This is a genomic window from Actinoplanes sp. ATCC 53533 (assembly GCF_003947245.1).
Genome location: NZ_QHHV01000099.1, coordinates 55,356 through 111,485 on the forward strand (window position 1 = coordinate 55,356; position 56,130 = coordinate 111,485).

At 71.2% G+C, this 56,130-nt stretch carries 54 protein-coding genes, 1 pseudogene and 1 riboswitch (2 of these 56 running past the window's edge); of the genes and pseudogenes, 27 read left to right on the top strand and 28 right to left on the bottom strand.

From position 1 onward, the window contains the following. The 3 genes from DMB66_RS29435 to DMB66_RS29445 all read right to left on the bottom strand — a co-directional run. Window positions 1-503: the 5' portion of a hypothetical protein gene (locus DMB66_RS29435; protein WP_125807368.1), read on the bottom strand. Its footprint begins 124 nt before the window's first position; 503 of the gene's 627 nt are visible here — the first part of the coding sequence; its start codon is at window positions 501-503; its stop codon lies off the left edge, out of view. 177 nt (window positions 504-680) lie between these two features. Beyond that, window positions 681-1,154 (bottom strand): SRPBCC domain-containing protein, encoded by a 474-nt coding sequence (locus DMB66_RS29440; RefSeq protein WP_125807369.1) that lies wholly within the window; start codon window positions 1,152-1,154, stop codon window positions 681-683. Further along, complete coding sequence (locus DMB66_RS29445) at window positions 1,151-1,504, bottom strand: helix-turn-helix domain-containing protein (protein ID WP_125807370.1); 354 nt, start codon at window positions 1,502-1,504, stop codon at window positions 1,151-1,153. The genes DMB66_RS29440 and DMB66_RS29445 overlap by 4 nt, the downstream gene beginning before the upstream one ends. Window positions 1,505-1,547: 43 nt before the next feature. Between DMB66_RS29445 and DMB66_RS29450 the strand changes: the two genes are divergently transcribed. Next, a complete protein-coding gene (locus tag DMB66_RS29450; RefSeq protein ID WP_125807371.1) occupies window positions 1,548-2,171 on the top strand; it encodes a dihydrofolate reductase family protein in 624 nt (207 codons plus the stop codon). Window positions 2,172-2,812: 641 nt separating this feature from the next. Here DMB66_RS29450 and DMB66_RS29455 read toward each other — a convergent pair. The 3 genes from DMB66_RS29455 to DMB66_RS29465 all read right to left on the bottom strand — a co-directional run bounded on the left by DMB66_RS29455 (window position 2,813) and on the right by DMB66_RS29465 (window position 4,888). After that, the gene (locus DMB66_RS29455) at window positions 2,813-3,724 is read right to left on the bottom strand and encodes a phytanoyl-CoA dioxygenase family protein (protein WP_233624919.1); all 912 of its coding nucleotides are present in this window, start codon (window positions 3,722-3,724) and stop codon (window positions 2,813-2,815) included. 90 nt (window positions 3,725-3,814) lie between these two features. Continuing rightward, complete coding sequence (locus DMB66_RS66060) at window positions 3,815-4,639, bottom strand: hypothetical protein (RefSeq protein WP_158647403.1); 825 nt, start codon at window positions 4,637-4,639, stop codon at window positions 3,815-3,817. A 36-nt stretch (window positions 4,640-4,675) separates the two neighbouring features. Continuing rightward, the gene (locus DMB66_RS29465) at window positions 4,676-4,888 is read right to left on the bottom strand and encodes a hypothetical protein (protein WP_125807373.1); all 213 of its coding nucleotides are present in this window, start codon (window positions 4,886-4,888) and stop codon (window positions 4,676-4,678) included. Between the two features lie 72 nt (window positions 4,889-4,960). Between DMB66_RS29465 and DMB66_RS29470 the strand changes: the two genes are divergently transcribed. Both DMB66_RS29470 and DMB66_RS29475 read left to right on the top strand, forming a co-directional pair. Further along, window positions 4,961-5,794, top strand: a complete 834-nt coding sequence (locus tag DMB66_RS29470) for an esterase family protein (protein WP_233624921.1) — start codon at window positions 4,961-4,963, stop codon at window positions 5,792-5,794. 236 nt (window positions 5,795-6,030) lie between these two features. Next, window positions 6,031-6,987, top strand: a complete 957-nt coding sequence (locus DMB66_RS29475) for an ABC transporter substrate-binding protein (protein WP_125807374.1) — start codon at window positions 6,031-6,033, stop codon at window positions 6,985-6,987. On the opposite strand, the gene DMB66_RS64145 is transcribed toward DMB66_RS29475, so the two are convergent. After that, entirely contained in the window at window positions 6,988-7,239 is a 252-nt protein-coding gene (locus DMB66_RS64145; protein ID WP_233624926.1) for a hypothetical protein, read from the bottom strand. It abuts the gene before it with no gap. A gap of 67 nt (window positions 7,240-7,306) precedes the next feature. Then, window positions 7,307-7,558: pseudogene (locus DMB66_RS64150) on the bottom strand (sigma factor); the annotation flags it as partial. 51 nt (window positions 7,559-7,609) lie between these two features. Between DMB66_RS64150 and DMB66_RS29485 the strand changes: the two are divergent. From DMB66_RS29485 to DMB66_RS29530, 10 genes are all read left to right on the top strand, one after another. Further along, window positions 7,610-8,245, top strand: a complete 636-nt coding sequence (locus DMB66_RS29485; protein ID WP_125807375.1) for a GntR family transcriptional regulator — start codon at window positions 7,610-7,612, stop codon at window positions 8,243-8,245. Between the two features lie 31 nt (window positions 8,246-8,276). After that, a complete protein-coding gene (atzF, locus tag DMB66_RS29490) occupies window positions 8,277-9,932 on the top strand; it encodes an allophanate hydrolase (RefSeq protein WP_255440990.1) in 1,656 nt (551 codons plus the stop codon). After that, a complete protein-coding gene (locus DMB66_RS29495) occupies window positions 9,929-10,621 on the top strand; it encodes a cysteine hydrolase family protein (protein ID WP_199752679.1) in 693 nt (230 codons plus the stop codon). The genes atzF and DMB66_RS29495 overlap by 4 nt, the downstream gene beginning before the upstream one ends. A gap of 3 nt (window positions 10,622-10,624) precedes the next feature. Continuing rightward, the gene (locus tag DMB66_RS29500) at window positions 10,625-11,278 is read left to right on the top strand and encodes a cysteine hydrolase family protein (RefSeq protein WP_125807377.1); all 654 of its coding nucleotides are present in this window, start codon (window positions 10,625-10,627) and stop codon (window positions 11,276-11,278) included. Then, window positions 11,275-12,864 (top strand): regulator, encoded by a 1,590-nt coding sequence (locus tag DMB66_RS29505; protein WP_125807378.1) that lies wholly within the window; start codon window positions 11,275-11,277, stop codon window positions 12,862-12,864. The genes DMB66_RS29500 and DMB66_RS29505 overlap by 4 nt, the downstream gene beginning before the upstream one ends. Window positions 12,865-12,932: 68 nt before the next feature. Further along, complete coding sequence (locus DMB66_RS29510) at window positions 12,933-13,301, top strand: AtzH-like domain-containing protein (protein ID WP_125807379.1); 369 nt, start codon at window positions 12,933-12,935, stop codon at window positions 13,299-13,301. Window positions 13,302-13,337: 36 nt separating this feature from the next. Continuing rightward, window positions 13,338-13,712: a DUF427 domain-containing protein gene (locus DMB66_RS29515; RefSeq protein WP_125807380.1), complete on the top strand. Its 375-nt coding sequence runs from the start codon at window positions 13,338-13,340 to the stop codon at window positions 13,710-13,712. 125 nt (window positions 13,713-13,837) lie between these two features. Next, window positions 13,838-15,490: a tetratricopeptide repeat-containing diguanylate cyclase gene (locus DMB66_RS29520; protein ID WP_125807381.1), complete on the top strand. Its 1,653-nt coding sequence runs from the start codon at window positions 13,838-13,840 to the stop codon at window positions 15,488-15,490. A 69-nt stretch (window positions 15,491-15,559) separates the two neighbouring features. Next, entirely contained in the window at window positions 15,560-16,432 is an 873-nt protein-coding gene (locus DMB66_RS29525; RefSeq protein ID WP_125807382.1) for a MerR family transcriptional regulator, read from the top strand. 232 nt (window positions 16,433-16,664) lie between these two features. Continuing rightward, window positions 16,665-17,372 (top strand): hypothetical protein, encoded by a 708-nt coding sequence (locus tag DMB66_RS29530; protein WP_125807383.1) that lies wholly within the window; start codon window positions 16,665-16,667, stop codon window positions 17,370-17,372. A gap of 3 nt (window positions 17,373-17,375) precedes the next feature. Here the strand turns inward: DMB66_RS29530 and DMB66_RS29535 are convergent, their stop codons facing one another. Beyond that, window positions 17,376-17,825 carry a YdeI/OmpD-associated family protein gene (locus DMB66_RS29535; RefSeq protein ID WP_125807384.1) on the bottom strand — a complete coding sequence of 150 codons (450 nt, stop codon included), beginning with the start codon at window positions 17,823-17,825 and terminating at the stop codon, window positions 17,376-17,378. Between the two features lie 19 nt (window positions 17,826-17,844). Then, window positions 17,845-19,932, bottom strand: coding sequence for an MMPL family transporter (locus tag DMB66_RS29540; RefSeq protein ID WP_125807385.1), 2,088 nt, complete (start codon window positions 19,930-19,932; stop codon window positions 17,845-17,847). A gap of 317 nt (window positions 19,933-20,249) precedes the next feature. Between DMB66_RS29540 and fusA the strand changes: the two genes are divergently transcribed. Further along, window positions 20,250-22,208, top strand: a complete 1,959-nt coding sequence (fusA, locus tag DMB66_RS29545) for an elongation factor G (protein WP_305026157.1) — start codon at window positions 20,250-20,252, stop codon at window positions 22,206-22,208. A gap of 175 nt (window positions 22,209-22,383) precedes the next feature. Here fusA and DMB66_RS29550 read toward each other — a convergent pair whose 3' ends face one another. Further along, on the bottom strand, window positions 22,384-23,172 hold the full coding sequence (locus DMB66_RS29550) for a GNAT family N-acetyltransferase (RefSeq protein WP_125807387.1): 789 nt from the start codon (window positions 23,170-23,172) through the stop codon (window positions 22,384-22,386). A 112-nt stretch (window positions 23,173-23,284) separates the two neighbouring features. On the opposite strand from DMB66_RS29550, the gene DMB66_RS29555 reads away from it, so the two are divergent. After that, window positions 23,285-24,172 (top strand): LysR family transcriptional regulator, encoded by an 888-nt coding sequence (locus DMB66_RS29555; RefSeq protein ID WP_125807388.1) that lies wholly within the window; start codon window positions 23,285-23,287, stop codon window positions 24,170-24,172. Window positions 24,173-24,179: 7 nt separating this feature from the next. Here DMB66_RS29555 and DMB66_RS29560 read toward each other — a convergent pair whose 3' ends face one another. Further along, window positions 24,180-24,959 carry a hypothetical protein gene (locus DMB66_RS29560; RefSeq protein WP_125807389.1) on the bottom strand — a complete coding sequence of 260 codons (780 nt, stop codon included), beginning with the start codon at window positions 24,957-24,959 and terminating at the stop codon, window positions 24,180-24,182. Window positions 24,960-25,053: 94 nt separating this feature from the next. Here DMB66_RS29560 and DMB66_RS29565 point away from each other — a divergent pair, with 94 nt between their 5' ends. After that, window positions 25,054-26,061, top strand: coding sequence for a helix-turn-helix domain-containing protein (locus tag DMB66_RS29565; RefSeq protein WP_125807390.1), 1,008 nt, complete (start codon window positions 25,054-25,056; stop codon window positions 26,059-26,061). Here DMB66_RS29565 and DMB66_RS29570 read toward each other — a convergent pair. From DMB66_RS29570 to DMB66_RS29610, 9 genes are all read right to left on the bottom strand, one after another. Then, a complete protein-coding gene (locus tag DMB66_RS29570) occupies window positions 26,046-29,540 on the bottom strand; it encodes a S8 family serine peptidase (protein ID WP_125807391.1) in 3,495 nt (1,164 codons plus the stop codon). The genes DMB66_RS29565 and DMB66_RS29570 overlap by 16 nt on opposite strands. Window positions 29,541-29,649: 109 nt before the next feature. Continuing rightward, window positions 29,650-30,606 (bottom strand): non-homologous end-joining DNA ligase, encoded by a 957-nt coding sequence (gene ligD, locus DMB66_RS29575; protein WP_125807392.1) that lies wholly within the window; start codon window positions 30,604-30,606, stop codon window positions 29,650-29,652. Between the two features lie 36 nt (window positions 30,607-30,642). Next, a complete protein-coding gene (locus DMB66_RS29580; RefSeq protein ID WP_125807393.1) occupies window positions 30,643-32,481 on the bottom strand; it encodes a sensor domain-containing diguanylate cyclase in 1,839 nt (612 codons plus the stop codon). A gap of 74 nt (window positions 32,482-32,555) precedes the next feature. Further along, complete coding sequence (locus DMB66_RS29585; RefSeq protein WP_125807394.1) at window positions 32,556-33,149, bottom strand: TIGR03086 family metal-binding protein; 594 nt, start codon at window positions 33,147-33,149, stop codon at window positions 32,556-32,558. A 104-nt stretch (window positions 33,150-33,253) separates the two neighbouring features. Then, window positions 33,254-33,856, bottom strand: a complete 603-nt coding sequence (locus tag DMB66_RS29590; protein WP_125807395.1) for an antibiotic biosynthesis monooxygenase — start codon at window positions 33,854-33,856, stop codon at window positions 33,254-33,256. Between the two features lie 24 nt (window positions 33,857-33,880). After that, on the bottom strand, window positions 33,881-34,660 hold the full coding sequence (locus tag DMB66_RS29595; RefSeq protein ID WP_125807396.1) for an ABC transporter ATP-binding protein: 780 nt from the start codon (window positions 34,658-34,660) through the stop codon (window positions 33,881-33,883). After that, complete coding sequence (locus DMB66_RS29600; protein WP_125807397.1) at window positions 34,660-35,505, bottom strand: ABC transporter permease; 846 nt, start codon at window positions 35,503-35,505, stop codon at window positions 34,660-34,662. The genes DMB66_RS29595 and DMB66_RS29600 overlap by 1 nt, the downstream gene beginning before the upstream one ends. Then, window positions 35,502-36,500, bottom strand: coding sequence for an ABC transporter substrate-binding protein (locus tag DMB66_RS29605; RefSeq protein ID WP_125807398.1), 999 nt, complete (start codon window positions 36,498-36,500; stop codon window positions 35,502-35,504). The genes DMB66_RS29600 and DMB66_RS29605 overlap by 4 nt, the downstream gene beginning before the upstream one ends. After that, the gene (locus DMB66_RS29610; protein WP_199752680.1) at window positions 36,497-37,666 is read right to left on the bottom strand and encodes an agmatinase family protein; all 1,170 of its coding nucleotides are present in this window, start codon (window positions 37,664-37,666) and stop codon (window positions 36,497-36,499) included. Before DMB66_RS29610 ends, DMB66_RS29605 begins: the two co-directional genes overlap by 4 nt. Window positions 37,667-37,718: 52 nt before the next feature. Further along, a riboswitch (guanidine-I (ykkC/yxkD leader) is annotated at window positions 37,719-37,820 on the bottom strand. A gap of 112 nt (window positions 37,821-37,932) precedes the next feature. Here DMB66_RS29610 and DMB66_RS29615 point away from each other — a divergent pair. Both DMB66_RS29615 and DMB66_RS29620 read left to right on the top strand, forming a co-directional pair. Beyond that, window positions 37,933-38,988, top strand: a complete 1,056-nt coding sequence (locus tag DMB66_RS29615) for an oxidoreductase (RefSeq protein ID WP_233624922.1) — start codon at window positions 37,933-37,935, stop codon at window positions 38,986-38,988. A 38-nt stretch (window positions 38,989-39,026) separates the two neighbouring features. Further along, window positions 39,027-39,812, top strand: coding sequence for a hypothetical protein (locus DMB66_RS29620; protein WP_125807399.1), 786 nt, complete (start codon window positions 39,027-39,029; stop codon window positions 39,810-39,812). Here DMB66_RS29620 and DMB66_RS29625 read toward each other — a convergent pair. Both DMB66_RS29625 and DMB66_RS29630 read right to left on the bottom strand, forming a co-directional pair. Then, window positions 39,783-40,418, bottom strand: a complete 636-nt coding sequence (locus tag DMB66_RS29625; protein ID WP_125807400.1) for a response regulator transcription factor — start codon at window positions 40,416-40,418, stop codon at window positions 39,783-39,785. The genes DMB66_RS29620 and DMB66_RS29625 overlap by 30 nt on opposite strands. Beyond that, a complete protein-coding gene (locus DMB66_RS29630) occupies window positions 40,370-41,656 on the bottom strand; it encodes a sensor domain-containing protein (RefSeq protein WP_125807401.1) in 1,287 nt (428 codons plus the stop codon). Before DMB66_RS29630 ends, DMB66_RS29625 begins: the two co-directional genes overlap by 49 nt. A 146-nt stretch (window positions 41,657-41,802) precedes the next feature. Between DMB66_RS29630 and DMB66_RS29635 the strand changes: the two genes are divergently transcribed. The 4 genes from DMB66_RS29635 (at window position 41,803) to DMB66_RS29650 (ending at window position 45,226) form a co-directional block, all read left to right on the top strand. Further along, complete coding sequence (locus DMB66_RS29635) at window positions 41,803-42,834, top strand: acyl-CoA desaturase (RefSeq protein WP_125807402.1); 1,032 nt, start codon at window positions 41,803-41,805, stop codon at window positions 42,832-42,834. 74 nt (window positions 42,835-42,908) lie between these two features. Further along, on the top strand, window positions 42,909-43,703 hold the full coding sequence (locus tag DMB66_RS29640; protein ID WP_125807403.1) for an SDR family NAD(P)-dependent oxidoreductase: 795 nt from the start codon (window positions 42,909-42,911) through the stop codon (window positions 43,701-43,703). Window positions 43,704-43,723: 20 nt separating this feature from the next. After that, window positions 43,724-44,515: an SAM-dependent methyltransferase gene (locus DMB66_RS29645; protein WP_199752681.1), complete on the top strand. Its 792-nt coding sequence runs from the start codon at window positions 43,724-43,726 to the stop codon at window positions 44,513-44,515. Between the two features lie 189 nt (window positions 44,516-44,704). After that, the gene (locus DMB66_RS29650) at window positions 44,705-45,226 is read left to right on the top strand and encodes a PAS domain-containing protein (RefSeq protein WP_158647404.1); all 522 of its coding nucleotides are present in this window, start codon (window positions 44,705-44,707) and stop codon (window positions 45,224-45,226) included. Window positions 45,227-45,567: 341 nt separating this feature from the next. On the opposite strand, the gene DMB66_RS29655 is transcribed toward DMB66_RS29650, so the two are convergent. Beyond that, window positions 45,568-46,539 (bottom strand): TAXI family TRAP transporter solute-binding subunit, encoded by a 972-nt coding sequence (locus tag DMB66_RS29655; RefSeq protein WP_233624923.1) that lies wholly within the window; start codon window positions 46,537-46,539, stop codon window positions 45,568-45,570. 29 nt (window positions 46,540-46,568) lie between these two features. Next, complete coding sequence (locus tag DMB66_RS29660; RefSeq protein WP_125807406.1) at window positions 46,569-48,647, bottom strand: TRAP transporter fused permease subunit; 2,079 nt, start codon at window positions 48,645-48,647, stop codon at window positions 46,569-46,571. Window positions 48,648-48,777: 130 nt separating this feature from the next. Here DMB66_RS29660 and DMB66_RS29665 point away from each other — a divergent pair, with 130 nt between their 5' ends. Next, window positions 48,778-49,653: a CDP-alcohol phosphatidyltransferase family protein gene (locus DMB66_RS29665; RefSeq protein WP_125807407.1), complete on the top strand. Its 876-nt coding sequence runs from the start codon at window positions 48,778-48,780 to the stop codon at window positions 49,651-49,653. 111 nt (window positions 49,654-49,764) lie between these two features. Here DMB66_RS29665 and DMB66_RS29670 read toward each other — a convergent pair whose 3' ends face one another. Genes DMB66_RS29670 through DMB66_RS29680 form a run of 3 tightly spaced genes read right to left on the bottom strand, consistent with a single transcriptional unit; the run spans window position 49,765 to window position 52,586 of the window. Then, window positions 49,765-50,754, bottom strand: a complete 990-nt coding sequence (locus tag DMB66_RS29670) for a hypothetical protein (RefSeq protein ID WP_125807408.1) — start codon at window positions 50,752-50,754, stop codon at window positions 49,765-49,767. Window positions 50,755-50,763: 9 nt separating this feature from the next. Next, window positions 50,764-51,408, bottom strand: coding sequence for a response regulator transcription factor (locus DMB66_RS29675; RefSeq protein WP_125807409.1), 645 nt, complete (start codon window positions 51,406-51,408; stop codon window positions 50,764-50,766). Next, window positions 51,399-52,586 carry a sensor histidine kinase gene (locus DMB66_RS29680; protein WP_233624924.1) on the bottom strand — a complete coding sequence of 396 codons (1,188 nt, stop codon included), beginning with the start codon at window positions 52,584-52,586 and terminating at the stop codon, window positions 51,399-51,401. Before DMB66_RS29680 ends, DMB66_RS29675 begins: the two co-directional genes overlap by 10 nt. Window positions 52,587-52,647: 61 nt before the next feature. Here DMB66_RS29680 and DMB66_RS29685 point away from each other — a divergent pair, with 61 nt between their 5' ends. From DMB66_RS29685 to DMB66_RS29700, 4 genes are all read left to right on the top strand, one after another. Beyond that, a complete protein-coding gene (locus tag DMB66_RS29685; protein WP_125807410.1) occupies window positions 52,648-53,466 on the top strand; it encodes an ABC transporter ATP-binding protein in 819 nt (272 codons plus the stop codon). Beyond that, window positions 53,463-54,215, top strand: a complete 753-nt coding sequence (locus DMB66_RS29690) for an ABC transporter permease (RefSeq protein ID WP_125807411.1) — start codon at window positions 53,463-53,465, stop codon at window positions 54,213-54,215. The genes DMB66_RS29685 and DMB66_RS29690 overlap by 4 nt, the downstream gene beginning before the upstream one ends. 36 nt (window positions 54,216-54,251) lie before the next feature. Then, complete coding sequence (locus tag DMB66_RS29695) at window positions 54,252-55,763, top strand: alpha/beta fold hydrolase (RefSeq protein ID WP_125807412.1); 1,512 nt, start codon at window positions 54,252-54,254, stop codon at window positions 55,761-55,763. 82 nt (window positions 55,764-55,845) lie between these two features. Continuing rightward, a protein-coding gene (locus DMB66_RS29700; protein ID WP_125807413.1) for an AMP-binding protein crosses the window boundary here: on the top strand, window positions 55,846-56,130 show its 5' end (the start). Its footprint extends 1,404 nt past the window's final position; 285 of the gene's 1,689 nt are visible here — the first part of the coding sequence; its start codon is at window positions 55,846-55,848; its stop codon lies beyond the right edge, outside the window.

A 56,130-nucleotide genomic window follows, 5' to 3' on the forward strand; every position in this document is an offset into this window, starting at 1 on the left:
CCTACCCGGGCCCAGGTGTATTCCCACCAGGCCGCGACCCGCACCGGCCACAACCCCACCCGTACGGCGCCGGCGAGGAAGCAGCGGTGCACCAGCAGCGTGGCGGCGAGGATCTCCGGCTCCAGCTCCAGGTGAGGATCGTCGATCGCCCGGCCGAGCGCCCGCACGTCGCGGTGCATCTCCGAGTACGCGATCAGGTTCGGCATCGAGGGGACCGTCATCTCGGCCCCCTTCTCCAGCATGTCGGCCGCGTAGGCGGGCATGAAGACGACGTCGTCGACGGTGATGATCAGCGGCAGCTCCTCGTGCCCGCGGCGAACCCCGAGCTCGACGCCCGGCCGGCCGTCGGGCGCGAGGATCAGGTCGTGGTTCAGCACGTCGCCCGCCGCCAGGCGGACGGCGTCACCGATCGCCGGCACCCGCGCGACCAGCACACCGGTCTCGATCGAGACCTCGGTGCCGGGCACCTCATCCACCAGCCGCGCGAGTTCCTCAACGTCCATGACCCGGTTATACCCAACGGTCGCGAACCCACCACCGCCGGTAGGGCGGAATCCGGCTGTCGCGGTGGGCGCTACCGGGCCATCGGCCCGGCGCCCAGGACGTCCGTGATCTGTTCGACCACGACGGTCAGGCCCGCTCGTAGCCCAGGACCTGGGTAATCTGTTCGACCACGGCCGTCAGGCCTGCTCGTAGCCCAGGACCTGGGTGATCTGTTCGACCGCGGCGGTGAGGCCCTGCTCGTAGCCCATCCCGATCAGCTGGTCCATCGCGCCGGCGGTCGGGAAGGTCGTCACGATCACCATCCGGGTGGCGCCGCCGGGGCGCTCCTCGATCCCGACCCGGACGAGCAAGGCCGGGATGCCGGGATCACCGAGCTCGAGCTCCAATCCGTACGGCGCGGTCACGGCCAGCACCCGCCACCAGCCGGGCGACCGCTCGCCGTCCGGTCCGGTCACGAAGTACGAGACCTTTCCGCCCGGCCGCAGGTCGTGCTCGACCACGGTGGCCGGGTGGGTCGGCGGGCCCCACCACCGTTCGAGCCGGCGCGGATCCGCCCAGAGCTGCCAGACCCCGGCGGCGGTGGCGGCGAACTCCGCCGTGAGGGTCATCGTGCGAGCCTCGGGATCCTTGTGGACGCTGGTGACGGTCATGCGGGGTCTCCCGGGTTCGGATCCTCGGCGAGGATCGCGCCGAATCGGTCCAGCCGGTCACGCCAGACCACCTCAAGCTGGTCGAGCAACCGCGCGGCCCGCCGAACGGTGTCGACGTTGCCGGTGACGAGCTGCTCGCGGCCGCTCCGGCGCTTGGTGACGAGCGCGGCCCGCTCCAGCACGGCGACATGCTTCTGGACCGCCGCGAACGTCATCGGATAGAGCCGGGACAGCGCCGAGACCGAGTATTCATCGCGCAGGGTCCGCACCACGATGTCGCGCCGGGTGCCGTCGGCAAGCGCGTGGAACACGTCATCCAGCGCGCGCCGCTCGACCTCATCTACAACCATGTGGTAGTACGTTACCAGGCGAAGCCGAAGAGAAAGAGGCGCCATGAGACTGATCCTGATGGAATTCCTGTCCCTGGACGGCGTGACACAGGGCCCCGGGTCGCCGGACGAGGACACCAGCGACGGGTTCACCGGGGGCGGCTGGTTCGTCCCGCACCTGGACGACGCGTTCCTGCGGACGATCACCGGCTGGGTACGGGAGGCGGACGGCTTCCTGTTCGGCCGGCGAACGTACGAGAACTTCGCCCGGGACTGGCCAAAAGCGACCAACCCGGACGACGAGGTCGCCCGGCAGCTCAACGGCCGCCCCAAGTACGTGGCCTCGCGAACCCTGCGCACCGGCGACTGGGCACCGACAACCGTGCTGTCCGGCGACGTCGCGGCCCAGGTCAGCGACCTCAAGCGGCAGCCCGGCCGGGAGCTGCAGATCCACGGCAGCGCCCGGCTGGCGCAATCGCTGCTGGCCGCGGGGCTGATCGACGAGCTACGGCTGATCATCGCCCCGGTGGTGGTAGGCACGGGTCGCCGACTGTTCCCCGACGGCGGCACGCCGGCCGGCCTGCGACTGATGCGCAACGAGTCGACACCTGGCGGACTCGCGATCCACATCTACGAACCAGCCGGGCCACCGGCGACGGGCACTTACGACATTGACGACCGGCGCTGATCGACCGACATCGGGGCATGCCGGCCGCCGTCCCACAAGGCCACGTGGACGAACCCGCGGCGCGGCACGGCACGGCGGCACGGCACGGCGGGACGGCGACCCGGCTGGCTCCACTCCGCCACGGCATATCGTCGGCCATCGCTGGGCAGCACGGGGCTCAACCGGAGCATCCCCGCCGGAAATACCGGTATAACTCCTGCGACTCGGGCACTTGGCGGTGGGCATCGAGGGGATTCGCGAAATCTCCAAAGAGGCCAGAAATCGCCAAGATCTCCGCGCAGCGCCCTCGTTGAGCGCTTTGTCGGTGATGCCCCGAGGGGCCGGGGACGCCGTCTGGTTTCGGGGATCGAATGCGTCGCTCGCGAAAGCGCGCAGTCAGTCCGATTGCCTCGCCACGTCCTCCGATGAAAGCGTCTTTGACCGGATCGCGGGCGCCGATCCCGGCCGGTGCGTCAACCTTCCGACAGGCTCGCTGCGGTTCCTTGCGGCTCGCAGTCAAAGCCCACATGCTGCGGCAGAGACAACCGTCTCACGGAGCTATGCCGCATGCATGGTGAGCCGAGAGCGAACCCCGTCCGAACGTACGCGAATGGGCGGGATGAGGTTGAACGTAATACGGCTCGGTTGAATAGGTGAACCCGTCACCGCAGCCACGGGATGGAACGGTCGAGCAGGCCCCGCTCGCGGAGCTCTCGGCGCAGCGGGATGTCTTGGTCGACATAGCCGTCCCCCTTCACACCCCAGTAGTTGAGGTTGTCGGGTGCTTCGCCGAGCAGTTGCCGCTGCACCGGGGTGCGGTTGTTCCACCACTGGCTGGTTCGGTCGATCGGCATGTCGTCCAAGGGACGGATCCACCGGTAGGTGTAACCGACGAAGAGGATTTTCCGCGTCACCACGCTCGTGTTGGGCGAGCGAGAATGCCAGAGGCGACGATCGAAGATGAAGGCGTCACCGGGGTTGGCGGTGACCTCCATCGCGCCGCGCGGAGGCTCGTGTGGCTGCGAAGTGTCCGCCGGGCGGTCGAGACTGTTGCTCAGGTGGCTTCCCGGAATCACCATCGTGGCGCCCCGGCCGACGCGCGACAGATCGGACAGAACATAGCCGACCTTGAGCGAGAACATGGGCCGCGGCTGGGCGGGGTCCATGGTCTCCGGATCGGAATTCTGCCGGTAGCCGTCCTGATGCCAGCCCCAGGTCGGCGGTTCGTCGTCCGGCGTGGGCGGGGTGACATCCAGGTGGTTGTGGTGGGTGTAGATGTTCCAGCCGGCGATCCCCCACATGTACGGGAAGACGGTCGGAACGGTGAGCAGGTCACCGAATGCCTCGTCGCGCGGCAGAAAACCGAGCATGTGGAGTGCGCCGTTGTCTCGCACCCGGCCGGCGGACCGCTCCTCGGCATAGACCCGGTCGACCGCCGCTTCAAGGCGCTCGCGCTGCCCCTCGCTCAGCGCGCCACGGACGAGCGTGAGGCCGCGCTCAAGAAACTCGGCTCGCTGCTCGGACGTAATGGGTTCATACCCGCTCAGTGTTGCGACGTGACCATTGGATCGCACGGCTGGACTCGATTCACTGTAGACATCGTCGGGTTGCTACTAAGAAGACGCGCTTGACGCCTTCCGTGTTGCATGGCGACGGTCAGAATTTCAGCGATCGGCCAAAATTATCGTTGAGTAAGTCATCGCGTACGGAATGTAGAACACGACCTGCGGTCGCTCCGGATTGCCTCCTTGACAATGTTCGATACGATATTCCAGCGGGAACATTTTCACTGTTTTCATGACGGTCTTGATACCTGCGTGTGGCGAATACCCTTCGACGCATGACGCAGGGGGAATGCGCACCAAAGAAGCGTCATAGGATTTGGTGTCCGGAAAATTGGCGGACGCGACCTCCGCCGATGGCTGGGTGAATTCAACCTCGGGCAACGGGGCGTCGTCGCGCTCCGGCGACGGAGCACTCCGCCACGCCAACCCGGCGGCAGCCGGGCAGCCGGGCAGCCGGGCAGCCGGGCAGCCGGGCAGCCGGGCAGCCGGGCAGCCGGGCAGCCGGGCAGCCGGGCAGCCGGGCAGCCGGGCAGCCGGGCAGCCGGGCAGCCGGGCAGCCGGGCAGCCGGGCAGCCGGGCAGCCGGGCAGCCGGGCAGCCGGGCAGCCGGGCAGCCGAATGACATCGCGCTGCGGCGACCAACGTCCATCCGATGCCGAGAGCCGGACGGACGACGGTCGCGGCGCTGCCGCCGGCAGGCGATCCTGGCATTTGCGCAGGGCTGCTCGACGGCACCCGAGTCATCGTCCAGCTGGCGGTCGACAATCAGATCGGCCGCTCGACCGGCTACGCCTACCCGCACGAGGGCCTCGCGAGCCGGCCGCCCACGCGCCAGGATCGGAATCGGGGTATTGCGGATCGACTGCGGGCCAAACGACCGAGGCCTATCAAATAGACCGATCGGTTTCGGATGAAAGCGATCCAACAGGATCGGACGCCCCAGACAGAGGCGCGCGGCGCCTCAGAGGCGCGCGGCGTCCTGGCGGAGCAGGATCGTCCGGATCTCGCGGGTCTGGTCGCTGTCATATCGATCGAGCAGGTGGTCGAGCTCGGCACGGTCGGCCGCGGTGACGAAGGTCGCCAGCTCGGCACTGAGCCGGCGGTGGGCCAGCCGCCGGGTGCGGAGGTGGGACAGGCTGGTGCGGGCGTCACGGATCTTGGCCGCGAGCTGCATGGCACTTTCCTTACTTGATGGAGAGACTTGAACGGAGAGACTTGACTTGAGAGCCACTTAAAGCGCTTTAAGGTGAGTCTACCCGCCACCCCGGCGGATGCCTACGTGATGGCGGACACCGGGGCGGGTGTGATCGGGCCGCAACCAGGGAACATCGGCGGGGTGCGCCATTACTCCGTGCGACTCGACTCGCCGACGAGCACCGCCTCCGGCACCGTGGCTGTCTACGGTCACTTCGGCCGGCCTGTTGTCGTCTTCCCCACCGAGCAGGGGCAGGCCTGGGAGTTCGCGGACCATGGCATGGTCGCCGCGGTCGAGGATCTGCTCGACGCCGGCCGGGTGAAGCTGTACTGCGTCGACTCCTTCGACGCTGCCACCTGGTCGGCCGACTACCTTCCGCTGGAGGAGCGCGCCCGCCGGCACGCCTCGTATGAGTCCTGGATCGTGGACGTGGTGGTGCCGCACGTGCGGGCCGACTCCGGTGCGGGTGTCGAGCTCGCCACGGCCGGATGCTCGATGGGCGCCTTCCACGCCTTGAACTTCGCCTTCAAGCGGGCCGACCTGTTCCCGCTGGCCCTGTGCTTCTCCGGCAACTACGAGCCGGCCGCTTGGCGCAGTTGGGGCGAGCGCGGCGACGCCGTCTACTTCAACAGCCCGGTCGACTACATCGCCAACCTGCACGGCGACCACCTGGAGTGGCTGCGTTCGCGGGTCTCGGCGCTGCTGGTCTGCGGCCAGGGGCAGTGGGAGGACACCACCGGCTCGCTGGACGCGACCCGGCGGATGGCGCACCTGCTCGCCACCCAGGGCCTGCGGCACGAGCTCGACCTGTGGGGACCCGACGTCCCGCACGACTGGCCGTCCTGGCGCGCGCAGTTCGCGCACCACCTCCCGCGCTTCTGCTGACGCCACGCCACGTCCGCTGAACGCCACGCCACGCCACGCCGGCTCAACGCCGACGCCACGCCAACGCCGCGCCGCGCCGCGCCGGCTCAACGCTGACGTCGCGTCCGCTGAGATCGAAGCCGAAACGTCGACGGACGGATGTCGACCTCTGGCCGTTTCGCCCCCACCGCGGGACCGCCAGACGGGGTACGGTCGCCGAGCCCCACCCGTGTCCTCACACCTCAGGAGACCTCAAGATGCGCCGGATCCTCGCCGCTGTCGCCCTCGCGGCGACCCTGCTCGCCACCGCGGCCTGCAGTTCGGACGACGATCAGCCGGGGCCGGCCGGCGGCGGCACCAAGGTCAGCGTCGGCGTCATCCCGATCGTCGACGTCGCCCCGCTCTACCTGGGCCGGGAGCGGGGCTTCTTCAGCAGCCGGGGCATCGATCTCTCCCTGGCGCTGGAGCAGAGCGGTGCCACGATCATCAAGGCCGTGCTGGCGGGCAAATACCAGTTCGGCTTCAGCAACGTGACCTCGCTGATGGCGGCGAAGTCCGACGGCGCCCCGCTCAAGGCCGTGGCCAACGGGTGCGCCTCGACCGGGCGCCCGGGCCGCGACTTCTCGGCGATCGTCGTGGCCGACGGCAGTCCGATCCGGTCGGCGAAGGATCTCGCGGGCAAGCGGGTCGCGATCAACGCCCTGAAGAACCTGGGCGACACCACCGTGCGGCAGTCGGTGCGCCGGGACAAGGGCGACCCGACCAACATTCAGTTCCAGGCGATGCCCTTCTCCAGCATGCCCGCCGCGCTGCAGAGCCATCAGATCGACGCGGCCTGGGTGGTCGAACCGCAGCTCTCCGAGGTGCTCACCCAGGGCGGTCAGGTGGTCGCGTCGAACTTTGTGGACACGGCCCCGGACCTGACCCTGGCGCTGTACTTCACCGGTATGCCGCTGATCGACAAGGATCCCGACCTGGTGAAGCGCTTCGCCGACGCGGTCAACGAGTCGCTGGAGTACGCCGCCGGCCACCCGGAGGAGGTCCGGGCGACCGTCGGCACGTACACGAAGATCAACGACGTGGTCCGGAGCGCGATGATCCTGCCGAGCTGGCCGCACGACGTCAACCGGGCCTCCGTGGAGCGGTTGGCCGCGCTCGGCCGGCAGGACGGCATCCTCACGAAGCCGCCTGCCCTGGACGAGCTGCTGCCCTGATCAGCCTGCGGGGGGCGCGCCCGCGGCCGGGCTGATCCCGTACCTGACCGAGGTCGACGCGATCAGCGTGCCCGGCCGCATCCCGTCCATCGGCGCGGAGAGCCGTTTCCGCTCGCCGATGGACAGCTCGCGAGGGTCGCGCGGCAGGTCCGCGAGGAAGTCGTCGTTCGGCGACTGCCAGTCGGCGTCTCGGTCGCACGGGTCCTCGTACCAGTCCCCGCACCGCGCCCGCAGCTCCGTCGGCGGCCGCACGGACTGCTCGATCCCGGCCTTGCGGCTGCTCTCCGCGGTGCCGACCGGGATACCAAGTGATGCCGTAGCGCCAGGAGCGGACGCTGCCGAGTTCGGCGACGTAGTCGTCGCGTGCCTCCCAGGCCACCAGGAACGTCTCCGCCACGAGGTCCTCGGCGACCGCGGCTCCGGCCTGCCGGGCCAGGTAGCGCCACAATCCGCCGGCGTGCTCGTCGAACACGGCGGCGAACCGGTCCGCTGCCCCCGTACCGGTGAGCCCCGTACCGGTGAGCACTGGCCGCACCTCCGTGCCGGTGATTCTCATACCGGGTATTGCCATCAGCGCCCGCCCGCGTTCACGGTAACCGCCGCACGCTGGCACACTCGACGGGTGGGCAACGGGGAGCTGGAGAGTCGCAGCCTCGTCGACCTCGCCCTCGATCGGCTCAGCCGGCAGATCCTCAGCGGCGATATCGATCCCGGCGAGCGGCTCGTCGAGGAGCAGCTCACCCGCAGGCTGGGCATCAGCCGGGCACCGCTGCGCGAGGCGCTGCGGCTCCTGGCCCAGCAGGGGCTCGTCGAGCACATCCCGCGCCGCGGCGTCCGGGTCGCCACCCTCTCCGACGACGACGTCCGCGAGCTGTATGAGGTGCGCGACGTCCTGGAGCGGCACGCCGTCGGCTCGATCCGGCCGGGCGCGGATCTGTCCGGGCTGCACGCCGCGCTCGAGGTCATGAGCAAGGCGACCGAGGCGGGCGACCGGCTGGCCATCGCCGACGCGCACCGCCGCTTCCACGTCGAGGTGGTCGCGCTGGGCGGCAACCGCCAGCTCTGCACGCTGTACGAGTCAGTGCTGGTCCGCCTGCAGCTCTACATGGCGGTCAACCTGCGCCGGGAGGCGGAGGTGGCGGAGCCGTCGGACGGCGTGCACCGGCACGAGCACCTGCTCGCCGCCGTCGCCCAGGGTGACCCCAAAAGCATCATCGCCGCCCTGAACGGGCACGGCGCCCGCACCTATCTGACCTAGATCACCTTAGGAAATCAGCCCGTTACACGACGTGGAGTCGGCCGAAACGAAACGGTCGACAATCGACAGAATGAACGATGTCTTCCGGCGCATCCGGGAACGCGGCGACGACGGGGTCTGGATCAGCACCGTCGACGAGGCGGACCTGCGGGCCCGCGCCGCCACCGTTCCCGCCGACCTGCCGCTGTCCGGGCTGACCTTCGCGGTCAAGGACAACATCGACGTCGCCGGGATGGCGACCACCGCGGCCTGCCCCGACTTCGCCTACCTGCCGCGCGACACGGCCCCCGTGGTGCGGCGGCTGCTCGACGCCGGCGCGCTGCTGGTCGGCAAGACCAATCTGGACCAGTTCGCCACCGGCCTGACCGGCGCCCGGTCGCCGTACGGCACGCCGGAGAGCGTCTTCGGCGGCGGCCTGATCTCCGGCGGGTCCAGTTCCGGCTCGGCCGTCGCCGTGGCCGCCGGGCTCGTCGACTTCGCGCTCGGCACCGACACCGCCGGCTCCGGCCGGGTGCCCGCCGCGCTCAACGGCATCGTCGGCGTCAAGCCGACCCGGGGCCTGCTCAGCACGCTGGGGGTGGTGCCGGCCTGCCGCTCGCTGGACTGCGTCTCGATCTTCGCCCCGACCGTCGGGCGGGCCGCGGCGGTGCTGCGGGTCGCGCGTGGACTGGCCGATGGGGACCCCTGGGGGCGTACCGGATCAAGGCCGGCGCCGGACACGCTGCGCCTTGCCACCGCCCGCTCGCTCGATTTCTTCGGCGACGCCGGGCAGGAGAAGGCGTTCGCGGCCGGGCTCGACCGCTTGCCGGGCGAGCGGAGCGAGATCGACATCGCGCCCCTGCTGGAGGCCGGCGACCTGCTCTACCGCGGGCCGTGGGTGGCCGAGCGGCTGGCCGATCTCGGCGTCTTCCTGGCCGAGCATCCCGATTCGGTGCTGCCGGTGACCCGGCAGGTGCTGGAGAGCGGACGGCGGTTCACCGCGGTGGACGCCTGGCGGGGTGTGCACCGGCTCCGGGAGTTACAGGCCTGGACGGACCGGCTCTGGGACACCGTCGACGTGCTGGTGCTGCCGACGATCGGGACCACCTACACCCACGACGAGATCGCCGAGGACCCGATCGGCCGGAACCTGAACCTGGGCCGCTACACCCAGTTCGCGAACCTGCTCGACCTCGCCGCGGTGACGATCCCGAACGGCTGCACCGCCGACGGCCGCCCGGCGAGCCTCACCCTGCTCGGCCCCGCCTTCAGCGACGACACCCTGGTCGGCCTGGCCGAGCTGATCACGAACGGGAATGACCTCATGACGATCGCCGTCGTCGGGCTCCACCTGAGCGGCGAACCCCGCAACCACGAACTGACCGAACGGCGGGCGACCCTGCTCGGCGCGACCACAACCGCACCCTGCTACCGGCTCTACCGGCTGCCGTCCGGCGTACCCGGTCTGGTCCGGGACGACAGCGGCGCCGCGATCGACCTCGAACTCTGGCAATTGCCGGCCGCCGAGGTCGGCGGTCTGCTCGCCGGCATCGCCGCCCCGCTGTCGCTCGGCCGGATCGCGCTGGCCGACGGCACCGAGGCGACCGGCTTCCTCTGCGAGGCCTACGCGGTCGGCGCAGCCCAGGACATCACCGCCGGCGGCGGCTGGCGGGCACACCGTTCCGCATCGGAAAGGCAGGACGCATGACGGCGATCATCGGCCCGGTCAAGGCCACCCCCTATCTCTGGCCCTACGACGGCTCGGTGCCGGTCGAGCGCACCGCGCTGATCTGCATCGACTGGCAAACCGACTTCTGCGGCCCCGGCGGCTACGTCGAGGCGATGGGCTACGACATCGCGCTCACCCGGGCCGGGCTGCCGGCCACCGCTCGCCTGCTCGCCCACGCCCGCGGCCTGGGCATGCTCGTCGTGCACACCCGCGAGGGCCACGACCCCGACCTGTCCGACCTGCCCGCCAACAAGCGGTGGCGCTCGGCGCAGATCGGCGCGGAGATCGGCGGTCAGGGGCCGTGCGGCCGGATCCTGGTCAAGGGCGAGCCGGGCTGGGAGATCGTGCCCGAGGTCGCCCCGGTGGCCGGCGAGGTGATCGTCGACAAGCCCGGCAAGGGTGCGTTCTACGCCACGAATCTCGACCTCGTCCTGCGTACCCATGGGATCACGCATTTGATCCTGACCGGGATCACCACCGACGTCTGCGTGCACACGACCATGCGGGAGGCCAACGACCGCGGCTACGAATGCCTGATCCTCTCCGACTGCACCGGCGCGACGGACCCCGGCAACCACGCGGCGGCGCTGCACATGGTCACCATGCAGGGCGGGGTCTTCGGGTGCGTCGCTACCTCCGACGACGTCATCGCCGCGACGGAGGGCTGAGCCGTGCCGACCGTCGAAGCGACTCCCTCCCCCTTCACCTTCGCGCCGGAGAGCACGGCGCTGCTGGTCATCGACATGCAGCGGGACTTCCTCGAGCCGGGCGGCTTCGGCGAGAGCCTGGGCAACGACGTCTCGCAGCTGCGCCGCACCATCGCCCCGCTGGCCGCGTTCCTGACCGTCTGGCGCGGCGCCGGCCTCCCGGTGATCCACACCAGGGAAGGCCACCTGCCCGATCTGTCCGACTGTCCACCCACGAAACTCGCCCGCGGCAAGATCGGTCAGCAGGGACCGAAAGGCCGCATCCTGATCCGCGGCGAATACGGCCACGACATCATCGACGAGCTGCAGCCGGCCCCCGGCGAGGCGGTCGTCGACAAGCCCGGCAAGGGCGCCTTCTACGCCACCGAGTTGCAGGACCTGCTCGACAAGGGTGGCATCCGCAGCCTGCTGGTCGCGGGCGTGACGACCGAGGTGTGCGTGCACACGACGGTCCGCGAGGCCAACGACCGGGGTTACGAGTGCCTCGTGCTCGCCGACTGCGTCGGCTCCTACTTCCCCGAGTTCCAGCGCGTCGGGCTGGAGATGATCGCCGCCCAGGGCGGCATCTTCGGCTGGGTCGCGGATTCCACATCCGTCACTCTTGAGGAGCGGCCATGAAACTCCCCTATTGGGTACGCGGTGACACCAACGCGTTCTTCGGCTTCGGCGTCAACGTCCTCGTCAACGTGCTCACCCTGACCGGCCTCTGCGTCGGCGTCATCGGGATGGACCCGGGCGACGTCTTCGGCGTCATCCTGCCCGCGCTGGGCATCGCCCTGGTGCTCGGCAACATGTACTACACCTACCTGGCGCGCCGGCTGGCGATCAAGGAGAACCGGTCCGACGTCACCGCGATGCCGTACGGGCCCAGCGTCCCGCACATGTTCATCGTCATCTTCGTCATCATGTTGCCGATCTACCTGCGCACCAAGGACCCGATCCAGGCCTGGACGGCCGGCATCGCGTGGGCGTTCATCATCGGCGTCATCGTGCTGATCGGCGCGTTCGTCGGCCCGTACATCCGCAAGTACGCGCCCCGCGCCGCCCTGCTCGGCACCCTGGCCGGCATCTCCATCACCTTCATCTCGATGAACCCGGCCGGGCAGATGTGGAAGGCCGCCTGGATCGCGCTGCCGGTCTTCGGCCTGCTGCTCATCGGCCTGCTCACCGACGTCAAGCTGCCCTTCAACCTGCCGATCGGCCTGGTCGCCCTGCTGGGCGGCAGCGCGATCGGCTGGATCGGCGGCGCCATGTCGGTGCCGGACGTGACCGCCGCCGCCAAGGACATCGCGTTCGCCTTCCCGCACCTGAAGGTCGATCTGCTCTTCGACGGGCTGCGCGACATGGCGCCGCTGCTGGCCACGGCGATCCCGCTGGGCGTCTACAACTTCACCGAGGCGATGACCAACGTGGAGAGCGCGGCCACCGCCGGCGACCGCTACAACCTGCGCAGCGTGCTGCTCGCCGACGGCGGCGGCGCGGTCATCGGCTCGATGCTCGGCTCGCCGTTCCCGCCGGCCGTCTACGTCGGGCACCCCGGCTGGAAGGCGGCCGGCGGCCGGACCGGCTACTCGATGGCGACCGGCGTGGTGATCGCGCTGCTCTGCTTCTTCGGGATGTTCGGCCTGCTCGGCACGATCTTCCCGACCGCCGCGATCGTGCCGATCCTGCTCTACATCGGCCTGCTCATCGGTGCGCAAGCGTTCCAGGCCACCCCGCGGGCGCACGCCGCGGCCGTGGTCGCCGCCCTGATCCCGAACATCGCCAGCTGGGCCACCGGGCAGATGGACAACGTGCTGTCGGCGGCCGGCACCACCGCGGCGGACGTCGGCATCGGCACGCTGGCCGGCGCCGGGGTGGTCTACGACGGCCTGAAGACGCTGGGCTCCGGGGCGATCCTGGCCGGCCTGGTGCTGGGCGCGATCGTCGCGTTCATCATCGACAAGCGCTTCTGGCACGCGGCGGTCTTCTCCGGCGTGGGCGCGGTGCTGACCTTCGTCGGCCTGATCCACGCGGAGAAGGTGCAGTGGAACGCCGACGGCCAGGTCAGCCTCGGCTATCTGCTGCTCACCGTGGTCTGCGTGCTGTTCGCGCTGACCAGGCCCGCGCCCCGGGAGCCGGACGCCGAGGAGCTCGCGCTCGAACGCCTGCACGAGGGCGGAACCGAGGTCGCACCTCGCGAGAAGACCAGCGCGGCCGCCTGAGCGGAACCATCGGCGAGCGGCGGCCCGGCGCACGTGCCGGGCCGCCGTACCCCTGATCAGGAGGTGTCATGCAGCTCAACCGGCCGGACGTCGTTGCCGAGGTGACCGCGGCTTTCACGGACTACGAGGAAGCGCTGACGGCCGACGACGCGGACCGCATCGTCGCGTTCTTCGCCCCGGCCGCGGTCCGCTTCGGGGTCGCGGACCAGCAGGTCGGCCTGGACGAACAACGGGCCTGGCGGCGGGCCCAGCCGCCGCTGCCGCCGGGGCGCCGGCTCAAGGACACGATCGTGACCGCGTACGGCAACGACGTGGCGGTGGTCACCACGCTGTTCGGGTATCCGGGCTCGGACGTGCTGGGCCGGCAGTCGCAGACCTGGGTCCGGCTGCCGGCGGGCTGGCGCATCGTGACGGCGCATGTCAGCCACCCGCAATAAACTGGCGAGATCCTGAGACAGAGAGAAGGCATCGCCATGGCCAAGCCCGTGCTGCAGCCCGGACCGGATCACCCCATCACCGTCACGCCGAACCCGGCGCGGATCGTCGTCACGGTGGCCGGCAAGGTCGTCGCCGACACCACCCGGGCCCTCACCCTGCAGGAGTCCACCTACCCGGCGGTGCAGTACATCCCGATCGACGATGTCGACCGGTCGCTGCTGGAGCGCACCGAGACCAGCACCTACTGCCCCTACAAGGGGGACGCGAGCTACTACTCGATCCCCGGCGGCGGCGAGCGCTCGACGGACGCGATCTGGGTCTACGAGCACCCCCACGACGCGGTCAAGGAGATCAAGGACCACGTCTCGTTCTACCCGGACCGGGTCGACAGCATCGACATCCGGGATTGATCTCAGGCAGCCCGATGCCGTGCCGATGAGTGGGGGCGCGGAATCCCTCAAGCCGGGGCCCCGCCCGGCGATGAGGCCTCCTGATCGGTGGTCGTCCCGGCCACGGATGCGGAAGGGGGCACGCCATGACCAGCACCAGACTCGTGGAGAAGCGCCCCGCCGACCTCGCCGGCGAGCTGCTCGAGAAGGCCGAGGCATACCGGCTGGCGGGCGACTACCGGACCGGTTCCGGGGTGGCCCGCCAGGCCGCGGCGCTCGCCGAGACCGCGGGTGACCGCATCGGTCAGGCCCGGGCGCTGCGCTCGCTGGCCAACCAGCTCCTGCGCCTCGGCGAGCTGGAGGACGCGGTGACCGCCTGCCGCGAGGCGATCGCCGTGCTGGAGACGGCCAACGACGACCCGGGCATCTGCGAGGTGCTGACCGTGCAGGCCATGCCGCTCAACGAGCTGGGCATGCACGAGGAGGCGCTGGACGTCCTGGCCCGTGGCCGCGACATCGCCCAGCGGCTCGGCGACCGCGACCTGCTCTACTGGGTGCACAACCGCATCGGCGTCGTGCACGGCAGCATGGGCAACCGTGAGCTGAGCAACGACTACTTCATGCGCGCCCTGACCATGGTCGACGGCTTGGACGCCGAGGCGAGGTTCTGCATCCTCAACAACCTCGGGGACAACGCGGTCTACCGGGTGATCCAGCTGCGTGCCGAGGGCGACCCGGACGGCGCCGAGGAGGCCCTGCGCGGCGCGCTCGGCTATGTCGACGAGGCACTCGGGCTGGCCCGGGCCGCGGGAAACCCGTTCCGGGAGTGCATCTGCCTGGACAACTACGGCATGCTGCGGGCCCTCGCCGGCGACTTCGCCGCGGCCGACCCGATGATCGAGGAATCGCGGGTCATCGCGGTCAGCCAGGGCTACCGGTCCCTGGAGTCGACCGCGCTGCAGCACCAGGCACACATCCGGCTCATGCGGGGCGAGTGCGCCGCCGCGATCGAGGGTTTGCTGGAAGCGCTGGACCGGGCCGTGCAGGCCGGCGAGAAGCCGATGGTCATGGAGATCCGCCGGGAGCTGGCCGGCGCGTACGAGCAGGTCGGCGACTTCGCCGCGGCGCTCGGGCACTTCCGCGCGTTCCACGCCCTGGAGCGCGAGGCGCTCAACGACGTCGCCGCGGCCCGCGCCCGGATGGCGGTGCACCACTTCGAGCTCGACAACGCCCGGCTGGAGACGGACAACGCCCGGCTCGAGACGGAACTGCACCGGGTACGCAGTGCCGAGTTGGAGGCGGCCAACCTGAGCTGGCGGCGGCAGGCGTCCGAGGACGCGCTGACCGGCCTGCCCAACCGGCGCTTCGTGGACCTGCGGCTGCCGGAGCTCGCCGCGGCTGCCGGTCCGCTCTGTGTCGTGATCGCCGATGTCGACCTGTTCAAGGGGGTCAACGACCGCTTCGGGCACTTCGTCGGCGACGAGGTGCTGCGGCAGATCGCCGCCCTGCTCCGGGACAACGTCCGCGACAACGACCTGGTCGCCCGGTACGGCGGCGAGGAGTTCCTGATCGCCCTCGACGGGCTGGGCCTGGCGGACGCCCAGATCCGCTGCGAGCTGCTCCGGGCGCGGGTGGCCGGCTATCCGTGGGAGCTGCTGCAGCCCGGGCTGTCCGTGACGATCAGCATGGGGGTCGCGGTGGTGCACCCGGGTGGCGACCTGCCGGCCGCGATGACGCTGGCCGACCAGCGCCTGTACACCGCCAAGCACAACGGCCGGAACCGGGTCGGCGCGGACTGAGCCCGGCGCTGATCCCCGCGCCGGCCCTGGCTTGAGTCTCCCGCCGGGGGAGACCGCAGAGTGGAGCCCATGGAACTCCTCTCGATCGGGGAACTGGCCCGGCGGACCGGACTGACGGTCAAGACCGTCCGGTTCTACGCCGACCGCGGCATCGTGCCGCCGGCCGACCGCAGCCCCGCGGGCTACCGGCGTTACCACCCCGACGCGGTCGCCCGGCTGGAACTGGTTCGCACGCTGCGCGAACTGGGCCTGGACCTGGACACCATCCGCCGGGTCGCCGACCGGGAGAGCACCCTGGCCGAGGTGGCCGCCGCGCACACCGAGGCCCTGGACGTGCGGATCCGCACGCTGCGACTGCGCCGCGCGGTGCTGTCGGCGGCGGCGCGGTACGGATCGACCCCGAAAGAGGTACAGCAGATGCGCGAACTGGCCGAGCTCTCGGCACGCGAACGCCGCGCCCTGATCGACGACTTCCTCGCCCAGGTCTTCGGTGACCTGGACGGCTTCGACGGCATCGCCCGCTCGCTGACCCCGGAGCTGCCCGACGACCCCGAGCCCGCCCAGATCGAGGCGTGGATCGAGCTGGCCGGGCTGGCCCGGGACCCGGCGTTCCGGGACGGCCTGCGGCTGCTGGCCGAGCGGCACGCCGCCGACCGCGACCCCACCGTCCTGCGCCGGGACCCCGTGGCGCTGGTCCGGGACGAGGCCGGACCGGCGCTGGCGGCCGGGCTCGACCCGGCGTCGGCCCAGGCCGGACCGGTCGTCGCCGCCGTGCTGGCCCGCTACCCGGTACGGGACCGGCTGGTGGCGCAGCTGGAGGCGGCCCGTGACCCCCGCCGCGAGCGCTATCTGGAGCTGCTCTCGGTGGTCAACGGGTGGCCCGCCCCGGAGAGCCTGGCCCCGGTGCTCGGCTGGTTCCTCGCCGCGCTGCGATCCCGCTGACCGCCGTGGCGGAGCGGTCCTTTCGGTCGGCTGACCGACACCGGAGGCCCGAGGTATCAGGTGCCCGGCCACGGCGCTCTGCTTCCACGGATACGGACGAGGGGGACGTGTCCCCGCCGCCCGCCCCTAACCGGGCGGGCGGCGGCTCGCAAGTTCGTCACGATCCGTCACCGCAGCGGCACGGGCTGCCGGTGACTGGGGGTGACCGCCGGGCGTCTGCCATCATGGCCGGATGGTTGTGACAAGGGTCCGCGTGACCAGGGTCGTCCGGGCCGCCGTGGCCGTGTGTGCCCTCGCCGCTTTCGCCGGGTGTTCGGACGACTCACCCGATCCCGACGGCACCACCATCGGTGTCGACGCCATGCGTAACGCGCTGCTCAAGGCCGCCGAGGTCGGCCCGACCTGGAAGACGCCGCCGGAGTCGGCGGCGCCGAACCAGCTCGTCAGCATCTGCGGCGCGGACACCGCGCCGGCCGGCATCCCGGGCAACCCGCAACTGGTCTCGGCGCCGCTCTCCGACGAGGGCACCGAGGGTGTGCAGAGCCTCACCCAACATGCCCTGGTCTACGAGGACGCCATTTCCGCCGCGACCGCGCTCGCCACACTGCGCACCATCGCCGACGCCTGCCCGCCGAGCGTTTCGAAGCCCGCGAAGACCGGTGACCGGTACGAGCCCGCGTACACGGAGACCGCCGCGACGGCCCCGCTGGAGGAGGGCGGCTGGATCGGCTTCGTCACCACCCGCAACAAGCAGTACGACAAGGCGCACGCCGCCACCGCCGACGTGGCCGTCGCCGCCCTCGCCCGGGGCAACGTGGTGCTGGTCGACCAGTACGCGATCTACCGGCTCGGCAAGTCGGACGCGAGCGCCAACCCGCAGTTCTCCGCCGACTGGCAGAAGCTGGTCGGCACGACCCTCAACCGGGTCGGCGGTCAGTAGCGGTCAGCGGGCGCGTCTCTCGGCCATCATCGCCAGCGTCCGCGCCACCCGCCGGGCCCGGGTCTCCGCCGCCTTCGCGCCGGTGATCTGCAGGACGTGCCAGCTCTTGTTGCTGAACGACATGCCGTCCCAGAACGCCTTCGCGCCCGGGTCGGTTTCGAGCGCCGCCGCGAGATCGGCCGGCACCTCCACCTCGCGCACGGCGGTGTCCAGGACGACCTCCACCTCCAGCACCTCGCCGGCCGCGATGCCGGCGGCGGCCCGGCGCTCCGCGCTGACGCCGAGCCAGTAGTCGCCGCCCATCCTGGCGATCGAACTGCGCCACTCGAAGCCGTTGACGGTCACGACCACCTTGGGCCGGCCGCCGCCGCCGAGCGCGGCCACGACCTCGTCGTCGACCTGAAACCCGGCGGTGTTCCCACCCGTCGACCGCAGCTCGCCACGAAACCTCATGAGCAGGGAATCTACCCGCTCAGGGCACGGGTTCAAGGTCCCGCTCCGGTTCGGTGGGGGCCGCGGTGTCGGGGACCCCGGTCAGCCGGCCCGGCCACCACACCCACCGGCCCAGGTCCAGGTTGAGGGCGGTGACCAGCACCGAGCGGACGACCAGGGTGTCCAGCAGCACGCCGAACGCGACCGCGAAACCGATCTCGGCGAACGCCACCAGCGGCAGGCTGCCCAGGGCGGCGAAGGTGCCCGCCAGCACGATGCCGGCCGAGGTGATCACGCCGCCGGTCGCGGCGAGGCCGATCAGCGCGCCGCGCCGGGTGCCGTGCCGGTGGGCCTCCTCGCGGACCCGGGTCATCAGAAAGATGTTGTAGTCGATGCCCAGGGCGACCAGGAAGACGAACACGTACAGCGGGAAGGAGGTGTCCTCGCCGGCGAAGCCGAAGACGTGCCGGAAGACCAGCGCGCTGACGCCCAGGGCCGCGCCGAACGACAGCACGACCGTGGCGATCAGCATCAGCGGGGCGACGACGGCGCGCAGCAGCACCCCGAGGATCACCAGCACGACGAGCAGGACCAGCGGGATGATCAGCCGGTTGTCGTGGTCGTTGGCCTCGTTGATGTCCAGCGTCATGGCGGTCAGGCCACCCACCTGCGCGCCGCCGACCGGATGCACGGCTTCGCGGAGCCGCTTGATGGTCGCCATCGCGGCGTCGCTGTCCGGCGGGTCGGTGAGCACACCCTCGATCAGCGCCAAGTCGCCCTTGACCACGGGCTCACCGGCCGCGCTGATGCCCGGCGTACCGGCGACGGCCGACCGGATGGCCGCGGCCGAACCGGCCTGGCCGATCACCACGACCGGCTGGCCCTGCCCGGCCGCGAAGTGCCGGGCGAGCGCCTCCTCGCCGGTGACCGACGACGGCTTGTCGACGAACTGCTCGGCCTGGGACATGCCGTTCGCCTCGAGCTGCACCAGGCCCAGCGACATCGCGCCGAGCACCGCGGCGGTGGTGATCCAGACGAGCCGCGGCCGCCGCGCGATCCGGGCGCCGAGCCGGGAGTAGAAGCCGGTGGCGGTCGGATCGGCCGTGCCCTCGGCCGGGCGGACCGGCCAGAACAGCCAGCGGCCGAAGATCACCAGCAGCGCGGGCAGCAGGGTGATCATGGCGAGCAGGCCGACCACGATGCCCAGGGCGGAGACCGGGCCGAGCCCGCTGGTCGAGTTCACCTCGGCGAGCGTCAGGCAGGACATGCCCACGGCCACCGTGGCCGCGCTGGCGATGATCGCCGGGCCCGCGCGGTGCAGGGCGAGCGCCATCGCCTCGTGCCGGTCGTGGTGCCGGCGCAACTCCTCGCGGTAGCGGGCGACGAGCAGCAGCGCGTAGTCGGTGCCCGCGCCGAAGACGAGCACGGTCAGGATGCCCGCGCTCTGCGCGTTCACCACCAGCCCCGCGTTCTTGGCCAGCAGGTAGATGACGGCCTGCGAGGTGGTCAGCGCGACGCCCGCGGAGATGATCGGCAGCAGCCAGAGCACCGGACTGCGGTACGTGATCAGCAGAATGATCGCCACGATCGCCAGCGTCGTGTAGAGCAGGGTGCCGTCGATGCCCTCGAAGGCCTCGGCGCTGTCCGCGGCGGTGGCGGCCGGCCCGGCGAAGTGGATGCTGAGCCCGGCGGTCCCCGTGCCCGTGGTGGCCTTCAGCTCGTCGACGACCTCGACGATCTTCTGCCAGCCGTCCGCGTCCACCTTGATCGGCACGATGGTCTGCAGCGCCTGGCCGTCCTTGGCCGGCACGGGGCCGGCGATGTCACCGGTGACCCCGGCGACCCGGCCCATCGCGGCGGCGTCCTGGGTGGCCTTGGCGGTGTCGGCCGGGGTGATGCCGGCGGCGCGTTCATAGACGATGACCGCGGGCGCGATGTCGTCGGACTGGAAGTTGGCCTGGAGCTCGGAGACCTTGGTGGCCTCGGCGCCGCCGGGCAGCCAGGCGGCGTTGTCGTTCTTCTGGACGTCGGTCAGCTTCCCCGCCATCGGTGCGGCGATCATGAGCACCGCGACCCAGAGGGCCAGCACGATCCACTTGCTCCAGCGTCCGCACACCAGCTTGGCCATCTCTGGACTCCCCGCGTCGTCGACCTGGGCGAGCGTAGGCCCGCCGGATCACCGGTCAAAGCAGAAAAACGACAGCTCAGGGTTATCTCGGGGTCGATATCGGATGATCGGCCAGCGGTATATCGGTTTCCCGGCCGGTGCGGACTCCCTAACCTGATCGAGGACATCGCGATTCGAGGGGAGACTGCCGTGCGCTACCGCACCGTCGTCATCGTTCCCTCGTCGCTCTTCGAGCTGATCCTCGTGTCCGGCGTGCCCAGCCCCGGCTGCGCCGCCGGTGCTGGACGTTCCTGACCGCTGACGTTCCTCGCGGTCGGGTGGGCGCCGTCCCCGAACGGATCGATCGAAGGACCACGACCATGCGTGTCCGCAATCTCGGCATCCTCGCGCACGTCGATGCCGGCAAGACCACCCTGACCGAACGGATCCTGTACGTCACCGGCGCCACCTACAAACAGGGCGCGGTGGACAGCGGGACGACCATCACCGACTTCGACCCGCAGGAGCGTGACCGTGGCATCACGATCTTCGCCGCGGCCGTCAGCTGCGACTGGGCCGGCCACCGGCTCAACCTGATCGACACCCCGGGACACGTCGACTTCAGCGACGAGGTCGAGCGTTCCCTGCGGGTGCTCGACGGAGCCGTCGCCGTCTTCGACGCCGTCGCGGGCGTGGAGCCGCAGAGCGAGTCCGTGTGGCGCCAGGCCGACCGGTACGGCGTACCCCGGATCGCGTTCGTCAACAAGCTGGACCGCCCCGGCGCGGACCTGGACGCGGCCGTGGCCTCGATCCGGGACCGGCTGGACGTGATCCCGCTGGTGGTGCAGGTGCCGATCGGCCGCGAGGCGGACTTCACCGGCGTCGTCGACCTGGTCGGCATGCGGGCGCTGACCTGGACGGACGGGGTCCTGACCGAGCAGCCGGCGACGGATGCCGGCGCCCGGGCCGCCCGGCTGCGGCTGGAGGAGGCCGTGGCCGAGCTGCACCCGGACGTGCTGGACGAACTCGGGGCCGTGTCGGACGGCACGCTGCGCCGGGCGCTGCGGGAGCTGACCCACTCCGGCGCCGCGGTGGTCGTGCTCTGCGGCGCGGCGTACCGGAACCGGGGTGTCGAACCGCTGCTCGACGCGGTGGTGCAATACCTGCCGGCGCCGACCGGCGAGGCGGCCGGCGCGCTGGCGGCGCTGGTGTTCAAGGTGCACACCGCACCAACCGGACGGCTCACCTACCTGCGGATGTATCAGGGAACGCTGCACAAGGGGGACATCGTGTGGGACGCGGGCGCGGGCCGGTCCGAACGGGTCAGCCGGATCCTGCGCGTGCAGGCCGACCGGCACACCGAGGTCGACCGGGCGGTGGCCGGCGACATCGTCGCCGTGGTCGGCGTCAAGGCGGCGCGAACCGGGACGACGCTGAGCACCCGGGCGGCCCCGGTCCGGCTCGAAGCGCCGGGCACCGCCGAACCGGTGGTGTCCGTCGCGGTCGAGGCGAAGCGGTCGGCCGACACCCAGCGGCTGGCGGTGGCGCTGGCCGGGCTGGTCGAGGAGGACCCGTCGCTGGCCCTGCGCGCCGATCCCGAGACCGGGCAGACCCTGCTGCCCGGCCTGGGCGAACTGCACCTGGAGGTGGCCGTGGAGAAGCTGCGGCTGGCGAACGGGCTCGCGGTGAGCGTGGGACGGCCGCAGGTCGCCTACCGGGAAACCGTCGTGCGCGGGGTGTCCGGGCTGCTCTACCGGCACGTCAAGCAGGAGGGCGGCGCCGGCCAGTTCGCCCACGTCGTGCTCGACGTGGCACCGCTGGCCGGTGACGGCTTCGAGTTCCGGTCCACCGTCACCGGTGGCAGGGTGCCGCGCGAGTACGTCCGGGCGGTCGAGGCCGGCTGCCGGGACGCCCTCGCGGCCGGTCCGCTGGGCGGGCACCGTGTGGTCGGGGTGCGGGTCACCCTCGCCGACGGCGCGACCCACCCGAAGGACTCCTCGGAACAGGCGTTCCGCACGGCGGGCCGGCTCGGCCTGCGGGCAGCGCTGCGGGCGGCGACAATGACGCTGCTCGAACCGGTCGTGGAGGTCACGGTGGCGGCGCCGGAGGAGTCGCTGGGCGCGGTGCTCGGCGACCTGGCCGCCCGGCGCGGCCAGGTGACCGGCTCAACCGGCCGGGCGGTGACGGCGGTGGTGCCGCTGGCCGAGCTGTTCGGGTACGTGACTCAGTTGCGTAGCCGGACCCGCGGCCGGGGCAGCTGCACGACGCGCCCGGCGGGCTACCAGCCGGCCGCGTAGGTGCCGGCGCGAAGGGCCCTCGCCCCGCTTGGGCGGGGGCCCTTGTCGTCAGCAACCTGCCGTCACTCCGGCTCGGTTGCGGGGCGCTGAGGGCCCCGCCTGCCCGGTCACCGGCGGCGAGCGCGGCCTCGGTGATGAACCAGACCCGGATACGGCATTGCTTGACATTTCCGCATCAAGTTCCTCTCAGGGTGAGCTCGTAGTGGCGAGTTCGGCGAAGGGGGCGGAAGCCGAGGTGGCTGCGGGCCGCGAGCAGGTCCGGGTCGTCCTCGGCGGCGGCTTCGATCTCGTTGACGTGCGGGTGGAGCTCACGCAGTCGCTGGATCAGGGCGGCGTTGACCCAGGGGCCCAGCCGCCGTCCGCGATGGCCGGGGAGCACGACCGGCCCGTACTGGCGGGCGCGGGGCCGGGAAAGCGCGCCGACGACCGCCATGGCGTAGGCCGCCAGGACGCCGTCCGCGGCCGCGGCGGTCAGCACGGTGTCGCCGGGGCGGCTCGGGCCGCGGAGCAGTTCTTCGACCCGGGGCGCGTCGGGGAGGTCGCCGGTCCAGTGGGTCAGGCGGTAGCCGGGGTGCTCGGCGTCGACCAGCTCGCCCAGCCAGGCCCGGTGCACATCGCAGTAGGTGAGCAGGTCCTGGCGCCTGGACCGGGTGTGCCGGAAGCCGTGCCGCAGGCAGAACGCCTCCCCCGGCGAGCCCGCGACCACGTCCGCGACCAGGCGCGGCTCGGCGGTCTGTGCCCGGACGGTGGCCAGCAGCCGGGAGCCGATCCCGCGACGCCGCCACTCCGGCTCCACCTGCAGGCTCAGCTCGGGGGCCGGGGGCTGCGGCGGGTCGGGTCCGAACGGGATGGTTGACCGCAGGCTGGCCAGCCCGGCCACGGAGCCGCGTGGCGCCACGGCCTGCCACCGCGAGACCCCGGGGCGGTCCGGCACCGCCACGATGTCGATCAAGCGTTCGCTCATGGGCACTACGATCGCCCGGGCCGTCCGTGCGGAACAATGCAAGAGATCGAACCGCCGGTTAAGCCACCGGTTATCGTTCGACGCGATCGCGCAAAAGGGGAGAGACGGCCGGGTGGAGCTGCGGGACATCGAGATCTTCCTGACCCTGGCCGAAGAGCTCCACTTCGGGCGTACGGCCGAACGCCTCCGGGTGTCCCAGGCGCGGGTCAGTCAGTCGATCAAACAGCAGGAGCGCCGGATCGGTGGTGCCCTGTTCGAGCGGACCAGCCGCAGTGTGCGGCTCACCCCGCTCGGCGAGCGGCTGCGCGGCCGGCTCGACGCGGGCTACGGCGAGATCTTGGCGGGCATCGAGGAGGCTGCCGCCGCCGCTCGCGGACAGGTCGGCACCCTGACTGTCGGCACCATGGACACCCACCACCAGGAGATCGCGGCCGTCCTCGATCTGTTCCGGCAGCGGCATCCGCAATGCGAGCTGCGCATGCGTGAAATGCTCCCCACCGACCCGTTCGGTGGGCTGCGCGCCGGCCGGGTCGACGTCGGCCTGCTCTGGTTGCCTGTCCGCGAGCCCGACCTCACCGTCGGGCCGGAGGTGTTCACCGAGGCCATGGTGCTGGGTGTCGCCGCCGATCATCCACTGGCCACCCGAGACCGGGTCGAGATGGAGGATCTCGGCGACTACCCGGTGGTGGATGCGGAGGGGCCCATTCCGGACTACGTGTGGGAGGCGCACACCCCGTTCGTGACACCGGCCGGGCGGCCCATCCGGCGCGGCGTCGCCGTGACCACCCTCAACGAGGCCCTCACGGCGATCGGCACCGGCAGCGTCGTATCTCCCATCGGGGTGGACGCGGCCGCCTACCGGCTGCACCGTGACATCACGTTCCTGCCCATCACCGATGGACCGACCCTGCGGTACGCGCCGGTGTGGCGCAGCGCCAATGAGACTCCGCTGGTGCGCGCCTTCGTCCAGGCCGCCGTGGACGCGCGGAGCACCGGATAGCTCGCTCCTAACCGGACTGGGTGTGCAGCCAGCCGCAGTCGGAGCAGATGTCGAAGCCCCGGAACTGGGCCAGCCGGCGCCGCCCGCAGACCGGACACACCACCTGGTAGGTCATGTGGTGGCCGACACCGTGGCCGGCCGGAAAGACCACGGTGAAGAACAGCCGCCGCAGCCAGACCCCGTCGCCGGCGTCGACCGCGACGACCCCGGACCGGCGCCGGATGTCGACCCGGGCCAGCAGCCGGGTGGCGGCGCCCGGTGCCGGCGCGCCCAGCAGCAACGGCGCCACGTCGCCGGGCTTGACCTCCTCGATGCCGGAGATGATCCGGGAGTTCGCGCGTACCCCCTCGGGCCCGAAGCCGCCGGGCGGGCCGACCGGCAGGTCGACGCACCAGCCGGGCCGCGGACCGTAGTCGGACTGGCCGAGCCGGGTGCGCAGCACCGTCCAGAGGCCGAGGTGCTCGGAGCCGATCAGGCCGATCTTGACGTCGGCGCCGCGCTCGTCGTTGAGCCCGAGCAGCACCGGTCCCCACTTGGTGGCCCGGCCGGCGGCCGCGATCGCGGGGCCGACGCCCGGATACAGCACGTCGGCGACGCCCTCGGTGAACCGCCACAGGCCGCCGCGGATGTCGCCGGCGAGCTCGTCGAAGCGGGCCGCCGCCCAGCCGGAGATCCGGCTCGGTTCGGGCCGGGCGGTGAGCGCGGGCCGCCACGGTTGCGGGACCTGCGCGGGCGGCGCGAACCAGGACGGTTCATCGCTCGGTGTGTCACGGGGGCCGTGGCGCATTGACACATGCTGTCACTGCACGGCTACGGTGGCCACCCCACTCACCCGCCGATCGCCGGCCCCGCCGTTGGGCGGCCGCTCGTAGAGTGGCCGCATGCTTACCGACCCCGAGCTGCTCACGGCCGCTGAGCAGCACGCATACCGCCTGCTCGTGCGGCTCGCGGGCGCCGGACCGGACGAGCTCGCCCGGCTCGCCGGCACCTCGGCGCCGGAAGCCACCGCCGTGCTGGAGTCGTTGCGCGCCAAGGGACTCGTCACCCCCGGGCCGACTTTCCACCCGCTGCCGCCGGACGTCGCGCTGGGCGACACCCTGCTGCGCCGGCAGCAGTCGCTGGAGTCGGCGCGGCAGGTGGTCGCGGCGCTCAGCGAGGACTATCGCAGCACCACCCGGCGGCGCAGCGCCGAGCATCTGGTCGAGATCGTCGTCGGCGCGCAGGCGCTGCGGCGGCGGCTGCGCGAGATGCAGGACACCGCGCAGGAGGAGATCCTCTGGTTCTGCCGGGCCAACCCGATCGCCATGCAGGGGCCGGAGAACGCCGAGGAGGGTTCGGCGCTGGCCCGGGGCGTGCGATACCGCGCCATCTACGAGCGGGAACTGCTGGAAAAGCCCGGCGAGCTGGCCAGCATCGTCGAGTCGATCAACGCGGGCGAGGAGTCGCGGACGTTGCCGACGCTGCCCGTACGGCTGGCGATCGCCGACCGCGCCCTGGCCATCTGTCCGCTGGTGCCGGACGAGTCGCGCGGCGTCGGCGAGCCCACCGCCGCGCTGATCCGCTCCAGTGAGCTGCTCGACGCGCTGGTGGCCCTCTTCGAGAGCTACTGGGAGCGCGCCACCCCGGTGCTCGCCGACGCCCCGCGGGCGGAGTTGCTGGAGTCCGAGGTGCTGCTGCTGTCGCTGTTCGTCTCCGGGATGCCGGACAAGTCGATCGCCACCCATCTCGGCGTCAGCAAGCGGACCGTGCAGCGCCGGCTGGACCGCCTGATGGCGCTGGCCGGCGTGGACACCCGCACCGGGCTGGCGTTCCAGGCGGCCCGCCGGGGCTGGCTGTCAGCCCCGGCGGACCTGGTGCCCGGTGCGGAACGGGGTCAGCCGCGACCGTAGGCGCGGATCACCGTCTGCGTCACGGTGTTGCCGGCCCGGTCCTTCGCGGTGACCCGCAGCGACACCGGCGTACGCCCGCCCGGCACCCAGGCGGCGTTGCCGACGGTCGCCGCCTGCCGCCAGCTCGTGCCGTCGTCGGTCGACACCTCCACCCGCAGGGCGGCGAGTTTCGCCGAGAAGCCGAGCTTGAGCAGGTGCGGCAGCGCGGTCCGCGGCGCGTCGTAGCCGACGTGCAGCAGCGGCAGGGTGCCGTCGGCCCCCGAGCGGAACGTCCACTCGGTCTCCGTACGCGTGCCGTAGCTCCAGTCCGCGCCGCCGCGCTGCGTGCTGAGCCGCAGCTTGTAGGCCGCCGTCCCCCGGGTGGTGACCACGTCCTGCCAGGCGTTCGGCAGCTCGGCGAGCACCTTGCCGTCCCGCCAGAGCGTCGCCGCGGCCGGCTCGGGCGCGCCGGCCTGGTAGTGCCCGTCGCCGTCCACGAACTCCGCGACGCGCAGCTTCAGCACCTCACCGGCGCGGGTCGACGCGATGCCGGCGGGCGCCGCCGGCCGGACGACCGGAGCCGCCCAGCTCTCCCGGCTGTCGCCCGGCCGATAGCTCCGCGGCGGCTCGGTGAAGCCACCCTGCAACTGCCCGAAGCTGCTCCACGGGTAGAGGTTGTGCACCCGGTGCTGCCAGACCGAGTCGCCGGCCGACACCCATTCCTGCCGGGTCGACGGGGTCCGCACCGCGCGGGAGGTGTCGTTCCACGAATACGTCTGCCAGGGGCGCCATCCGAACCGCTGCTCCTTCACCCAGTCGAAACCACCGTTGTCGGCGTAACTCGTGGTGATCCGCCTGCTGTTGGCGGCGGTCACCTTGTGCAGGACCCGCTCCGGGATGCGGTCCTTCGACACCTGCAGGACGTCGTAGAGGTACGGGCTCGACCTGGTCAGGGTCAGGTCGATCGACGCGCCCGGCCGGGCCGCGCGGGCGAGCAGCCGCTGCCCGTCGTCGTTCGCCACGGCCAGTGCGATCACCGGCAGTTGCTCGGCGTCGGGCTCATGGACCGTCCACGCCGACCGGTCGGCGGGCCGCACCAGCAGCGCCGCCGCCGCGCCGGCTCGCGCCGCCGCGTCGACCTGCGCCAGTTCGTCCTGGTCGGTCGCGGGGATCAGGACCGCTTTCCCGCGTACGGACCCAGCGCCCCAGGTCGTCAGCGGGAACCGCTTGGTGCCGGAGTACGCGGGCGAGTTGCCGAACAGGTTGACCTCCAGGGGACCGCTGACCCCGGGAACCGTCGTCTGGACCATCGGCGCGACGAGTTGCCAGCGCGACGAGAACTCGAAGCTGCCCTTGCCGACCTTCCTCGTCGGGACGACGTTGACCTGCTGGACGGTGCTGAAGTGCATGACGCCGTGCGAGATGCTCCGGCCCGTGCCGGTGACTCTGTGGACGTAGTAGCTGAGCACCGCCTGCTGCTCGGACGGCTGCGGCGTCTCGATCCGGATCGGCGTGCCCTTGCGCGCGTCGACCAGCACCACGATGTCCCGGTCCACCTTCAGCTCGGGAATCGTGACGTAGGTGGCCTGCTCGTCGAGCGGCGCGCCGTCCTCAAGCAAGGCGTCGAGCAGATACGTGCCCTCCTGCACCTCCCAGGTACGGCCACCGGTGCCGAACCAGCCGAGCACGTCGAAGCGGCTGTCGTCGCCGTGGATGGTCAGCGCCGGCACCGCCGCCGGCGTACCGCGGCGATCGACGGCCCGGACCGTGACGGTGTGCCGGGGGCCGTCCAGGGTCGCGCCGATCGCGGTCGTGACCACGGTGTTCGCCGCGGTGGCCCGGAGCCAGCCGCTGACCTGTCCCTGCTCCTGCTTCGCGAAGTCGACGCTGAGCAGCACGGCCGCGGTGCCGGCGGCCGGAACGGTGACGCTGGGCTTGTCGGTGCTGAAACCGGCCGGGGCGGACAGCGTCAGGGTCACCGGCGTGCTGCCCGCGTTCGTGTACGTCACGGTCTTGCTGGCGACGCTGGGGTTCTCGCCGGTCGCGTGCAGGCCGAAGTCCGCCACGGCCGTGCCGGTCACCTGCTGCGTGGTGGCCCGGGCCAGGTCGACCCGGCCGGCGCCCTGGGCGTACACCGATTGGCCCGCGGCCGTTCTCGCCGTGCTGACCAGCACCTCCTTGAGCTTCGCGGCGGTCCAGTCCGGGTGCCGCTGGGCCAGCAGGGCGGCCGAGCCGGCGACGTGCGGCGTGGCCATCGACGTGCCGGAGGCCGCGGTGTAGCGGTCGTCGACCGGGTCGCCCATGGTCGTGCCGGCCGCGCGGGCCGCCACGATGCCGACGCCCGGCGCGGTGATCTCGGGCTTGAGGCCCAGGTCGCCGAGGCGCGGGCCGCGGCTGGAGAACTCGGCGAGCCGGTCGGCCCGGTCGACCGCGCCGACCGTCAGCGCGCTGGGCGCGGCGCCGGGAGTGCCGACCGTGGAGTCGGCGCCCTCGTTGCCCGCCGCGATGACGAACAGCGCGCCGCTGGCGGCGCTGATCTCGTCCACCGCGACGCTCATCGGGTCGGTGCCGTCGGTGGCGGAACCGCCGAGGCTCAGGTTGACGACCTTGGCGCCGGAGGCCACGGCCCACTGCATGCCCTGGATGATCTCCGACTCGTAGCCGGACCCGCTGTCGTCGAGCACCTTGCCGATCAGCAGTCGCGCGCCGTACGCGACGCCCTTGTGGCTGCCGCCGGAGGCCGCGCCGCTGCCGGCGACCGTGGCGGCGACGTGGGTGCCGTGGCCGAAGCGGTCGACGGTGTCCGGGCTGGCGCTGAAGTTGCGCGCCGCGTCGATCCGGCCGGCCAGGTCGGGGTGGCCGGCGTCGACCCCGGTGTCCAGCACGGCGACCTTGACGCCGCGGCCGTCGAGCCCGGCCTGCCAGGCGGCGGGGGCGCCGATCTGCGCGGTGCTGCGGTCCAGCACCGGCTTGACCTTGCCGTCCAGCCAGATGTGCGGCTCGGCCGACGTCCGCGCGGCCGCGCTCTGCGCCTTCCAGAAGCTCGCCAGGGTGTCCTTGGCCGGCCTGATCGCCGTCGCGCCGATGCTGGTCAGGGCGCGCGCGTCCGAGGTCTTGAGGGCGGCGCCACCCTGGACGATCAACGGCAGCGTGGGTGCGGCCGCGTCGCCGTAGCCCTGTGCGATCAGGCGCTCGACGTCGAACAACTCCGCGTCGAGCCGGCCCGCGTCGACCAGCGGGATCGCGTCGCTGGGCAGCACCCGCAGGCCACCGTCGGTCTCGATGGTGTGGAACGTGATGCCCTGGCGGCCGGGGGCGGGGCGGACCGTCGCCGCGTACCGCTGATCGATCTTGGTGAGATCGACCGCGTCCCCGGTGATCAGGGTGATGGTCGCGGCCGGGGCCGGTGCGGATGCGACTGGGGCGGCCGGGGCGGCCGCCGCGGGGCCGGGTATCGCTGCGGCTCCGATCAGGACGCCGGCGAGCAGACGACTCAGCATGGGGACTCCTTCGCAGCGTGGTTCGCTGCACGCATCATGGAGTCCGGATATTCACCGTCGTGTTACCTGGCGCTGCCGCAGAGCGGACATGGCGCGATGTGGACAGCCGTCAGTCGGCGTCGGCGGGGCCGGCCAGCCCGGCCTGCTCGTCGCGCTCGGCCCACCGCAGCAGCGGGCCCAGGTCGAAGGCCGTGTCGTCGATGCCCGCGTGCAGGTCGCCCAGCTCCGCGAAGCGCGCGGGCACGGTCCGCAGGGTGCAGTCGTCGGGCTCGACGGCGTCGACCTCGTCCCAGCGGATCGGCGTGGAGACCGTCCCCCGCTGGTTGCCCCGCACCGAATACGCGCTGGCGATGGTGTGGTCGCGGGCGTTCTGGTTGTAGTCGACGAACAGCTTGGTGGGGTCGCGGTCCTTGCGCCACCACGTGGTCGTCACCTCCGGCGACCGCCGCTCCACCTCGCGGGCGAAGGCCAGCGCCGCCCGGCGCACGTCGCCGAAGCCGTGCTCGGGGGCGATCCGCACGTAGATGTGCAGGCCCCGGCCGCCGGAAGTCTTCGGATAGCCGGTGATGCCGAGCTCGTCGAGGACCTCGTGGGCCACGTGCGCGACCCGGCGCACGGTGTCGAAGCCGCACTCGGGCATCGGGTCCAGGTCGATGCGCCACTCGTCCGGCTTCTCGGTGTCGGCTCGCCGCGAATTCCACGGGTGGAACTCGACCGTCGACATCTGCACCGCCCAGATGACCTCGCCGAGCTGGGTCACGCACAGCTCGTCGGCGTGCCGGTTGTATCGCGGGAAGGTCACGCGCACGGTCTGCAGCCACGGCGGCGCGCCGTGCGGCACCCGCTTCTGGTGCACCTTCTCCCCCGCCAGGCCGTCCGGGAAGCGGTGCAGCATGCACGGCCGCTCGCGCAGGGCCGCGACGATGCCGTCGCCCACGCTGAGGTAGTAGTTGACCAGGTCGAGCTTCGTGAGTCCGAGCTCCGGGAAGTACACCCGGTCCGGGTTCGAGATCCGGACGGTGTGCTCGCCGGCGTCGACCTCGATCGAGGGCGGCTTGGTGGCCATACGGTCAACCTAGCCGTTCCGGCCGCCTCAGCGGGACTACTCGGCGCGGTGCCGGCCCACCCGGGCGGGTTCGCGCTGCTCCGGTACGCCCACCGCGTTCGCGCGCCGGCCGCCGCCGAGGTGCTTGACCGCGTACATGGCGTGGTCGGCGGCGCGCAGGGCCTGGTCCGGGTCGTCGCTGGGGGTGGCCAGGTGCACGCCCACGCTCGCGCCGATGCTGACCTCGGCGCCGAGCACCTGGAACGGCCGTTCCACGGCGGTCCGTACCCGGTGGCTCATCGCCTCGGCGTCGGCCTGCGCGGTCACCCCAGGCATCAGCACGACGAACTCGTCGCCGCCGACCCGGGCCAGCACGTCACCGTCGCGGACGCAGGCGCTGAGCCGCTCGGCGATCTGGCGCAGCAACTCGTCGCCGGCCTCGTGCCCGTGCGCGTCGTTGACCGGCTTGAACCCGTCGAGGTCGAGGAAGAGCACGGCCACCGCGTCGTCGCGCAGCGAGGTGTCCAGCGCGTCCTGCATGCGCCGGCGGTTCGGCAGGCCGGTCAGCGCGTCGTGGGTGGCCTCGTGGTGCAGCCGCTCCTGGAACGCGCGGTTCTCGGAGATGTCGCGGGCGTTGATGACGATGCCGGTCAGTGCCGGGTTCTGCATCTGGTTGGACGCGGTGAACTCGAACCAGACGGCGTTGCCGCTCCCGTTGAGGACCCGGGTCTGCAGGCGCAGCACCGCGTCCCGCTTGTTGAGCAGGGTGGCGAAGGCCTCCCGCATCCTCGCCCGGTCCTCCGGGTGCACCAGCTCGAAGACGCTCGAGCCCTGCAGCGAGCCCGGCGGGAAGTTCAGCACGGACGCCGCGCTGGGGCTGGAATACGCGATCCGTCCCCCGGCGTCGAGCACCGCCACCATGTCCGGGGCGTGCTGGAACAGCGCCTGGAACCGCTCGTCGGCCCGGCGCCGCTGGACCTGGGTGCGGTAGCCGAGGATGGAGATGCCGACGGCCCCGATCAGGAGCATGGCCAGCAACGTCAGGTTGATCGTCTGGCTGCGGCGGTGCACGGCGCCGTCGAACGAGGCCAGCGTCTGGGTGCGGACGTAGGCCCAGCCGCCGGGCAGCGAGTCGTTCTTCACCACGATGGAGATCATCTTGGTGCTGCCGGAGCGGTACTCGACGAACGCGGACCCGCCGGTGAGCCGTCGTGCGGCGTCGACCACGGACGGAGCGACCTGGGTGCCGATCCGGCCCACGTCGCTGGTGAAGCCGACCAGCCCGGCGGTGTCGACGATCTCGGTCACATGCGTCGCGGACTTCAGCCGCGCGGTGTACGCCTGCAGGGTCGTGGCGGCGAACTTGTGGTATCCGATCAGCACCGCCGTGGTGACCGCGCCGGCCCTGATCGGCACGGCGAAGGCCTCGACCGCGACGGTCGCCCCGGTCCCGTCCTTGACCCGCATCACCGAGGTGACGCCGAGCTTGCCCGCGAGCAGGAGCGCGCGCATCGGCCGGTAGCCGACGTCGCTGGCGGGCGGCAGCGGGTTGACCGTGGAGGCGTTCCGCATGGTGCCGTCGAGCGCGGCGATCGCGGCCCCGTACGGGAAGGACGGGGATTTCTTGACGAAGGCGTCGAGCGCCTCGCGGTCGCCGGCGTAGCCGGCCCCGAGGTTGAACGGGTGGCTGTCCGCGAAGCCCTTGAGCTCCTTGGCGGAGAGCTGCTGCATCTGCCCGGCGAGGGTGGCGTTGTTGACGGCGAGCGCCAGCGAATCGGAACGGTGCACGGTGTCGGCGGCGCGCAGCGCCGACCGGTTCACCATCATGCCCACGATGCCGACGGCCACCAGCAGCAGGACGCTGACGACCACGGCGATCCAGTTGCGCAGCCGCATCTGTTTGCCTCCTCGCCGGAAAGGATCGGGTGAGGAGCTGATGAGCTGAACGAAATCGCCCGGAACTTCGCCGGTCAGCCCGCCGCGGACCAGCGCGGGTCGCGGCCGAGGTAGCGGAGCAGTTCCGCCGCGGGGCCGTCGTTGTCGCCGGGCTCCAGCGCGGGCGCGTAGGCGCCGTACTGCCGCAGCGGCTCGACGATCGCCCGGGCCACCGGCAGCAACCGGGCGGCGAGATCGTCGTCGAGCGCGGCCGGCTGACCGGTCGCCACCGCGACGTCCCAGGCGTGGACGCCGGCGTCGAGGGCGGCGGCACCGGCCGCGGTGGCGGCGGGCAGCACACCCTGCGGCAACGGGGTCGGTGCCGAGCCGGCCGGGTCGACCGTGGCGAAGGCCGCTGCGGCGGCGGCGAGCGCCGGCTCCACGAGCTCGGCCGGGCTGCCGGCCAGGGTGCCGGAAGGCGCGAACGGGTCGTCGTCCGGGCCGCCCCGCCCGGTGATCACGGCGGCGTAGGCGCGCTGGTCACCCGCCGCGTGCTGAATCACCTGGGCGACGGTCCACCGCTCGCAGGGCGTCGGACGGTCCAGGTCGGCCTCCGTCAGCGCCCCCGTCGCGGCGCGCAGAGCCGCGTGGGTGCGGTCCAGGATCGTCCAGGTGCTGGTCGTCGTCATGATGTCTCCTCGCCCGGTTTCAGGATCGGAACGGAATGAACCGTTCCGCTACCTAGACAGTAACGGAACGCTCCGTTCCGCACAAGGTGCGGACGGACTCCTACTTACTTTCCGCGGCGGCGCCAGGGCGGCGGCTGGCCCTGCAGCCACCACTGCAGGGCCCTGGTGACGCGCGGCAGCACCAGGTACGTCATCAGCGGCGTCAGGCACAACGTGGTCGCCAGCGTGCGGACCACCGCGTTCTGCCCCGCCACCAGGTGCCCGAGGGTCACCGTTGCCAGCAGGCTGAGCGGAAAGAAGCCCAGCCAGATCGTCACCGCCTGCTTCCAGCGCGGCGGCGGCCCGGGCGGCGGCGCGGTCAGGTCGTCGACCTCGTGCTCCTGCGGCGGGTCGAACCAGCCCTCGATGCCGGTGCGCCGCTCCGTCCGGGTGTGCTCGACCATGCCCTGCGCCGACGACAGCCACCACTGCCGCTGTGGCGACTCCTCCCAGGCGTGCAGCGCCGTGGCGTCCGCGAAGCGGTAGAGCATGTGCCACTCGGTCGAGCCGAGCACCGGCCGCACCCAGCCCACGCCGAGGAAGCCGGGGAAGTCCTCGGCGAGCGTGGTGCCGGCCCGCACCCAGGCCAGCATCTCCGCGTTGCGCGACGGATCGGCCCGGCGGGTGATCGCGACGGTCACGGCGAGCTGCGGTGTTGCGGTGTCCATCTCACCGATGATTCCCGCCGGGTGTCACGGCTGGGCCGCGAACGGCTCCGCTGAGCTGTGATGAAACGCGCGTACCTGGTCTTCCACCCGGGCCCGCAGCTTGAGGAAGGCGGGCGCCCGCTTGACCGTGAGGTCACGGTCCGTGGGCAGGTCAACAGGCAGGTCGGCGGCCACCCGGCCCGGGTCACAGGCCAGGACGACGACCCGCTGGCCGAGGAAGACGGCCTCCTCCACGTCGTGCGTGACCATCAGCACAGTCGTACCCGTGTCCTGCCAGACCCGCCGGATGAAGACCTGCATGTCCTCCTTCGTCTGCACGTCGAGGGCGCCGAACGGCTCGTCGAGCAGCAGCACCTCCGGCTCGCAGGCCAGCGCCCGGGCGATCGCCACCCGCTGGCGCTGCCCGCCGGACAGCTGCCTGGGCAGCTTGCCGCGCAGGGCCGTGAGGCCGGTCTCGGCGAGGTACCAGTCGACCCGGCGCCGCTGCTCCGCCCTGGGCAGCCCGAGCAGTTCCAGCCCGAATCCCACGTTGCGCTCGACGGTCCGGAACGGGTAGACCGCCCCGGACTGGAAGACCAGGCCGCGGTCCGGCCCGGGCCCGGCCACCGGGGCGCCGGAGAGCGCGATGACCCCGGAGGTGGGCATGGTCAGGCCGGCGATCAGCGACAGCAGCGTGGACTTGCCGGAGCCGCTGGCACCCACCAGGCAGACGAACTCGCCGGCGGCGACCTCCAGCGAGATGTCGTCGAGGGCGGTGAAGGCGCCGTAGCGCATCCCGACGCCGGTCAGGGACAGCAACGTCATCAGACCCACCTGCCGATCCGGTCGCGCAGCACTCGGAGCAGGATGTCGATCGCCAGCCCGATCACCGCGATGACGATGAGCACGGCGAAGATCCGGTCGCTGGCCAGGAAGCGCTGACTGCGCGCGATCCGGTAGCCGAGCCCCTCCTGCGAGTTGATCAGCTCGGCGACGACCACGAAGTTCCAGGCGGCGGCCGCGTTCACGCGTACGGCGTCGATCATGCCGGGAAGCGCATGCGGCACGACCACCTTGCGCAGCACCTCGCCGCGCCGGGCCCCGAGGGTGTACGACACGTCGATCAGGGCCCGGGGCACCTGGCGCACCGCGTCCGCGGTCATCAGCGTGTTGAAGAAGACCGTGCCGATGAACAGCAACATCCACTTCGACGGCTCGCCGATGCCCAGCCAGATGGTCAGCAACGGGATGAACGCGCTGGCCGGCAGATACCGCAGCAGGCCGACGATCGGCTCGAACAGCGCCTGCCCGGCCTGGAAGCTGCCCATCACCAGGCCCAACGGCACCGAGACGGCGATCGCCAGGCCGAAGCCGATCAGGATGCGCCGCACGCTGGCCCACGTGTCGGTGGCGAGCTGACCGGACTGCGCCATCTCCCACCCGGCCGACAGCACCGCCGCCGGCGACGGCAGGAACGACTCCGAGACGACGCCGGCGGCGGCCACCGCCACCCACGCGACCAGCGGCACCAGCACCGAGCAGACCATCAGCACGGCACGGGCGCGGCGGGAGATCGGTGCCCGCAGCGCCCAGAGCCGGACCGGGCGGGCCGGCTTGCGCCGGGGCAGTTGCGCCAGGGCCGGCCGCGCGGGGGCGGTGACGGTGTTCATTCCTTCACGGCCCGCACGAACTTGGGCTCGAGCAGCCCGTCCAGCGGCGGCTTGGCGTCGGCCAGCCCGGTCGCGACGAGGAAGTCGCCGATCTGTTGCGCCTGGTATTCCAGGTTCGCCGGCGTGCTGCCCGGCGCGAAGGCGTCCAGGTTCTGTTGGCGGGAGAAAATCGTCGTACCCGCGTCGTAGCTTTTGTAGTCGGCGGCGCTGACGCCGCCGCGCTTGGCCATGATGTCGATGGCCGCGGCGGGGTTGGCCTTGATCCACGCCGTGGTGTCAAACCAGGTCTGCACCATGGCCTGCACCTCGGTCGGGTGGTCCTTGACGAAATCGGCGCCGAAGACGAGATGGTCCGGGATGGCCCCGGGAAAGTCCGCCGAGGTCGCGATCGCCTTGCTGCCCTTGAGGCCCAGCGCCGTGGTGGTGAACGGCGCGAAGACGCCGACGGCATCGACCTTGCCGGCCACGAAGGCCGCGGCCGCCGCGTCGGTGAGCAGCGGGGTGAATTCGACGTCCTTCTCGGTCAGCCCGGCCTTCCGCAGCGCCAGGAGCAGCAGGTAGTGGTCGACGGTGCCCTGTTCGGCCGCCACCTTCCTGCCCCGGAGGTCGGCCACGGAGTTGATCCCGGGCCGGGCGATGATCTGGTCGTTGCCGGTCGAGTTGTCGTTGGTCAGCACCACCGTCTGCTCGGCGCCGCCGCTGACCGACGACAGGGTGTCGTTCAGGGTCTGGCTGTTCGCGTCCAGGTTGCCGGTGCTCAGCGCGGTGAGGCTGTCGGTGTAGCTCTCGAAGTACTTCAGGTCGACGGTCACGCCGTTCTTCGCGAACAGGCCCTTCTCCTGGGCGACCTGCCAGGGAAACCAGCCGGGCCAGGCCGAGAAGCCCAGCCGTACGGTGGTCTTCTCCCCCGCCGCGCCCGCGCTGTCGTCGGCGCCGCCGCAGCCGGAGGTCAAGAGCAGGACGGCCGCGGCCGCCGCGAGAATCGTCTTTCTCATCGCTTCTTCTCCTGGGGAAGGTGGCCGGAGCGGACCAGGCAGCCGAGGGTGTCGCAGATGACCCGGGTGGCCAGCAGGGCGGTGATCTCGGCGGTGTCGTAGGCGGGCGCGCACTCCACGACCTCGATCCCGGCGAGCGGCCGGGCGTCCGCGATGATCTGGATGAACTTGAGGACCTCGCGGGGCAGGAAGCCACCGGGCTCCGGCCAGCCGGTCCCGGGCACGAAGGCGGCGTCCAGGCAGTCGACGTCGAACGACAGCCACACCGCCTCGGCGCCGTCCCAGGCCACCTCGAGCGCACGCTCGGCGGCCTGCTCGATGCCCATCTCGACGCAGTCGGTGACGGTCATGATCGTGGTGCCGCGTTCGCGGCCGACCTTCACGCCGGGCCGCGGCGCCTGCCAGCCGCCGATGCCGATCTGCACCAGGTTCTTCGGCGGCACGTTGGGGATGTCCGTGGCGTGGAACCACGGGGTGGTGTGCATCCGCTCGTCGAGGTCCGTCTCCTGGGTGTCGACGTGCCGGTCGAAGTGGATGATGCCGAGGTTGCCCTGCAGATGCTGGGCGACGCCGCGCACGGTGGGATAGCCGATGGAGTGGTCGCCGCCGAGCACCACCGGGAACGCCCCGGACTCGAAGACGTGCCCGACGGCCTTGGAGATCTGGTCGAAGGTCTTCTCGATATTCGCCGGGATGGTGAAGATGTCGCCCAGGTCGGCGATGGTGATCGACTCGCGCAGATCGACCCCGAGCTCGAACGAGTACGGGCCGTAGAGCGCGGAGATCTTGCGGATTCCCTGCGGGCCGAAGCGGGTGCCCGACCGGTACGTGGTGCCGCCGTCGAACGGCGCACCGAGCACGGCGACGTCGTACTCGCCGCAGCGCCGCACGTCCTCGACGTACGGGGCCTTGAGGAAGGTGTTGATCCCCGCGAAGTGCGGCAACTCGCCACGGGAGAACGTGGGGATGGTCCGGTCCTTGATGGAGTCCGCGCCCGGCAGGCCGTACTCGAGGCCGCGGGCGATCTCCTCCTGCCACTTGGTGGTGGGCAGCTTGGCCTCGGCCGCGACGGCGTACGCGGCCTCGGGGCCGTACCGGTCGTGCAGGGTCGGCTCGGTCTCGGTCTGCTCGACGTGCTCGTGCTGGTGATCGTGCTGGAATCCCACGGGCGCCTCCGGCTGGAGCGGCCTGGCCGGAGAGCAGCCAGACCGTTGGCTGTCCTCCCGGGCTTTTGTCCCGCCGTGGAACGCTCGCACGCGAACGCCTGCACCTCTCGGACCAGCCCGCACCGGATGCGGCGGAACCCTAGGCGCGCCTCACCAGGAGGTGAGTCACCTGGCAGTAGAGACCCGCGACGTTGCCCCGGTATGACCCGGCCGTTACCGGTGCGTGTCGAGCATCCTGTCGGGGGTCCGGAGTAAGTTCCTGAGCCATGACGCTGCGAAAGATCTCGATGGCTGCGCTCGCCCTCGTCACGCTCACCGCCACCACCGGCTTCACCTCCGGACCGTCCGCACCGTCCTGGAAGCTGTCCGATACCGGGGTGACTGCCCGCTTCCGCGGCCTGGCCCCGGTCAGCGACAAGGTCGCCTGGGTGGCCGGTTCCGCGGGCACGATCCTGCGCACGGTCGACGGTGCGAAATCCTGGCAGCGGGTCGATCCGCCGGGCACCGCCGAGCTGCAGTTCCGCGACATCGAGGCGTTCGACGCCGACCACGCCGTCGCGCTGACCATCGGCGAGGGCGACCAGTCCCGGCTGTATGCGACCGGCGACGGCGGCCGCACCTGGCGGGAGACGTTCCGCAACGAAGACCCGGCGGCGTTCTACGACTGCGTGACGTTCCTGGACAGGCGGCACGGCCTGGCGCTCTCCGACCCGGTCGGCGGCAAGTTCCGCATCCTGGCCACCGCCGACGGCGGCCGGTCCTGGCGGGTGCAGCCGACGTCCGGCATGCCCAACGCGCTGGCCGGCGAGTTCGCCTTCGCGGCGAGCGGCACCTGCCTGGTCTCCGCCGACCACGGCGGCGCGGGGCGGGCCTGGTTCGCCACCGGCGGCGGCGAGCGGGCCCGGGTCTTCTCGACCGGGAACGGCGGCAGGTCCTGGCGGGTCACCGACAGCCCGGTCCCGAGCGGCCCGAGTGCCGGCGTCTACAGCCTGGCGTTCCGCGACCCGTGGCACGGCATCGCGGTCGGCGGCGACTATGCGGCGCCGGAAGCGGCCCCGGACGCGGCGGCGACGACCCGCGACGGCGGCCGCACCTGGCGCACCGCGAAGGCCGAGCCGGGCGAATACCGGTCGGGCGCCGCCTGGCTGGGCGGCGACACGGCGCTCGCGGTCGGGCCGACCGGCAGCGACATCAGCCGCGACGGCGGGCGCAGCTGGAGCGAGTTCGACGCCGGCAGCTTCGACGCGGTGCTGTGCGTGTCCGGTGCCTGCTGGGCCTCGGGTGAGCAGGGCCGGGTGGCGCGGCTGACCTGGCGCCGCTGACCTGAGCGGCTCGACTGCGCCGGATACCGTTGACCTCGATGTCTGGAGCTGTCCGCCCGCGCCGCCGGGACAGTCCCGTGGGCACCGTGCTGATGCTCGGCGGGATGATCATCGCGCCGCTGCTCGCCTGCGGCCTGCTCTCGGTCCTCGTGGTCGCCGCGAATGAGGTGTTCGGCGCTGCCGTTCGCCCGGTCACGTGCGGCATCTTCGTCGGCTGCGTGTTCGTCCATTTTTGGTGGCGCCGCCGCCGGGAGCAGCGGGCGGCGCGCGAGGTCGCCGGCTGGGTCGCTACCGGCGGGTGGGAGCCGGTGTCACCCCGCCCCTGGCCGTGGCAGGGACTCGTGCGGTGGGCCGACACGGTGACGGTGCTGCGGGCGTACGCGAAGCGGGTCGAAGGTTTTCCGGTCGTGACCGGCGAGCTCGAATTCAGCGACAACGGCCTCGGCACGAGCGTCGACCGGCGGGACGGTCGTGCCGCGTTCGCCGTGGTCACGCTGCCGCAGCCGGCGCCGTCCATGGCCGTGCGCGCCCACCGGAATGCCGTCAGGCGGGGCGAGGGCGACGACGACGAGTTCCGGCGCCGCTTCCGCCCGGTCGGCGCCGAGTCGCACCGGCTGGACAACCCGGAGCTGCGTGCCGCCCACGTGCGCGGCGACATTCCACCGTGGACGCTCATCGAGGACGAGTTGTTCGTCTTCGTGCCGCTGGACCGCCCGCTGCGGCCGCGGGACCTCGAGGAGGCCGCGCGCAAGGCGATCCGGGTCGTGCGGCTCCTCGATGTGGGGGCGGACGAGCTAGCCGTTGAGGTAGGTGAGGACGGCTAGCACCCGGCGGTTGTCGTCGTCCGACGGCGGCATGCCGAGCTTGGTGAAGATGTTGTTGATGTGCTTGCTGACCGCCTTCTCGGTGACGAAGAGCTTCGCCGCGATCGCCGCGTTCGACCGGCCCTCGGCCATCTCCCCCAGCACCTCGCGCTCGCGCGTGGTCAGCACCGCCAGCGGTTCGCGGCGGGCCAGCAGCTGCGAGACCACCTCCGGGTCCATCGCCGTGCCCCCGTCGGCGACCCGGCGCACCGCGTCCACGAACTGCGCGACGTTGGAGATCCGGTCCTTCAGCAGGTAGCCGACGCCGCCCTTGCGGTCGCTGAGCAGTTCCCGGGCGTACAGCGGCTCGACGTGCTGGGAGAGCACCAGGACCGGCAGGCCGGGGATCTCGATGCGGGCCGCGATCGCGGCCTGCAGCCCCTCGTCGGTGAAGGTGGGCGGCAGCCGCACGTCGACCACGGCCACGTCCGGCCGGTGTTTGATCAGCGCCGGCAGCAGCGCCGGGCCGTTGTCCACTGCCTCGACCACCTCGAAGTCGAACGCCTCCAGCAGGCGGGTCAGCCCGTCCCGGAGGAGGGCGAGGTCTTCGGCGAGGACAACACGCACGGCAACTCCATGGTCACGACCGTCGGTCCACCCGGCGGGGAGGACACCGACATGGTGCCATCGAACGCGGCCAGGCGGCGCCCGATGCCCCGCAGCCCGGTGCCGCGCGCCGGATCGGCGCCGCCGATCCCGTCGTCGCTGACGGTCAGCAGCAGCAGGTCATCGACGTGCTGGACATAGATCTGGACGGTACGGGCCCGGCTGTGCCGCACCACGTTCGCCAGCGCCTCCGCCGTGGCGAAGTAGGCGGCGGACTCCACCGGGGTCTCCGGCCGGCCCGGCAACTCCATCTCGACGGTCACCCGGAGCGGCAGGCTCATCGCCAGCGCGCGCACGGCGCCGTCGAGTCCCCGCTCGGCCAGCACCGGCGGGTGGATGCCGCGGACCAGGTTGCGCAGTTCGAGCAGCGCCGTGCCGCTGGCCTCGCGGGCCTCGGCCAGCAGCTTGCGGGCGGCGGCCGGGTTGCGCTCGATCATCTCCTCGGCCAGCCCGATGGTCATGCCGAGCGAGACCAGCCGGGCCTGGGCGCCGTCGTGCAGATCGCGCTCGATCCGGCGCAGCTCGGCGGCCTGGGCGTCGACGGTGTCGGCCCGGGTGACGGTCAGCTGGGCGACCCGCAGGCGCAGCTTGGCGGCCTTGGTCGGGGCCAGGAAGAGCCTGGCGAACTGGGCGTTGACCTCCAGCAGCCACGGCGCCGCGCCGAGGCCGAGGGCCAGGAACAGCACCCCCTGCGGCATCGAGAGCATGGCCTCGCTGAAGTTCTTGATCGGCCAGAAGACGCCGTAGCCGTACCAGTCGACGCTCAGGTAGAGCCAGAGTGGCAGCAGCGAGACGCCCTCCACGCCGTAGAGCGGGATGACCACGGAGAGCAGGCCGAGGACGAAGCCGACCAGCGCACCCGGCAGCAGCCAGGCCAGGTCCCGCCAGGTCGCCGGGTCGGTGGCGATCCACCGGAAGCGTTTCCAGCCGCCGGGCAGCGCGCGCGGCGGCGGCGGCTCGTACGGGCATTCGATCGCGATGCCCGCCCGTGCCGCCAGCCGGCGCTCCAGGTTGGCCCGCATCCGGACCAGGTTGGTGGCCCAGGGCAGCAGGGCCAGCCCGAGGAACGGCACCGGGCTCAGCGCGAGCGCGACCAGCGACATGGCGAGCAGCGGCAGGTTGGTGATCGCAAGCCCGACGGCGAAGATGCCGCCCGCGATGGCCCGCAGGCCCTCGCGTACCCACGATCGCGTCTCCATGGCCCTCATTCTGCTCGGTGATCCCAGCGGGTAGGACAAGCACCACCATGTGCACAATCCCCCAGGTTTGACGGTGGTGCTAGCACCACCAACGCCGGGGATCTGACACTCCTGACCGTTCGGCCCCCATCCGGGAGCCTGAAGGAATGACGACAACGACGGAGCGACCGCGGTCGACGGCCGGAAGCGACTTCGCCGAGTTGAACCGGCGAGTGACCCGCGCGGGACTACTTGAGCGCAAGCCGGCGTACTACGCCGTACGGCTGACCCTGGTCTCCCTGATGCTGGTAGGCGGATGGGCGGCGTTCTTCCTGATCGGCTCGTCCTGGTGGACGCTCGCCGTCGCCGTGTTCCTCGCGGTGGCCTTCACCCAGGTGGCGCTGGTGGCGCACGACCTCGCCCACCGGCAGGTCTTCCGCACCAAGCGCCCGGGTGAGATCTCCGGCCGGATCGCCGGCAACCTGGGCGTGGGCATGAGCTACGGCTGGTGGATGGACAAGCACACCCGCCACCACAACAACCCCAACCACGACGACCTCGACCCGGACGTCGCACCCGAGGTGCTGATCTGGGCGACCAAGTCGGCCTGGGGCCGCCGCGGGCTGAAGGGCTTCGTCACGCGTCACCAGGCCGGGCTGTTCTTCCCGCTGCTGACGCTGCTCGGCATCGACCTGAAGCTGTCCAGCGTCAAGGCGCTGATCCGCGGCGACATGAAGCGGCGCAACCTCGAGGCCGCGCTGCTGATCGTCCACGCGGTCTGCTACCTCGGCGCGCTGTTCCTGGTCCTGTCGCCGCTGCAGGCCATCGCCTTCTTCCTCGTGCACCAGGCGCTGTTCGGCGTCTACCTGGGCATGACGTTCGCCCCGAACCACAAGGGCATGCCGCACCCGGACGGCACCGAGGACTACCTCCGCAAGCAGGTGCTGACCTCCCGCAACGTGACCGGCGGCTGGCTGACCGACGCCGCGCTCGGCGGCCTCAACTACCAGATCGAGCACCACCTCTTCCCGGCCATGCCGACGCCGAACCTGCGCAAGGTGCAGCCGATCGTCGAGGCGTACTGCGCCGAGGTCGGCGTGGCCTACGAGTCGACCAGCCTGCTGGAGTCGTACCGGCAGGCGCTGCGGCACCTGCACGAGGTCGGCGCCCCGCTGCGCGAGGCCGCCAAGGCCAGGTAACTTCCGAAGAAGGGTGGGCGGCCCGGGCCGCTCACCCCTTTTTGTGCCCGCTCTTTCATGAGAGCGTGCGGAGCATGGATCTTCAGCTCACCGGCAAGGTCGCGGTGATCACCGGCGGCACGGTCGGCATCGGCCTGGCGATCGCCCGCGGCCTCGCCGCCGAGGGCGCCCACCTGGCCCTGTGCGCCCGCGATGAGCAGCGCTTGCGCGCCGTCGTGGCCCAGCTTCGCGAGGAATTCAAGGTACGCGTCATCGGGGTGAGCGCCGATGTCGGCGGACTCGATGGCCCGGCCCTGCTGGAGCGCGCGGTCGTCGAAGAGTTCGGCGGCGCCGACATTCTGATCAACAACGCCGGTACGGGCAGCGAGGAGACCATCCTCGAGGCCGACGACGGGCGCTGGCAGGCGTACTGGGATCTGCACGTGATGGCCGCGGTCCGGCTGGCCCGCGGCTTCGCCCCGCTGATGAAGGCCCGCGGCGGCGGGGTGATCCTGCACAACGCCTCGATCTGCGCGAGCCAGCCGCTGGGCTACGAGCCGATCTACAACGTCACCAAGGCGGCCCTGGTGATGTTCTCCAAGTGCCTGGCCAACGAGCTGATCGGCGACAACATCCGGGTCAACGCGATCAACCCGGGCCTGGTGATGACGCCGGACTGGGAGAAGACCGCGAGGGCGCTGACCGCGGGCACCGACCGCTCGTGGCAGGAGCACCTGCAGCAGATCGCGCACGACAACGCCCCGATCGGCCGCTTCGCGGAGCCCGCCGAGATCGCCGACCTGTTCGTCTTCCTCTGCTCCCCACGGGCCAGCTACGCGGTCGGCTCGACGTACTACATAGACGGCGGTTGGCTGCGCACCACCACGTAGCGGACCTTATAGTGACGATCGTGACCGTTCCCTCAGGAATCGACTCCACCGTCCCGAACGCCGCCCGCATGTACGACTACTACCTGGGCGGCAAGGACAACTACGCCGCGGACCGGGCAGCGGCCGAGGCGGTGCTGGCCGTGGCGCCGGAGATGCGCGAGGCCGCCCGCTCGGGCCGGGCGCTGATCAAGCGGGTGGTGGAGCACCTGGTCCGCGACCGCGGCATCCGGCAGTTCCTGGACCTCGGCTCGGGCCTGCCGGCCGCCGAGAACGTGCACGAGATCGCCCGGGCGATCGACCCCTCGGTGCGCGTGGTCTACGTGGACTACGACGCGGTCGTCTGCGCACACGGGCAGGCGCTGCTGGCCGAGCCCGACCGGGCGATCATCCTGCGCCGCGACGTCCGCGAGCCGGAGACCATCCTCGGCGCCCCGGAACTGCGCGGCCTGCTCGACCTGGACCAGCCGGTCGCGGTGCTGATGATGTTCCTGCTGCACCTGATCCCGGACGCGGACAAGCCGCACAACATGGTGGCGGCGTACCGGGACGCGCTGGCACCGGGCAGCTTCCTCGCGATCTCGCACGCGGCCAACGACGCCCGGCCGGACTACATGGCCCGGATCACCGCGATCTACCGGGGCGCGAACGCACCGTTCACCCCCCGGCCGAGGGCACAGATCGAGGCGTTCTTCGGCGACTTCGAGCTGGAGCAGCCCGGCCTGGTCAACGTCTGGCCGTACGAGCAGCCGCCACCGGGCATGGACCCGGACCTGTCCCGCACCGGCTACGGCGCGGTGGGGCGCAAACCCTGACGCTCACCGGCCGATTCCGGTCAAGTGTCACACGCTGGAAGCCGCCGGTTGCCCACTCCGATGAACCCACCTCGAGCGACTCCCCGCGAGGTGTACGGTCAACGTGAGGACCCGGACCCCGTTTCTCGCGATGGTTGACCTTCCGCTATGGAGCTTGTCGCGCACGGTGGCCGTAAATGGTGGTTCTCAATGGTTCAGGCAGGAACGCGCCCGCAAGCTCCCGCGCCGCACGACGAGCACACCGAACGGGCGGAGCAGCTCACGATCACCCGGTGGGCCCATGCCGCGATCATGGCAATCACCAGCGGCGGAGTGATCAGCAGCTGCAATTCGGCAGGCGCCGAACTCTACCGCTGCGCACCCCGGGACATCATCGGCAGACCCGCGGACATTCTCGTCCCGCCGGAACGACGGCCGTACGAGGCCGCACTCATCCAGCAGGTCCTCGACGGAGACGTGATCCAGGACTACCTGACCGACCGACTCCGGTGCGACGGCACCACCGTGGCGGTATCCGTCGCGATCTCGCGGCTCGTCGACAGCGCCGGCGCCATCCGAGGCACCGTCACCATCGCTCGCCGGGTGAGCCTCAAGGCCACGCCGCCGACTGGCCGCACCGCCATCCAGGCGACACGAGCGTCGCCGTCGACCCCCGGGGGACGCACGCCGACCGGGCCCAACGCCAGGAAGCCGAGCAACCGAACCCGCTGAGCGGATGCCGAAAGCTTTAAGCCCGCCGGCCGGCAGGAACGAGCTCGCAGCCCCCCGGTCGAACCGGGCCGGCCGCCCTTATGAGGGGCGGATGAGCAGCCCGCACGAGGGGACCCACAAGCCCAATCCAAACCCAGCCCGCACGACGACCCACAAGCCCAACCCACACCCAGCCCGCACGACGACCCACAAGCCCAACCCACACCCAGCCCGCACGACGACCCACAAGCCCAACCCACACCCAGCCGGCACGAGGGGATCCACGAGCCCAACCCAGGGCAGGGCCCGAATCGGGGAAGGCGAGCCAGAATTCGAGCTTGATCTTCGGTGCGGCGGGAGTGCTATTTCGGTGCGTTCAGGGAATCCAGCGCCGTGACCGCGCCGCGGTGCAGGACCACCGGGTCGGTCTTGCGGGCCTTGTCCAGGGTGATCTCCTTGGCCGCCGCGTTCGCCTGCTCGAGTTGCGGCTTGCGGTCAAAGAGCGCCTTCGTCAGCACGCAGGCCACGTTGGCGTCCAGGTTCTCGCGGACCAGCAGAAGGTTCGGAACGACGATGGTCGGCACGTCCGCCGGGGTCTTGTAGGCGGTTGCCGGGATGGTGCCCGTCTCGTAGACCGGGTTGATCTTCTTGAGCTCCGGCAGCAGAGCCGTGATGTCCAGGAACTCCACCTGGCTTGCCGACGTGGTCAGCAGGTCGGTGATGCCCGGGGTGGGCAGGCCGCCCGACCAGAACAGCGCGTCGATCGAGCCGTCCTTCACGCCGTCGACCGTCTTGGTCAGGTCCAGGCGCTGGGCCTGAACGTCCTTGTCCGGGTCGAGGCCCGCCGCGGTCAGCACGCGCTTGGCGATGACCTCCGTGCCCGACTTGGGGGAGCCCGTCGAGACGCGCTTGCCCTTCATGCCCGCCACGTCCTTGATGCCCGCGGCCTTGCGCACGATCACCTGCGTGTAGTTGGTGTGGATGCGCGAGAGCGCCTGCACCGGCTGCTTCGCGGTGAAGCTGTTGGTGCCGTTGACCGCGTCCGCCGCGCTGTCGGCCAGAGAGAACGCCACGTCGAACTCTCCCGCGACGAGCTGCTGGATGTTCTGCACCGAGGCACCGGTCTCCGACGCCGTCGCCTTGACCTTGCCGCCCGTCGCGGCGATCTGTTCGGCGTAGGCGTTGCCGAGCGCGAAGTAGACGCCCGTCGCGTTGCCCGTGGCGATGCCGATGCGGGTGTCTTTCGCGACTTCGCAGCTCACCGCCCCGCCCGCGTCGACCGTGGCCGCGTCCTGCTTGCCGCCGCAGCCCGTCAGTGCCGCCGCGACCAGCATCCCGGCCGCGGCCAGTGCGAATGCCTTCCTCATAACGTGGTCCTCCCCGTTCGATGGATGATGGCGATGCCCGCGGCGAGAGCGAGCGCGACGGCGCCGAGCGCGATGGTGAGCGGCGCCAGGTAGAGCAGGAGCAGGCCGGCGGCGCCGCCGAGGATGCGGCTCGCGGGCCCCGCCGGGCCGATGCCGGGCACCCACGCCCCGGTGGCGACCGCTAGACCCACGACCGCGAAGCCGGCGACGACGGTGGCCCAGATGATGCCGATGACCGGGCCCCGGGCCAGCAGATACTCGCCGGGATCGGTGAGCACGAAGGCGATCGGGGCCAGGAAGGCCGGCAGCGCGTACTTCAGCGCCTGCCACATCGTGGGCACGGTGCGGCCACCCGTGATCGCGCTGGCGCCGACCGCCGCGAGGGCCGTCGGCGGGGTGACCTCGGAGAGCACCGAGTAGTAGAAGACGAACATCGCGGCGGCGGGTGGCGAGACGCCGAGGCTGAGCAGCGCCGGCCCGATGATCACCCAGCCGATGATGAAGCTGGCCGTCACCGGAACGGCGAGCCCGAGGATCGCCAGCGCGATCGCCGCCAGGACGACCGTCAGCGCGAGCACCACGGTCGGGTTGTCGGTGACCGCGCTGGCGCCGCTGACCAGCAACGATGCGAGTTGCGCGCCGAGGCCGGTCTTCGTCGTGGTCGCCGTGATGATGCCGGCCGCCGCGCAGACCGCGACAACCGGCAGCACCCCGCGGACGCCGGCCGACAGCGCGGCGAACAGCCGCCCCGGGGTGAGCCAGGCGCGCCGGTCCAGGAAGGAGAGCACCGCGGCGAGCAGCGTCGCATAGACCACCGCGCGGGTCGCGCTCTGACCGACGGCGAGCAGGACCACGATCATGACCAGCGATGAGAAGTGGTAGCCGAAGCGCCCCAGCAGTCGCCACGCGCTCACCTGCGGGACGTCAATGGCCTTCACCTGGAACCGCCGCACGTCGATCTCGACCGCGAGCAGAATGCCCAGGTAGTAGAGGACGGTGGGGATCATCGCCCAGCCGAGCACGGTCAGATAGGAGACGTCGAGATATTCGGCCACGATGAACGCGGCCGCGCCCAGGGTCGGCGGGGAGAGGATCGCACCGACTCCCGCGGCCGCGAGCATGCCGCCGGCCTGCTCGGCGGGATAGCCGGCCCGGCGCAGCATCGGCCAGGTGACCGCACCGACGCTGACGGCGGTCGCGGTGCCGGAACCGGAGACCGTGCCGAGCAGGAAGCCGGCGGCGACAGCCGTACGCCCGGCGGCGCTGCGTGACTTACGGAAGGCCGCGACGGAGAGATCGACGAAGAACCGGCTCGCCCCGGACAGATCCAGCACGGCGCCGTAGATGGTGAACAGCACGATGTAGGTGGCGGCCACGTCGAGCGGGGTGCCGTAGAAGCCGCTGCCGGAGTTGTATAGCGCGTCGACGATCTGGGCGAAGTCCAGGCCGGAGTGCGCGACGGACCAGTTCTGCGGCAGCAGACCGCCGTAGTAGCCGTATGCGAGGAAGGCCAGGCAGACGATCGGCAGGGCCAACCCGGTGGTGCGGCGGCAGGCCTCGACGACGAGCACAAGCATGATCGCACCGGCGATGACGTCGGGCGTGTCGAGCAGCCCCTGGCGGTTGAGGAACTCGTCGTATCCGCCCCCGAACGGGTTGACCGGATACAGGCAGACCAGCAGCGTGATCGCGGCCAGCACCCAGTCGAGAACCGACGGCAGGTCCCGTCGCTTCGGCCGGTCTGCCCTCTTGATCTCCAGGCCGGAGCGGTAGACCAGGAAGACGAGCGGAAGCGTGCCGGCGAGGAAAACGATCAAGTAGAACTGGCTGCCCTGGGCGAGCGGCCGGAACACCTGCCAGAGCACGAGCAGCGCGGCGACGAAGGCGACCACCGCGACGCCGATGCCGATCGGGCCGGTCAGGGCCCTGGCGGGACGCTCCTCGTCGTCGAAATGCACCGCCGCGGGATCGGCGAGCGGGCTGTCCGGAGGGTGCTCGGAATCCACAGTGGAAGGACGGCCGGACGGGCCATCCTCGGCTGCCGTCCGGCCGACCCGGTATCGACCGTCGACCATGAACGGACCGTACTATGCGCGATGGCGGTTGTAACCCGTCAATCACGCGTCTGTGGATAACATTGCCCCGTCTAGTCACAAAACGGGCAAAAGTAGTTTCCGTGGTCCGGTCGGCCCGTTGATACCGGTTATGGTGCGTCGCTCTTCACTGCAGGACATCCGCGAGCAGACCTACAAGGTCCGCGACGCGTGGTGGACCGTCCTGCTCGTCGATCCGCTCGCGGCGAGGCTGGTCCGCCTCGTCGCCCCCTACCGGTGGATCACCCCGAACCTGCTGACCGTGCTGGCGATGCTGCTAGGCGTGGGCTCGGCAGCCTGTTTCCTGGCCCAGGACCGCTGGTGGCTGATCGCCGGCGCGGCGCTGTTCCACCTGAGCTTCGTCGTGGACTGCATGGACGGCAAGATCGCCCGGCTGAACGGCACCGGGTCGATGTTCGGGGCCTGGTTCGACTTCATGTTCGACCGGCTCCGGGTCTTCATGTGCGCGGCAGCCCTGTTCGGCGGCCAGTACGCGCGAACCGGGCACGTCGCGTTCCTCGGGACGCTCGTCGTGGTGACCTTCCTGGACTTGTTCCGCTACCTCAACTCACAGCAGATGACGAAGACCAGGCAGAGCATGCGCGAGCTGCTCGAGGAGGCGCGCGGCTCGGCACCGGAGGACCCGGTGACCGGCACGCCGATGCCACCGCACGGACCCCGGGCGCGGTTCCGGGCAGCTCTGCTGCAGCGCCGCATCCGGACTCACCTGTTCAGCGGCATCGAGTTCGAGATGACGGTGTTCATCATCGGCCCGCTGACCGGCCAGGTCATCGCCACCTCCGCGGTCGCGGGCACCCTGCTGGTGGCCTTCGAGCTGATGCTGATCGTCAAGCTCTGGCGGGCGACCCGCGGCTTCCCGGTGGCACTGGCGAAGGCAGAGGCGACAGCGGCCCTGCGCCGGCAGCCGCTGATCAGGCCGGAGACCCGAGACGAGGAGTACGAGCTCAGCGAGAGCGCACGGCGATAGGCCGTGATGGCACGTAAGGTCAGCTTTGTTCAGCGGGTGACGGCAGCTCTGCCCTGCGGGTGACGGCAGCTCTGCCCACCAGGCGATGTCAGCTCAGCCCAGCAGGCGATGTCAGCTCTGTTGGTAGGTGACGGCCGCGATGCCGCAGCCGGCGTGCACGAAGATGTAGTCCACCCCCTCGCCCCAGCCCAGGTCGGCCCCGCCCACGAGCCCGACGTAGTCCATGGTCACGGCACAGGCCGGGCATGCCGGATATTCGGCGTCCTGAATCCAGTCCGGGGCGCCGCCGAGCGTCGAGCCGCCCTCTTCCCAGGCGCTGGCCAGCCGCGCCGTCGGGCGGACCGGCCCGACCTCGGGAAGCACCGGGGGCGGCTCCTCCGCCGAGGTGCGCAGGTAGTCGGGCCGCTCGTTGCACGCCGACCAGACCGCACCGCCGTCCGGGGTGACGTCGGTGAACAGCGTCGTGTAGTTGGTGCAGAGGAAGCAGGTGGTAACCCGCAGCCGCCCGGCCCAGCCGGTGTGCGCGAGCGCCCGGGCAACATCCGGATCCGCGGTATCCAGATCGAGAACCGTCCAGATCGGCGACTCGCACCACGGACATCTCGACCCCTCCCCGGCGTTGGCGTCATCCTGTCCGAAGGCCCGGTCCGCGGCCTCCTCGGGCGCGGCCGAGGGTTTGTCCACCATCCGGAGCTCGTAGGCGATCGGGCCATAGAGCTCGTGGTTCGTGCCGTCCGGGCGGAGATCCCAGCCGCCCTGGCGCGCATAGGCCAGAGCGTCGATGTGCAGCCGTTCCATTCCCGGCGGAGGGCTTTCCTGCCAGCGCCGGAACGCGTCCGCCGCCGGCGTGCCCCGGGACTCGGCCAGGATCAGCAGCAGGTGGCCGAGGCGCCCGTCGCCCTCGTCGATCCGGGCGATGATGTGCTGCACCACCTCCTCGTCCATGCCTGCGAACAGCACCGAGGGCCAAAGCAGCCCGCGCTCCAGCAACTCCCGCAGCTGCGGGCGCAGGACCGCCGGGTCTGCCTTGGCGATCTGCTCCAGCTCGTGCACCGCATCCCAGTCGTCGGTGGCGGCGCGGGCGACGAGATCGTTGATCATCGGCGGATCCTAACCATCGCCCAAATATTTGAGCACCGCCAAGACCCGGCGGTGGTCGGTGTCGGTCGGGGGCAGGTCCAGCTTCGCGAAGATGTTGCTGACGTATTTCTCGACGGCGCTGTGACTGACACCGAGCGCGTCCACGATGCCGTTGTTGGAGCGGCCCTCGGCCATCAGCCGCAGGACCTCCAGCTCGCGTGGCGTCAGCCGGGCACGGAAGTCGGGCCGTCGCCGCACCATGAGCTGGGCGACCACCTCCGGATCGAGGGCCGTGCCACCCTCGGCGATCCGGCGCAGCGCGTCGAGGAAGTCACGGACCCGGGCGACCCGGTCCTTGAGCAGGTAGCCGACCGAGCTCGTCGCCGCCGACAACAGATCGTTGGCATACCGCTCCTCGACGTACTGCGAGAGCACCAGGATGGCGATCTTCGGATACCGGCTGCGGATCGTCAGCGCCGCACGGATCCCCTCGTCCGTGTGGGTAGGCGGCATCCGCACGTCGACGACGACCACGTCGGGCTCGTGCTCGGCGACCGAGCGGAGCAATTCCGCACCGTCGCCCACGGCGGCCAGCACGTCGAAGCCGCCATCGGTCAACAACTTGGTCAGGCCGGCGCGGAGCAGCACCGAATCCTCCGCGAGGATCAGTCGCACGGCAGGACCACCTTGATGACTGTCGGCCCATCGACCGGGCTGCGCAGAGACAGTCTGCCGTCGACGGAGCCGATTCGTTGGATAAGCCCGGCGATCCCGCCACCGGGCTTCGCGGTGGCACCACCACGCCCATCGTCAGAGACCTCGATGTGCAATTTGCTCCCTTGGCGAGTGATGGTGACGGAGGCGGTCAGCGCTTGGGAATGCTTCGCCACGTTGGTCAGGGCCTCGGACACGACGAAGTAGGCCACCGCCTCGATCGAGGCCGGGCAGCGTGGCTCCACCTTCACGGAGACGTGGATAGGGATCTTGGCCCGGGCGGCGAGGCCGGAGATGGCGGCGTCCAGACCGCGGTCGTTCAGCACCGCCGGATGCAGACCCCGCACGAACTGCCTCAACTCGCTCAGCGCCGTGAGCGCCTCGTCGTGCGCCGCCACGATCGCATCGGCCTCGGGTGACGGCTCGGTGATCGCTTCCCGGGCCATACCCAGATTCAAAGCCAGGGACAGCAGCCGCTGCTGCGCGCCGTCGTGCAGGTCCCGTTCGATCCGCCGGCGCTCCTCATCGGTGGCCAGCACGACCGCCGCCCGGCTGCCCTGCAGATAGTCCACGCGCTGTTTGAGGATCTCCACGTTGGTGGGGCCGAGCCAGCGATCGGCGGTGTGCCGATCGTGGCGCACGAAGCGGCGCGCCGCCGGCGGAGCCACGATCAGCACCGTCGCCGGCACGGCGACCAGCAGCGCCCACACGAGGTAGACCAACTCGCGTCCCATGCTGCGGATCGTCCAGGCCGGCTCGGCGATGTTGATCTCAAGCAGGCGGCGGAATCGCAACCTGTGCAGCACCGCGATCTCGTGCACGAACCAGGCGAGCACGAGCGGCAGCGCCGGCACGGCGACGACGTAGAGGACGACGAGCAGCGCTCCACCGGACGGTCCGGTAAGCAGGCTGAGGGTCGCCGCACCCCAGATGATCACCAGCAGAGTGAGCAGGGTAGCCGCCAACGTCGACAGCACGGCGCCCATCAGGAGATGGCGGATCGACCGCCCGGTCGTCACGCGGTGCACCGGAAAGAACTGGATGTCCACGCCGTCGACCGTATGCAGCGCGGGCGAGCCTGACCATCCGGAGAACCGCGGGCCGAGGGTGGGGAAAACCCCACCCTCGGCGGCGCGCACACCCCACTGACGCCGGGCCGTGACCCCGGAAGTCTGGGAGCCGACCACGGAAGGGGACATCATGATCGAGGCAAAGGGCCTGACCAAGCGGTACGGCGACAAGTGCGCGGTAGAGGATCTGACCTTCACCGTGCGGCCGGGCGTCGTCACCGGTTTCCTGGGACCGAACGGCGCCGGTAAGTCGACGACGATGCGGATGATCCTGGGCCTGGAAAGGCCGACCCGCGGCTCGGTGACGGTCAACGGCAAGCCGTATGCCGACCACCGGACGCCGCTGCGTGAGGTCGGCGCGCTGCTGGAGGCGCGGGCCCTGCACCCGGGACGCAGCCCTTACCACCACCTACTGGCCCTCGCGCAATCCAACGGTCTGCCGCGGTCGCGCGTCCTGGACGTCATCGATGCGGTCGGCCTGGCCGACATGGCCAAGCGTCGCGCCGGCCGGTTCTCCCTCGGCATGGAGCAGCGGCTCGGCATCGCGACCGCGCTGCTCGGCGACCCGCGCACGCTCATCCTCGACGAGCCACTCAACGGTCTCGACACCGAGGGCATCCGGTGGGTGAGAGGACTACTGCGTGAGCGAGCCGAGCAGGGTCGCACGGTCTTCCTGTCCTCCCACCTCATGACCGAGATGGCGCAGACGGCGGATCACGTCGTCGTGATCGGCAAGGGCCGCCTGGTCGCCGACACGAGCCTGGCGAGGCTGGTCGCCGAGTCGGGTCACAGTTCGCTCGAAGACGCGTTCCTCGGCCTGACCAGCGACGCTGTCGAGTTCCGCCCAGCCGAGTTCCGCCCAGCCGAGTTCCGCCCAGCCGAGTTCCGCCCAGCCGAGTTCCGCTCAACCGAGTTCCGCCCAGCCACGAGGAACGGAGGCCACCGATGAGGGTCGTGCGCGCCGAGCTGACCAAGTTCCGCTCGGTCTCCTCCACTTCGTGGTCCCTGCTGAGCGCCGTCGCCCTGATCGTCGGCTTCGGCGTCATGTACTCGATGGTCCGTGTCAGCCGCCCACCGGCCGATCCAGCGGGCTTCGACGCGGTCGGGGTCAGCCTCTCCGGAGTTCAGGTCGCCCAGTTCGCGGTGGGTGTGCTCGGGGTCCTGGTGATCACGAACGAGTACGCGAACGGCCTGATCCGGACGACCTTCGCGGCCGTCCCCAGACGAGCCCCGGTCCTCTGGGGCAAGGCCACAGTCCTGGCGGCGGGGGTCTTCACGCTGAGCCTGCCGGCGGTGTTGGGCGCCTTCCTCACCGGCCAGTCCGTGCTGTCGGCGGAGCACCTCGACATGTCCCTCGGCCAGCGGGGAGTGGCACGGGCCATCGTCGGCGCGGCGCTCTATCTGTCAGTGGTCGCACTGCTCGGGCTCGGGCTGGGCACGATCCTGCGCCGCACGGCCGGTGGGGTGGCCGCGGTCATCGGTGTTCTGCTCGGGCCACAGCTGCTGACCGGTTTCCTGCCCGCGGAGATTGCCGACGAGGTCTACCGCTGGTTGCCCTCCCCCGCGGGTCTCGCGATCACCGCCGCCCGCCCGGACTCGACGCTGCTGTCCCCCTGGGCCGGATTCGCCGTCTTCCTGCTCTACACCGCCATCGTGCTGGCGCTGGGTGCTTGGCGCCTGCACCGCCGTGATGCCTGATCCCGCCCGTCACCCCGCTCACATCAGGAGTGCACAGTGCTAACCACCGCAGGCCTCAGCATCATCACCGTCATCTCCCTGACCACCGGGGCTGCCACAGGCGCGCTGCCCGGCGATGCCCCGGTCAACGCGAGCCACAGCAGCTCAGGTGTCTCCTGGCATCCGTGTGCTCTCGGAACGGGTGACGCCGAGGGGCGCGCCCTCGACGACGCCGGCGTCGAGTGTGGCGACGTGACCGTCCCGCTCGACTACGCCAGACCGGGCGGGCGGGACATATCCGTGGCAATCGCACGGAGCCGGGGCAGCGACACCGCGCACCGGATCGGCTCCATGATCATCAACCTGGGCGGCCCCGCGTCTCCGGTGCTGGACAGCATTCCGCTCGCCCGGGCCGCGATGGGAGCGACCGGTGAGCGCTTCGACCTGATCGGCATGGACCCCCGTTTCGCCGGACGCAGCACCCCGGTCGACTGCCACTGGCCCGCGTATTGGTTGCCGCGCTCCGCCGGCGCCGACCGGGCCGGATTCGACGCGATGGTGTCCCTGGACCGGGACCTCGCCCGGCGCTGCGGGCGCTCGCAGCACGGGCTCCTGCGTCATGCGTCGACGGCGAACATGGCCCGCGACATGGACACGATCCGGGCGGCGCTCGGTGAGCCGAGGCTCTCCTACCTGGGCTATTCGCAGGGCTCGTATCTCGGGGCGGTCTACGCCCAGTTGTTCCCCCGGCGAGCCGATCGGATCGTGCTGGACAGCGCCATCAACCCCGCCCTGTCGGGCACGCGCGTACTACGCGACGCCGCTCCGGGGCGCGAGGCGCAGCTGCGGGAATGGGCCGCCTGGGCCGCCGCACGTGACGCCACATACCACCTGGGCACGACTGCCGACGCCGTGCTCGGCACCGTGCGGCGCGTCTATGCCGCCTCCGCCCGGCGCCCGCTGGCCGTGGGCCCGTACGCGGTGGACGACACGCTGGTGCCGGCTCTGATCCTCACGCCGCTGACCGACGACACGGAGAACGGTGAACTGGCCGACGTCGTCCGGCTACTCGCCCGGGCAGCCGACGGAATGCCCACCGAGCCCACCGAGGAAATGACCGCGACGCTGGCCAGCCTCGTCGACGGCGTGGGTTCGGCGACCCACACCGCGCAGACCGCGATTCTCTGCGGTGACGCCGCGGTCTCGCGGGACCCGGAGGTGTACTGGCGTGACGCTCAGCGGCACCGGACATCGTCCCCGCTGTTCGAGCCGCTCGCTCGCACGATCACCCCCTGTTCCTTCTGGCCGGACGCACCCGCGGAACGACCGGTCGATGTGCACAACGGCACGCCCGCCCTGATCGTCCAGGCCGAGAAGGATGTCAATTCACAGCTACCCGGCGCCGCGGCATTGCACCGGGCGCTGACCGGCTCGCGGATGATCGTGCTGGCCGGGACGCGCACCCACGGCGTGTACCTCTTCCGGGGCGCGACCTGCGTTGATGAAGCCGTCGACGGGTACCTGCGAAGTGGCCGCCTGCCGGCAACGGATCTGACATGCGCTGAGTGACGGCGCCCCGCCACCCCCGCACGGGGGTGGCGGGTGACCCGGCGGCGAGGCAGTCTGACCCGGATCAGCCCGAGGAGGAGACATGGCGGCGAGTGACGGTACGGCGGCGTTCCGCGAGGCCCGGGACTTCCTGCTGGAGCACCGCGAGGACTACGCCGAGGCGTACGCGCACTTCGACTGGCCGCAGCTCGGTGCCTTCAACTGGGCGCTCGACTGGTTCGACGTGATCGCGGAGGGCAACCACAGCCCCGCCCTGTGGATCGTCGAGGAGGACGGCTCGGAGCAGCGCTTCTCGTTCGCCGAGATGGCGCACCGATCGAACCAGGTCGCCAACTGGCTGCGGGATCGTGGGGTCGGTCGCGGCGAC

What these genes read in the sequence shown, in the direction of transcription:
- DMB66_RS29620 (WP_125807399.1), top strand. Translation starts at nt 39,027, where the DNA reads ATGTCTGGAGCTGTCCGCCCGCGCCGCCGGGACAGTCCCGTGGGCACC.
- DMB66_RS29510 (WP_125807379.1), top strand. Translation starts at nt 12,933, where the DNA reads ATGCAGCTCAACCGGCCGGACGTCGTTGCCGAGGTGACCGCGGCTTTC.
- DMB66_RS29450 (WP_125807371.1), top strand. Translation starts at nt 1,548, where the DNA reads ATGAGACTGATCCTGATGGAATTCCTGTCCCTGGACGGCGTGACACAG.
- DMB66_RS29670 (WP_125807408.1), bottom strand. Translation starts at nt 50,754, where the DNA reads ATGATCAACGATCTCGTCGCCCGCGCCGCCACCGACGACTGGGATGCG.
- DMB66_RS29525 (WP_125807382.1), top strand. Translation starts at nt 15,560, where the DNA reads ATGGAACTCCTCTCGATCGGGGAACTGGCCCGGCGGACCGGACTGACG.
- DMB66_RS29535 (WP_125807384.1), bottom strand. Translation starts at nt 17,825, where the DNA reads ATGAGGTTTCGTGGCGAGCTGCGGTCGACGGGTGGGAACACCGCCGGG.
- DMB66_RS29595 (WP_125807396.1), bottom strand. Translation starts at nt 34,660, where the DNA reads ATGACGTTGCTGTCCCTGACCGGCGTCGGGATGCGCTACGGCGCCTTC.
- DMB66_RS29690 (WP_125807411.1), top strand. Translation starts at nt 53,463, where the DNA reads ATGAGGGTCGTGCGCGCCGAGCTGACCAAGTTCCGCTCGGTCTCCTCC.
- DMB66_RS29635 (WP_125807402.1), top strand. Translation starts at nt 41,803, where the DNA reads ATGACGACAACGACGGAGCGACCGCGGTCGACGGCCGGAAGCGACTTC.
- DMB66_RS29600 (WP_125807397.1), bottom strand. Translation starts at nt 35,505, where the DNA reads ATGAACACCGTCACCGCCCCCGCGCGGCCGGCCCTGGCGCAACTGCCC.
- DMB66_RS29550 (WP_125807387.1), bottom strand. Translation starts at nt 23,172, where the DNA reads ATGAGCGAACGCTTGATCGACATCGTGGCGGTGCCGGACCGCCCCGGG.
- DMB66_RS29615 (WP_233624922.1), top strand. Translation starts at nt 37,933, where the DNA reads ATGACGCTGCGAAAGATCTCGATGGCTGCGCTCGCCCTCGTCACGCTC.
- DMB66_RS29630 (WP_125807401.1), bottom strand. Translation starts at nt 41,656, where the DNA reads ATGGAGACGCGATCGTGGGTACGCGAGGGCCTGCGGGCCATCGCGGGC.
- DMB66_RS29465 (WP_125807373.1), bottom strand. Translation starts at nt 4,888, where the DNA reads ATGCAGCTCGCGGCCAAGATCCGTGACGCCCGCACCAGCCTGTCCCAC.
- DMB66_RS29505 (WP_125807378.1), top strand. Translation starts at nt 11,275, where the DNA reads ATGAAACTCCCCTATTGGGTACGCGGTGACACCAACGCGTTCTTCGGC.
- DMB66_RS29515 (WP_125807380.1), top strand. Translation starts at nt 13,338, where the DNA reads ATGGCCAAGCCCGTGCTGCAGCCCGGACCGGATCACCCCATCACCGTC.
- DMB66_RS29445 (WP_125807370.1), bottom strand. Translation starts at nt 1,504, where the DNA reads ATGGTTGTAGATGAGGTCGAGCGGCGCGCGCTGGATGACGTGTTCCAC.
- DMB66_RS29660 (WP_125807406.1), bottom strand. Translation starts at nt 48,647, where the DNA reads ATGGTCGACGGTCGATACCGGGTCGGCCGGACGGCAGCCGAGGATGGC.
- DMB66_RS29475 (WP_125807374.1), top strand. Translation starts at nt 6,031, where the DNA reads ATGCGCCGGATCCTCGCCGCTGTCGCCCTCGCGGCGACCCTGCTCGCC.
- DMB66_RS29585 (WP_125807394.1), bottom strand. Translation starts at nt 33,149, where the DNA reads ATGACGACGACCAGCACCTGGACGATCCTGGACCGCACCCACGCGGCT.
- DMB66_RS29650 (WP_158647404.1), top strand. Translation starts at nt 44,705, where the DNA reads ATGGTTCAGGCAGGAACGCGCCCGCAAGCTCCCGCGCCGCACGACGAG.
- DMB66_RS29570 (WP_125807391.1), bottom strand. Translation starts at nt 29,540, where the DNA reads ATGCTGAGTCGTCTGCTCGCCGGCGTCCTGATCGGAGCCGCAGCGATA.
- DMB66_RS29495 (WP_199752679.1), top strand. Translation starts at nt 9,929, where the DNA reads ATGACGGCGATCATCGGCCCGGTCAAGGCCACCCCCTATCTCTGGCCC.
- DMB66_RS29655 (WP_233624923.1), bottom strand. Translation starts at nt 46,539, where the DNA reads ATGCTGGTCGCGGCGGCACTGACGGGCTGCGGCGGCAAGCAGGACGCG.
- DMB66_RS29560 (WP_125807389.1), bottom strand. Translation starts at nt 24,959, where the DNA reads ATGCGCCACGGCCCCCGTGACACACCGAGCGATGAACCGTCCTGGTTC.
- DMB66_RS29530 (WP_125807383.1), top strand. Translation starts at nt 16,665, where the DNA reads ATGGTTGTGACAAGGGTCCGCGTGACCAGGGTCGTCCGGGCCGCCGTG.
- DMB66_RS29605 (WP_125807398.1), bottom strand. Translation starts at nt 36,500, where the DNA reads ATGAGAAAGACGATTCTCGCGGCGGCCGCGGCCGTCCTGCTCTTGACC.
- DMB66_RS29540 (WP_125807385.1), bottom strand. Translation starts at nt 19,932, where the DNA reads ATGGCCAAGCTGGTGTGCGGACGCTGGAGCAAGTGGATCGTGCTGGCC.
- DMB66_RS29565 (WP_125807390.1), top strand. Translation starts at nt 25,054, where the DNA reads ATGCTTACCGACCCCGAGCTGCTCACGGCCGCTGAGCAGCACGCATAC.
- DMB66_RS29520 (WP_125807381.1), top strand. Translation starts at nt 13,838, where the DNA reads ATGACCAGCACCAGACTCGTGGAGAAGCGCCCCGCCGACCTCGCCGGC.
- DMB66_RS29440 (WP_125807369.1), bottom strand. Translation starts at nt 1,154, where the DNA reads ATGACCGTCACCAGCGTCCACAAGGATCCCGAGGCTCGCACGATGACC.
- DMB66_RS29590 (WP_125807395.1), bottom strand. Translation starts at nt 33,856, where the DNA reads ATGGACACCGCAACACCGCAGCTCGCCGTGACCGTCGCGATCACCCGC.
- DMB66_RS29685 (WP_125807410.1), top strand. Translation starts at nt 52,648, where the DNA reads ATGATCGAGGCAAAGGGCCTGACCAAGCGGTACGGCGACAAGTGCGCG.
- DMB66_RS29640 (WP_125807403.1), top strand. Translation starts at nt 42,909, where the DNA reads ATGGATCTTCAGCTCACCGGCAAGGTCGCGGTGATCACCGGCGGCACG.
- DMB66_RS29580 (WP_125807393.1), bottom strand. Translation starts at nt 32,481, where the DNA reads ATGCGGCTGCGCAACTGGATCGCCGTGGTCGTCAGCGTCCTGCTGCTG.
- ligD (WP_125807392.1), bottom strand. Translation starts at nt 30,606, where the DNA reads ATGGCCACCAAGCCGCCCTCGATCGAGGTCGACGCCGGCGAGCACACC.
- DMB66_RS29665 (WP_125807407.1), top strand. Translation starts at nt 48,778, where the DNA reads ATGGTGCGTCGCTCTTCACTGCAGGACATCCGCGAGCAGACCTACAAG.